General features: G+C 56.5%; 52 protein-coding genes (1 of these 52 cut by a window edge). 28 read left to right on the forward strand and 24 right to left on the reverse strand.

What is annotated here, in order from left to right; translation table 11 throughout:
- Window positions 1–1,191: 1,191 nt before the first annotated feature.
- The 3 genes from ybjG to AC2CF9_RS00015 all read right to left on the reverse strand — a co-directional run bounded on the left by ybjG (window position 1,192) and on the right by AC2CF9_RS00015 (window position 4,428).
- Window positions 1,192–1,797, reverse strand: a complete 606-nt coding sequence (gene ybjG / locus AC2CF9_RS00005) for an undecaprenyl-diphosphate phosphatase (protein ID WP_150017218.1) — start codon at window positions 1,795–1,797, stop codon at window positions 1,192–1,194.
- The gene (locus tag AC2CF9_RS00010) at window positions 1,784–2,539 is read right to left on the reverse strand and encodes a phosphatase PAP2 family protein (RefSeq protein ID WP_484555977.1); all 756 of its coding nucleotides are present in this window, start codon (window positions 2,537–2,539) and stop codon (window positions 1,784–1,786) included. Before AC2CF9_RS00010 ends, ybjG begins: the two co-directional genes overlap by 14 nt.
- Window positions 2,540–2,739: 200 nt before the next feature.
- Window positions 2,740–4,428 carry an aspartate:alanine antiporter gene (locus AC2CF9_RS00015; protein ID WP_150017220.1) on the reverse strand — a complete coding sequence of 563 codons (1,689 nt, stop codon included), beginning with the start codon at window positions 4,426–4,428 and terminating at the stop codon, window positions 2,740–2,742.
- A gap of 251 nt (window positions 4,429–4,679) precedes the next feature.
- Here AC2CF9_RS00015 and ybjM point away from each other — a divergent pair, with 251 nt between their 5' ends.
- Window positions 4,680–5,048, forward strand: coding sequence for an inner membrane protein YbjM (gene ybjM / locus AC2CF9_RS00020; protein WP_150017221.1), 369 nt, complete (start codon window positions 4,680–4,682; stop codon window positions 5,046–5,048).
- A gap of 27 nt (window positions 5,049–5,075) precedes the next feature.
- Here ybjM and AC2CF9_RS00025 read toward each other — a convergent pair whose 3' ends face one another.
- Window positions 5,076–5,339: a GrxA family glutaredoxin gene (locus AC2CF9_RS00025; RefSeq protein ID WP_484555978.1), complete on the reverse strand. Its 264-nt coding sequence runs from the start codon at window positions 5,337–5,339 to the stop codon at window positions 5,076–5,078.
- Between the two features lie 196 nt (window positions 5,340–5,535).
- Here AC2CF9_RS00025 and AC2CF9_RS00030 point away from each other — a divergent pair, with 196 nt between their 5' ends.
- The 10 genes from AC2CF9_RS00030 to rlmC all read left to right on the forward strand — a co-directional run bounded on the left by AC2CF9_RS00030 (window position 5,536) and on the right by rlmC (window position 14,355).
- Window positions 5,536–5,787, forward strand: a complete 252-nt coding sequence (locus AC2CF9_RS00030; RefSeq protein ID WP_150017222.1) for a DUF1418 family protein — start codon at window positions 5,536–5,538, stop codon at window positions 5,785–5,787.
- 12 nt (window positions 5,788–5,799) lie between these two features.
- Complete coding sequence (gene nfsA, locus AC2CF9_RS00035; RefSeq protein ID WP_484555979.1) at window positions 5,800–6,522, forward strand: oxygen-insensitive NADPH nitroreductase; 723 nt, start codon at window positions 5,800–5,802, stop codon at window positions 6,520–6,522.
- Window positions 6,523–6,539: 17 nt separating this feature from the next.
- Entirely contained in the window at window positions 6,540–7,442 is a 903-nt protein-coding gene (rimK, locus tag AC2CF9_RS00040) for a 30S ribosomal protein S6--L-glutamate ligase (RefSeq protein WP_484555980.1), read from the forward strand.
- A gap of 87 nt (window positions 7,443–7,529) precedes the next feature.
- Window positions 7,530–8,009: a type III secretion system chaperone family protein gene (locus tag AC2CF9_RS00045; RefSeq protein WP_039383479.1), complete on the forward strand. Its 480-nt coding sequence runs from the start codon at window positions 7,530–7,532 to the stop codon at window positions 8,007–8,009.
- A gap of 460 nt (window positions 8,010–8,469) precedes the next feature.
- Window positions 8,470–9,579, forward strand: coding sequence for a spermidine/putrescine ABC transporter substrate-binding protein PotF (gene potF, locus AC2CF9_RS00050; protein ID WP_071668664.1), 1,110 nt, complete (start codon window positions 8,470–8,472; stop codon window positions 9,577–9,579).
- Window positions 9,580–9,698: 119 nt separating this feature from the next.
- Window positions 9,699–10,832: a putrescine ABC transporter ATP-binding subunit PotG gene (gene potG / locus AC2CF9_RS00055; protein ID WP_150017226.1), complete on the forward strand. Its 1,134-nt coding sequence runs from the start codon at window positions 9,699–9,701 to the stop codon at window positions 10,830–10,832.
- A gap of 9 nt (window positions 10,833–10,841) precedes the next feature.
- Window positions 10,842–11,798: a putrescine ABC transporter permease PotH gene (gene potH / locus AC2CF9_RS00060; protein ID WP_071668665.1), complete on the forward strand. Its 957-nt coding sequence runs from the start codon at window positions 10,842–10,844 to the stop codon at window positions 11,796–11,798.
- The gene (potI, locus tag AC2CF9_RS00065) at window positions 11,795–12,640 is read left to right on the forward strand and encodes a putrescine ABC transporter permease PotI (RefSeq protein ID WP_071668666.1); all 846 of its coding nucleotides are present in this window, start codon (window positions 11,795–11,797) and stop codon (window positions 12,638–12,640) included. Before potH ends, potI begins: the two co-directional genes overlap by 4 nt.
- 66 nt (window positions 12,641–12,706) lie before the next feature.
- Window positions 12,707–13,171, forward strand: a complete 465-nt coding sequence (locus tag AC2CF9_RS00070; RefSeq protein ID WP_150017227.1) for a YbjO family protein — start codon at window positions 12,707–12,709, stop codon at window positions 13,169–13,171.
- 41 nt (window positions 13,172–13,212) lie between these two features.
- Window positions 13,213–14,355 carry a 23S rRNA (uracil(747)-C(5))-methyltransferase RlmC gene (gene rlmC, locus AC2CF9_RS00075; protein ID WP_484555981.1) on the forward strand — a complete coding sequence of 381 codons (1,143 nt, stop codon included), beginning with the start codon at window positions 13,213–13,215 and terminating at the stop codon, window positions 14,353–14,355.
- 24 nt (window positions 14,356–14,379) lie between these two features.
- Here rlmC and AC2CF9_RS00080 read toward each other — a convergent pair whose 3' ends face one another.
- The 6 genes from AC2CF9_RS00080 to AC2CF9_RS00105 all read right to left on the reverse strand — a co-directional run bounded on the left by AC2CF9_RS00080 (window position 14,380) and on the right by AC2CF9_RS00105 (window position 18,904).
- Complete coding sequence (locus AC2CF9_RS00080; RefSeq protein ID WP_484555982.1) at window positions 14,380–15,111, reverse strand: arginine ABC transporter substrate-binding protein; 732 nt, start codon at window positions 15,109–15,111, stop codon at window positions 14,380–14,382.
- A gap of 150 nt (window positions 15,112–15,261) precedes the next feature.
- On the reverse strand, window positions 15,262–15,930 hold the full coding sequence (gene artM, locus AC2CF9_RS00085; RefSeq protein ID WP_484555983.1) for an arginine ABC transporter permease ArtM: 669 nt from the start codon (window positions 15,928–15,930) through the stop codon (window positions 15,262–15,264).
- A gap of 3 nt (window positions 15,931–15,933) precedes the next feature.
- Entirely contained in the window at window positions 15,934–16,647 is a 714-nt protein-coding gene (gene artQ, locus AC2CF9_RS00090) for an arginine ABC transporter permease ArtQ (RefSeq protein ID WP_071668669.1), read from the reverse strand.
- Window positions 16,648–16,653: 6 nt separating this feature from the next.
- Window positions 16,654–17,385: an arginine ABC transporter substrate-binding protein gene (gene artJ / locus AC2CF9_RS00095; RefSeq protein ID WP_071668670.1), complete on the reverse strand. Its 732-nt coding sequence runs from the start codon at window positions 17,383–17,385 to the stop codon at window positions 16,654–16,656.
- 15 nt (window positions 17,386–17,400) lie between these two features.
- Complete coding sequence (gene artP, locus AC2CF9_RS00100) at window positions 17,401–18,129, reverse strand: arginine ABC transporter ATP-binding protein ArtP (protein ID WP_484555984.1); 729 nt, start codon at window positions 18,127–18,129, stop codon at window positions 17,401–17,403.
- Window positions 18,130–18,364: 235 nt separating this feature from the next.
- Window positions 18,365–18,904 (reverse strand): lipoprotein, encoded by a 540-nt coding sequence (locus AC2CF9_RS00105; RefSeq protein WP_150017231.1) that lies wholly within the window; start codon window positions 18,902–18,904, stop codon window positions 18,365–18,367.
- Between the two features lie 109 nt (window positions 18,905–19,013).
- Between AC2CF9_RS00105 and AC2CF9_RS00110 the strand changes: the two genes are divergently transcribed.
- A complete protein-coding gene (locus AC2CF9_RS00110) occupies window positions 19,014–19,334 on the forward strand; it encodes a heavy metal-binding domain-containing protein (protein WP_039383506.1) in 321 nt (106 codons plus the stop codon).
- Window positions 19,334–20,158, forward strand: a complete 825-nt coding sequence (locus AC2CF9_RS00115) for an N-acetylmuramoyl-L-alanine amidase (RefSeq protein WP_484555985.1) — start codon at window positions 19,334–19,336, stop codon at window positions 20,156–20,158. Before AC2CF9_RS00110 ends, AC2CF9_RS00115 begins: the two co-directional genes overlap by 1 nt.
- A gap of 3 nt (window positions 20,159–20,161) precedes the next feature.
- On the opposite strand, the gene ltaE is transcribed toward AC2CF9_RS00115, so the two are convergent.
- The 3 genes from ltaE to AC2CF9_RS00130 all read right to left on the reverse strand — a co-directional run bounded on the left by ltaE (window position 20,162) and on the right by AC2CF9_RS00130 (window position 23,968).
- Entirely contained in the window at window positions 20,162–21,169 is a 1,008-nt protein-coding gene (gene ltaE / locus AC2CF9_RS00120; protein ID WP_150017233.1) for a low-specificity L-threonine aldolase, read from the reverse strand.
- Window positions 21,170–21,236: 67 nt separating this feature from the next.
- Window positions 21,237–22,958, reverse strand: coding sequence for a ubiquinone-dependent pyruvate dehydrogenase (poxB, locus tag AC2CF9_RS00125; RefSeq protein WP_484556427.1), 1,722 nt, complete (start codon window positions 22,956–22,958; stop codon window positions 21,237–21,239).
- A gap of 113 nt (window positions 22,959–23,071) precedes the next feature.
- The gene (locus AC2CF9_RS00130; protein ID WP_150017234.1) at window positions 23,072–23,968 is read right to left on the reverse strand and encodes a LysO family transporter; all 897 of its coding nucleotides are present in this window, start codon (window positions 23,966–23,968) and stop codon (window positions 23,072–23,074) included.
- A gap of 141 nt (window positions 23,969–24,109) precedes the next feature.
- Between AC2CF9_RS00130 and AC2CF9_RS00135 the strand changes: the two genes are divergently transcribed.
- Window positions 24,110–25,756, forward strand: coding sequence for a DUF2813 domain-containing protein (locus AC2CF9_RS00135; protein ID WP_484555986.1), 1,647 nt, complete (start codon window positions 24,110–24,112; stop codon window positions 25,754–25,756).
- A 76-nt stretch (window positions 25,757–25,832) separates the two neighbouring features.
- Here the strand turns inward: AC2CF9_RS00135 and cspD are convergent, their stop codons facing one another.
- On the reverse strand, window positions 25,833–26,054 hold the full coding sequence (cspD, locus tag AC2CF9_RS00140) for a cold shock-like protein CspD (RefSeq protein ID WP_071668677.1): 222 nt from the start codon (window positions 26,052–26,054) through the stop codon (window positions 25,833–25,835).
- Window positions 26,055–26,377: 323 nt separating this feature from the next.
- Here cspD and clpS point away from each other — a divergent pair, with 323 nt between their 5' ends.
- A complete protein-coding gene (gene clpS / locus AC2CF9_RS00145) occupies window positions 26,378–26,698 on the forward strand; it encodes an ATP-dependent Clp protease adapter ClpS (protein ID WP_039385772.1) in 321 nt (106 codons plus the stop codon).
- A 55-nt stretch (window positions 26,699–26,753) separates the two neighbouring features.
- Window positions 26,754–29,033 carry an ATP-dependent Clp protease ATP-binding subunit ClpA gene (gene clpA / locus AC2CF9_RS00150; RefSeq protein ID WP_484555987.1) on the forward strand — a complete coding sequence of 760 codons (2,280 nt, stop codon included), beginning with the start codon at window positions 26,754–26,756 and terminating at the stop codon, window positions 29,031–29,033.
- 88 nt (window positions 29,034–29,121) lie between these two features.
- On the opposite strand, the gene infA is transcribed toward clpA, so the two are convergent.
- The 5 genes from infA to trxB all read right to left on the reverse strand — a co-directional run bounded on the left by infA (window position 29,122) and on the right by trxB (window position 35,005).
- Window positions 29,122–29,340, reverse strand: a complete 219-nt coding sequence (gene infA, locus AC2CF9_RS00155) for a translation initiation factor IF-1 (protein WP_002211347.1) — start codon at window positions 29,338–29,340, stop codon at window positions 29,122–29,124.
- Window positions 29,341–29,686: 346 nt separating this feature from the next.
- Window positions 29,687–30,379 (reverse strand): leucyl/phenylalanyl-tRNA--protein transferase, encoded by a 693-nt coding sequence (gene aat / locus AC2CF9_RS00160; protein ID WP_150017238.1) that lies wholly within the window; start codon window positions 30,377–30,379, stop codon window positions 29,687–29,689.
- A 32-nt stretch (window positions 30,380–30,411) separates the two neighbouring features.
- Complete coding sequence (gene cydC / locus AC2CF9_RS00165; protein WP_150017239.1) at window positions 30,412–32,127, reverse strand: heme ABC transporter ATP-binding protein/permease CydC; 1,716 nt, start codon at window positions 32,125–32,127, stop codon at window positions 30,412–30,414.
- The gene (cydD, locus tag AC2CF9_RS00170) at window positions 32,115–33,896 is read right to left on the reverse strand and encodes a heme ABC transporter permease/ATP-binding protein CydD (RefSeq protein ID WP_484555988.1); all 1,782 of its coding nucleotides are present in this window, start codon (window positions 33,894–33,896) and stop codon (window positions 32,115–32,117) included. Before cydD ends, cydC begins: the two co-directional genes overlap by 13 nt.
- A gap of 143 nt (window positions 33,897–34,039) precedes the next feature.
- Window positions 34,040–35,005 carry a thioredoxin-disulfide reductase gene (gene trxB / locus AC2CF9_RS00175; RefSeq protein WP_039383533.1) on the reverse strand — a complete coding sequence of 322 codons (966 nt, stop codon included), beginning with the start codon at window positions 35,003–35,005 and terminating at the stop codon, window positions 34,040–34,042.
- Between the two features lie 520 nt (window positions 35,006–35,525).
- On the opposite strand from trxB, the gene lrp reads away from it, so the two are divergent.
- The 5 genes from lrp (at window position 35,526) to serS (ending at window position 43,149) form a co-directional block, all read left to right on the forward strand.
- Entirely contained in the window at window positions 35,526–36,020 is a 495-nt protein-coding gene (gene lrp / locus AC2CF9_RS00180) for a leucine-responsive transcriptional regulator Lrp (protein ID WP_006118610.1), read from the forward strand.
- 119 nt (window positions 36,021–36,139) lie between these two features.
- On the forward strand, window positions 36,140–39,616 hold the full coding sequence (locus AC2CF9_RS00185) for a DNA translocase FtsK 4TM domain-containing protein (RefSeq protein WP_484555989.1): 3,477 nt from the start codon (window positions 36,140–36,142) through the stop codon (window positions 39,614–39,616).
- Window positions 39,617–39,794: 178 nt separating this feature from the next.
- A complete protein-coding gene (gene lolA, locus AC2CF9_RS00190) occupies window positions 39,795–40,406 on the forward strand; it encodes an outer membrane lipoprotein periplasmic chaperone LolA (RefSeq protein ID WP_039383538.1) in 612 nt (203 codons plus the stop codon).
- Window positions 40,407–40,413: 7 nt separating this feature from the next.
- The gene (locus AC2CF9_RS00195; protein ID WP_484555990.1) at window positions 40,414–41,760 is read left to right on the forward strand and encodes a replication-associated recombination protein A; all 1,347 of its coding nucleotides are present in this window, start codon (window positions 40,414–40,416) and stop codon (window positions 41,758–41,760) included.
- A 96-nt stretch (window positions 41,761–41,856) separates the two neighbouring features.
- Entirely contained in the window at window positions 41,857–43,149 is a 1,293-nt protein-coding gene (serS, locus tag AC2CF9_RS00200; protein ID WP_094111486.1) for a serine--tRNA ligase, read from the forward strand.
- 158 nt (window positions 43,150–43,307) lie between these two features.
- On the opposite strand, the gene AC2CF9_RS00205 is transcribed toward serS, so the two are convergent.
- Window positions 43,308–43,454: a hypothetical protein gene (locus AC2CF9_RS00205; RefSeq protein WP_158530719.1), complete on the reverse strand. Its 147-nt coding sequence runs from the start codon at window positions 43,452–43,454 to the stop codon at window positions 43,308–43,310.
- Between the two features lie 13 nt (window positions 43,455–43,467).
- Between AC2CF9_RS00205 and AC2CF9_RS00210 the strand changes: the two genes are divergently transcribed.
- Entirely contained in the window at window positions 43,468–44,619 is a 1,152-nt protein-coding gene (locus AC2CF9_RS00210; protein ID WP_039383545.1) for an MFS transporter, read from the forward strand.
- A gap of 37 nt (window positions 44,620–44,656) precedes the next feature.
- Here AC2CF9_RS00210 and pflA read toward each other — a convergent pair whose 3' ends face one another.
- The 4 genes from pflA to ycaO form a co-directional block, all read right to left on the reverse strand.
- A complete protein-coding gene (gene pflA, locus AC2CF9_RS00215; RefSeq protein WP_039383546.1) occupies window positions 44,657–45,397 on the reverse strand; it encodes a pyruvate formate lyase 1-activating protein in 741 nt (246 codons plus the stop codon).
- Window positions 45,398–45,544: 147 nt separating this feature from the next.
- A complete protein-coding gene (gene pflB / locus AC2CF9_RS00220; protein ID WP_484555991.1) occupies window positions 45,545–47,827 on the reverse strand; it encodes a formate C-acetyltransferase in 2,283 nt (760 codons plus the stop codon).
- Between the two features lie 61 nt (window positions 47,828–47,888).
- Window positions 47,889–48,749 carry a formate transporter FocA gene (gene focA, locus AC2CF9_RS00225; protein ID WP_039383550.1) on the reverse strand — a complete coding sequence of 287 codons (861 nt, stop codon included), beginning with the start codon at window positions 48,747–48,749 and terminating at the stop codon, window positions 47,889–47,891.
- 257 nt (window positions 48,750–49,006) lie between these two features.
- Window positions 49,007–50,770 (reverse strand): 30S ribosomal protein S12 methylthiotransferase accessory factor YcaO, encoded by a 1,764-nt coding sequence (gene ycaO / locus AC2CF9_RS00230; protein ID WP_484555992.1) that lies wholly within the window; start codon window positions 50,768–50,770, stop codon window positions 49,007–49,009.
- Between the two features lie 312 nt (window positions 50,771–51,082).
- On the opposite strand from ycaO, the gene serC reads away from it, so the two are divergent.
- The 6 genes from serC to AC2CF9_RS00260 form a co-directional block, all read left to right on the forward strand.
- Window positions 51,083–52,168 carry a 3-phosphoserine/phosphohydroxythreonine transaminase gene (gene serC / locus AC2CF9_RS00235; protein ID WP_150017247.1) on the forward strand — a complete coding sequence of 362 codons (1,086 nt, stop codon included), beginning with the start codon at window positions 51,083–51,085 and terminating at the stop codon, window positions 52,166–52,168.
- A 79-nt stretch (window positions 52,169–52,247) separates the two neighbouring features.
- Window positions 52,248–53,534: a 3-phosphoshikimate 1-carboxyvinyltransferase gene (gene aroA, locus AC2CF9_RS00240; RefSeq protein WP_094111481.1), complete on the forward strand. Its 1,287-nt coding sequence runs from the start codon at window positions 52,248–52,250 to the stop codon at window positions 53,532–53,534.
- Window positions 53,535–53,732: 198 nt separating this feature from the next.
- Window positions 53,733–54,413, forward strand: a complete 681-nt coding sequence (gene cmk / locus AC2CF9_RS00245; RefSeq protein ID WP_484555993.1) for a (d)CMP kinase — start codon at window positions 53,733–53,735, stop codon at window positions 54,411–54,413.
- Between the two features lie 121 nt (window positions 54,414–54,534).
- Window positions 54,535–56,208 (forward strand): 30S ribosomal protein S1, encoded by a 1,674-nt coding sequence (rpsA, locus tag AC2CF9_RS00250; RefSeq protein WP_052246478.1) that lies wholly within the window; start codon window positions 54,535–54,537, stop codon window positions 56,206–56,208.
- Between the two features lie 88 nt (window positions 56,209–56,296).
- Window positions 56,297–56,581 carry an integration host factor subunit beta gene (gene ihfB, locus AC2CF9_RS00255; RefSeq protein ID WP_010618275.1) on the forward strand — a complete coding sequence of 95 codons (285 nt, stop codon included), beginning with the start codon at window positions 56,297–56,299 and terminating at the stop codon, window positions 56,579–56,581.
- A gap of 202 nt (window positions 56,582–56,783) precedes the next feature.
- A protein-coding gene (locus tag AC2CF9_RS00260) for a DNA internalization-related competence protein ComEC/Rec2 (RefSeq protein WP_484555994.1) crosses the window boundary here: on the forward strand, window positions 56,784–57,454 show its beginning. 1,588 nt of this gene lie beyond the right edge of the window; only the first 671 of its 2,259 coding nucleotides appear in the window; the start codon lies at window positions 56,784–56,786; its stop codon lies off the right edge, out of view.

Genomic DNA, 57,454 nt, shown 5'->3' on the forward strand with positions numbered 1-57,454 from the left:
TCGCCGACGTCCTGTCGGCTCATCCCGGAACCGTGCCCTCCCTCGGCGGACCCGGATGGCGCTTCCCCCGGCTGCTGCTTTTTCTCTCTCTCTTGGGTTTTTTATAGCTGTGAGCCTTGCAAGAGAACTTCACACCACATCACACAAAATTCAAAAAAGAAATAAAGGGTTTGCAGGCGATGGTAGAGGGCGCTATCCGCAGCGCCGGGCGCAGAGTGACGGCCAGGGCGAGCCGGCAGGACGCCGGCGAGAGCGCGGGTTGAGCAGGAGCGAATCCGCGCGGTCCGTTAAGGCCGGAGGGATAAGCCCGGGAATTCGCGAGGACGGCGCGGGGCGCGGATTGCTAAGGGGCGCGCCCACCCGCCCCTTAGCCCGTCCGCGTGCGGAGATGCCGCTGAAACTGCCGGAAGCCTGGCGGGCGGAACCCCTCCGGTGTCACGCGCTGCCGCAACCAGCTCCGCGCTGCCTGGCGCAGATTGAGCGCCGGTTCCGTTCGCCGTCAGCTGCGGCAGCAGCCTTTGCCCCGGCACGGCGACCGGGCAGAGGACGCCTGGCCGCGCCCTCTGCACTCCCCGGCCCTGCGCCAGCCCCGCCCGCCGCTGCGCGGTTCCCTCGCTCACGCCCGCTTCCCCGGGACCGGCCGCCATTCGCTCCTGCTCACCGCGCCCTTTCGCCGACGTCCTGTCGGCTCATCCCGGAACCGTGCCCTCCCTCGGCGGACCCGGATGGCGCTTCCCCCGGCTGTTGCTTTTTTTCTCTTCAACAAGTGTCTTATGGCTGAAGGTTCTGTAGAGAAGCTTCAGCGCACACCAGACCAAATTTAAAAAAAGAAACGAAGAATTTACAGGCGGGGAGAGGGGCGCTATCCGCAGCGCCGGGCGCAGAGTGACGGCCAGGGCGAGCCGGCAGGACGCCGGCGAGAGCGCGGGTTGAGCAGGAGCGAATCCGCGCGGTCCGTTAAGGCCGGAGGGATAAGTCCGGGAATTCGCGAGGACGGCGCGGGGCGCGGATTGCTAAGGGGCGCGCCCACCCGCCCCTTAGCCCGTCCGCGTGCGGAAATGCCGCTGAAACTGCCGGAAGCCTGGCGGGCGGAACCCCCTCAGTGCCGCGCGCTGCTCAGCACCCAGCCGCGCGCTGCTCAGCACCCAGCCCCGCGCTGCTCAGCGCCCAGCCCCGCGCTGCTCAGCGATCCTAATCCCTGATCCAGCCTTTACGAATCGGCATTGCAAACAGCACGCGATAAACCTGATGCGTCAGCGCCAGCAGGCGATCGCCATAGAGCTGCCATGCCATCTGCGAGGCCAGGCAGCCCAGCATACCGACCAGGAATCCGCCGATCATATCCAGCGGCCAGTGCACGCCCAGATAGACGCGCGACCAGGCGATAGCGCTGCCGATAGCCAGCAGCAGGATGCCGGACCAGAGCCGGTGCCAGAAAATAAAGGCGAGGGCAAAGGTAAAAATAGTTGTGCCGTGATCGCTCGGATAGGAGTCATCTGCGGCGTGCATCAGAAACTGGTGTCCCAGGCCAATAGCAAAGGGGCGCGGGTGGGGCAGCAGCTGGCCGGTACACCAGGAGATCAGCAGCGCATAGATCAGCGCCATTCCGGTCTTCAGTACCAGAGCGCGCTGAGACTGAACCTGCTCACGCGGTCCCCACAGCCAGAGAGCCACAATCAGCAGCGGTACAATCGCAATAAGATCTTTAGCGATAAAGGTTGCCAGATTTAGCAGCCAGGCCGGTGATGCCGGTGTGGCATTGATCCATAAAAAAAGGGTGTGGTTAATCGCTTCCATCCCGTTTAGCTATCCTCGTTTTGTTAACCCAAAAAGATATACCGGCCACTGTCAGCAGCTGTGCCAGCCAGACCCACCAGCCGGCCCATAAATTGTGCGAAAAAAAGTGCGCACCGCGCATTACCTGACCAAAACCCATCAGTAAACCCAGGGCGACACCGGCAAACAGCGCCAGCAGGGCGCGGCGTGGACGCTCCGGCCACCAGAGAAAAAACAGCGCCATCACCGCAAAGCCACTCGATGCATGTCCGCCCGGAAAGCAGCCGCCGGGTCCGCTGCCGGCGGGTACACTGCCCAGCAACGGGAAAGAGAGCGCCTTGCCGCCAAACATCGCCAGATCCCAGGGGCAGGAGTGCGCGCTGTGCGCTTTGACTATTCCCACCACCAGCGGGCCGAGACCAAAAAGCAGCGCAACCAGCATCTGCCGCGCATGGCGGGCGCGTATACCCTGAAACAGCAGCAGTACGGCTCCGGCAATGATCGCATCCTTGGCAAGACGATGATTAATAACATCCAGCCAGCGGCTATGCTGCCAGGGAAAGCGCTGCGTAAGCGGATCAAACCAGTACTGGCTGATAGCGATGTCAAGCTGCTCATTACGTGATAAGTAAATAAACAGGGCTGCCAGAATTGCCAGTAAAATGAAGTTGATAGCGTAGAAGCGGCGTGACAAAGAATAAATAGTCCCGCTCCGATTCCGGTAGCAGGTTGTGGAAGTGTTTAACTTTGATGACAGTTGCATGAAGAGTGATCGTTAAAAAAGTCAGGATCACAGCATGGCGCGATTCGCTTAGCGCAACCTTAAGGCACCCGCGTCAGATATAAAAAAACCCGTCAGTCAATAAGACTGGCGGGCTCCTCAATCCGGGGATTTCAAAGAAAAGCAGTGGCACTTATTCAGACGCTGGCGGCCGGTAAAGGTTCCCGGCAGACAAAAATAATTTACCCCGCCAGCACCGGCCAGATAATCACGATCAGCGTACCGGCCAGCGTCAGCAGCACATTGGCAATCGCATAAGTACCGGCATACCCCAGCGCCGGGATATTACTGCGTGCGGTGTCGCTGATAATCTCCATGGCTGGTGCACAGGTGCGTGCGCCCATGATGGCACCAAACAGCAGCGCGCGGTTCATGCGCAGCACGTAAGCGCCAAACAGATAGCAGATAACCACCGGCACCAGACTGACCAGCAGCCCGCTCAGCAGCATCAGGGCGCCGGCACTGCCGAGCCCGTGCTGCAGTCCACTGCCGGCGCTAAGCCCGACGCCAGCCATAAAGACCATCAGTCCGAACTCTTTCAGCATGGTCAGCGCACCCTGCGGAATATAGCCAAAAGTAGGGTGGTTGGCGCGCAGGAAGCCCAGCATGATCCCGGCAAACAGCAGGCCGGCAGCGTTGCCGATACCGAAGCTGAAATTACTGAACTGAAACGTGATCATTCCTATCATCAGGCCGATGATAAAAAAGGCGCAGAAAGCGAGCAGGTCAGTTATCTGACTGTGTATGGCGATAAAGCCGATGCGATCGGCCAGGCTTTTAACACGGCGCGCTTCACCGCTGACCTGCAGCACATCGCCTTTATTGAGCATGATGCTGTCATCAATCGGCATCTCAATCTGACTGCGGATCACCCGATTCAGAAAGCAGCCGTGATCGGTGAGTTTAAGATGGCTGAGCCGCTTATTTACCGCATTGTGATTCTTGACCACAATCTCCTCGGTGACGATGCGCATATCGAGCAGATCGCGATCGAACACCTCTTTACCATTGCGAAAGCTGGCATCGAGCCGGGCGTGGGCGTCAGGATAACCTACCAGTGAGATCTCATCGCCCAGCTGCAGCATGGCATCGCCGTCCGGGCTGGCGAGAATACCGTTACGCCGCAGACGTTCTATATAGCAGCCGGTCTGGCGATGGATACCCAGCTCGCGCAGATTTTTGCCGCCGCTCCAGGCGACCAGCTCCGGTCCGACGCGATAGGCGCGGATCACCGGTAAGAAAACCTTACGCTGGCTGTCAGCATCCAGACCGCGTTCGCGGGCGATTTGCTGGGCGCAGGTGGGCAGATCCTGATGCTGCAACCGGGGCAGATAGCGGGCGCCGAAAATCAGGCTGACCAGCCCCACCAGATAGGTCAGGGCGTAGCCGAGGCTCAGATTATCCTGCATCATACTTAACTGACGTGGATCGCTGATGCTCTGCCGCAGCGTATCACCGGCACCCACCAGCACCGGCGTTGAGGTCATTGACCCTGCCAGCATGCCCGCCGTGAGGCCGATATCCCAGCCAAACAGATTGCCAAGAATGAGTGCGACCAGCAGCGCGCTGACCACCATCACTATGGCTAAGAAAAAATAGTTTTTACCGTCGCGGAAAAAGATAGAAAAGAAGTTGGGTCCTGCCTCTACGCCGACACAAAAAATAAACAGCATAAAGCCCAGGCTCAGGGCGTCGGTATTAATCGCAAAATGCTGCTGGCCTAAAATCAGAGAAACAACCAGTACACCAATTGAATTTCCCAGCTGGACGGAACCAAGACGCAGTTTTCCCAGACAGAGGCCGAGCGCTAATACGACAAATAATAACAGAACGTCATTTTTGCTTAACAATTCTGCGACGTTAATGTTCACAGTTTTAACTTCTTATTCACGTGTAACAGGTTGATAGGAGGAGGATTTTTAGCTATCTTAATCAGAGCGGTAAACGTCGGGGCTGGCCTTCCTGTCTCACCCGATTCTGAAGCGACATTATTCTAAACATTATTATTTGCTTCAGCTATCCGCATTGCTCACTCTTTCTGTTTGTAGCTGTTTCTATTTATTTCCACGCATGTGCGCCAGGCATTAAAAGTTCTGTTTTAACGTTAACGTTGAGGATTGTTATGTTGCAGCGCAGCCATCGCTGGTCCGCATTCGCGTCAGGCGCGACGCTTTATACGCTGGTGTTTATTTTTGCCCACCACTTCTGGAGCGTGCCGCTCCATATGCGGCATGGTCAGCCAGAACTTCTGCTGTTTTTATTACCCGGCGTGGCGATTGCGCTGCTGCAGCCCGCCAGTCCGATGGTGTCAACGCTGTGGTCAGCGATAGCGGGAACGCTGCTGGGGATGAGCTGGGTGATGCTGACAGAGCAGATCAGTCATACGCCGCTGATGGGGCTGGCCTGGAGCCTGAGTGCATTGTTCTGGGCAGGATGTGGTGCGCTACTGGTTCGTCTGCTGCGCATTATGCTGGCTATGCGCATCGATTAAAAAAAACGGGCCGTATGGCCCGTTTTTTTATGCCTCTAAACCAAGATTCTCTTTGGTCCAGGCAGCAAATTCGGTGTAACCACCGATATGCCGATCGTCGATAAAAATCTGCGGCACCGTGGTCACCGGTTTACCGGCGCGCGCCTCCAGATTGGCTTTGGTGATGCCGGTTGCCTGAATATCAACATACTGGTAGTTGAAGCTATCCTGGTCGCTGGTCAGCTTAGCGGCTAACTCTTTAGCGCGTACGCAATAAGGGCATCCTGAACGGCCAAAAATTACTGCAATCATTGCTTCTCTCCTTCCGCTGCTGTTTTGTGAGCAAAGTCACAGCACAGCGTGAATAATGGTTCACATCATGCCCGCTCATGCTGCTTAAGAGAAGCAGAAAATACCTGTTACTCTGATGGATGTGCGCTATCCCTGACGGGCTATGCTGCCAGCAGCGATACGCCGGACCAGACCCGCAAACAGCAGAGGTATCACAATGCGTAACCTTGCAAAATTGCCAAAACCCGTGTTGCTGCTTGAGGCGCTGGGCGCCTGCGCGGTAACCGGCGCGCTTTTGCTGATGAATAACTGGCTGCCAGCGCCTGCCGCGATTGGGCAAAAGCCGCTGGCTACGCTACTTTTTTTGCTGGGCATTGCACTGATGCTGCCTGCGGCATGGCTGATTATGTGGCGTACCGCCAAAGTCATGGCACCGCACCTTTTTGATCATACTCACACCAGGAAATAACCGGAGAACATAATGACGCCGACAATCGATCTGCTATGCAGCCACCGTTCCATTCGTGCTTTTACTGAGCAGGGTATTGATGACGCTCAGCGCCGCGCGATTATTGCTGCAGCGCAGGCGGCTTCTACCTCCAGTTTTCTGCAGTGCTCATCCATCGTACGCATCACCGATCGTGAAAAGCGCAGCGCGCTGGCGGAGCTGGCGGGCGGCCAGTCATGGGTAACGGATGCGCCGGAGTTTTGGGTCTTCTGCGCCGATTTTAACCGCCATCTGCAAATCTGCCCGGATGCTCAGCTGGGACGGGCTGAACAGCTGCTGCTGGGCTGTGTGGATACTGCACTGATGGCGCAAAATGCGATGGTGGCCGCCGAGTCGCTTGGGCTGGGTGGCGTTTTTATCGGCGGGATCCGCAATAACATTGCGGACGTAACCGCGCTGCTGGAGCTGCCAAAATTTGTGCTGCCGCTGTTTGGCTTCTGTATCGGCTATCCGTCAGCCTCGCCGGATGTAAAACCCCGTATGCCGCAGGCGATGCTGGTTCATGAAAACAGCTATCATCAGGTAGATGAAAAGGTGCTGGCAGAGTATGACCAGCAAATCACGGAGTACTATCAGCAGCGCGACAGCAACCAGCGCTCCGAAACCTGGAGCGATCTCATCCAGCGCCTGATCGTTAAAGAGACGCGTCCGTTTATGCTCGACTATCTGCACAGTCAGGGCTGGGCCACGCGTTAAGTCAGGAGGACGGCCGCATGAAAATGGCGATTCTCACCCGCGACAGCACGCTTTACTCCAGTCAGCGGCTGCGCGCAGCCGCTGAGGCTCGCGGGCATCAGATTGCGATGATCGATCCGCTCTCCTGCTACATGAATATCAACGCAGCGCTGCCGGCCGTGCATTATCAGGGTGAGATACTCGGTCATTTTGATGCGGTGATCCCGCGTATCGGCACGGCCACAACTTTTTATGGCACCGCGGTGCTGCGCCAGTTTGAGCTGCTTGGCAGCTATCCGCTCAATGAATCGGTGGCGATCACCCGCGCCCGCGACAAGCTGCGCTCGCTGCAGCTGCTGGCGCGCGAGGGCATCGATATGCCGGTGACCGGTATCGCTTCCTCGCCGGATGATACCGGCGATCTGATCCGCATGGTGGGCGGGGCGCCGCTGGTGGTTAAGCTGGTGGAAGGCACCCAGGGGATTGGCGTCGTGCTGGCGGAGACGCGTCAGGCCGCCGAAAGCGTGATTGATGCGTTTCGCGGTCTTCATGCGCATATTCTGGTGCAGGAGTTTATTAAAGAAGCGCGGGGCCGTGATATTCGCTGTCTGGTTATTGGCGATCGCGTGGTGGCTGCCATCGAACGTGAGGCAAAAGAGGGGGAATTTCGCTCAAATCTGCATCGTGGCGGCACCGCGCATCCTGTTACTATCAGCGACCGGGAGCGCGACATCGCTATTAAAGCTGCGGCAACGCTGGGGCTGGCCGTGGCGGGCGTCGATATTCTGCGTGCCAGCCGCGGTCCGCTGGTTATGGAGGTCAACGCCTCACCCGGTCTGGAAGGTATTGAGGGCTGCACCGGCCTGGATATTGCCGCTATGATGATCGACTGGATTGAGCAGCACGCCTGCCCCGGCTATCGTCCTAAAACCGGTGGCTAGATAGCGTTTTCCGGTGGTTTTCGTGGCATCTGACCCCATTTTTCCGTAAGCTAAGGCGCTTATTTATTCACCCCACAGGAAATAGCGATGGATTCACTGGTCGTTCCTGACATCGACATGCTGCGTCGCTGGCTGGATCAACAAAATATCACCTGGTTCGAGTGTGATGCCTGCCAGGCATTACATCTGCCGCACATGCAGAATTTTGACGGGGTGTTTGACGCAAAAATTGACCTGGTGGATAACGTTATTCTGTTTTCTGCGCTGGCTGAAGTGAAACCCACAGCGCTTATTCCGCTGGTCGGCGATCTGTCGCAAATTAATGCCAGCTCGCTGACCATCAAAGCTTTTATCGATATTCAGGATGATAATCTGCCCAAGCTGATTGTCTGTCAGTCACTGAGTGTTACCGCCGGCATCACCTTCAGTCAGTTCACGCACTTTATGAAACAGAGTGAAGAGGGGGTTTCTATGGTGATTATGGAAGCCTTTGCAAATCACCTGCTGATGATGGGTGAGGAGGAGGAGCGTCCTTCCGGGGTCAGCAGTTCAGGTGTATTGCACTAATTCCGCTTTATATTCACTGCCGCAGACTGCGGCAGTTTTCTTTCTGCTTTTCTCCTGCCATTTTTTATTCTGTTATTTGCCCGCTCCCGCCAGATTTTAGTCATGCTTTATGCCGTAACTGCCAGACCACATAGCACAAAAGTGCATAAAATATCGTAAAAAGGCGTTTTTTACGCTGGGGTCTGGTGCGCAGAGATCAGGGGGGCTATTCTTGCGAAGCTGTGCCGGACAGGCTTCCGCTCAGCAGCGCTATACTGATTTCAGGGAAGGTCCGCCTCTACGCGTCTGCATAGCTACCCATTTGCAGGTTGCTGACTCACTCCCTCAGTACTGGCTATAGGTATTTACTATTTAACGTCCGCTGAAGAGTGATTCATTGTATGTCTGGCTATTTTCAGACAGGAAATCATCGGATCGGCTGTATGCAGCGTTTATTGACCCGTTCAGGAGAAAATAACAGATGAACAACCAGACAAAAAAATGGTTGCCAGCCGCAGTGGCTGGTGTGGTGATGGCATCGGCTGTTGCTGCTCAGGCAGAGGATAAAACGCTGCACGTCTATAACTGGTCCGATTATATTGCGGCCGATACGGTGCCCAACTTTGAAAAACAGACCGGCATCAAAGTTGTGTATGACGTCTTTGACTCCAATGAAGTGCTGGAAGGCAAACTGATGGCGGGCAGCACCGGCTATGATGTTGTGGTGCCTTCATCCAGTTTCCTGGCGCGCCAGCTGCAGTCAGGCGTGTTTCAGGAACTCGACAAAAGTAAACTGCCGAACTACAAAAACCTCGATCCGGACCTGATGGCCAAAGTGGCACAGCACGATCCTGGCAATAAATACGCGATTCCTTATCTGTGGGGCACCACCGGCATCGGTTATAACGTTGAGAAAGTCAAAGCCGCGCTTGGTGCGGACGCGCCGGTTAACAGCTGGGATCTGGTACTGAAACCGGAAAACCTCGAAAAACTGAAAAGCTGCGGTGTCTCTTTCCTGGACGCGCCGGAAGAGATCTTCGCTACGGTGCTGAACTATCTTGGCAAAGATCCCAACAGCGCTGACGCCAAAGATTACACCGGAGCGGCGACCGATCTGCTGATGAAGCTGCGGCCAAATATTCGCTATTTTCACTCGTCGCAATATATCAACGACCTGGCAAATGGTAACACCTGCGTGGCGATAGGCTGGTCTGGCGATATTTTGCAGGCGAAAGATCGGGCTGAAAAAGCGAACAATGGCGTTCACCTGGGCTATAGCGTGCCGAAAGAGGGCGCACTGGCGTTCTTTGACATGATGGCGATCCCGAAAGATGCGAAAAATATGGATGCTGCCTATCAGTGGCTGAACTACATCATGGAGCCGAAAGTGATCGCTGAGGTATCCAACAAAATCAATTATGCCAACGGCAATAAAGCGTCGCTGCCGCTGATTAACGCCGATGTCCGCAACAATCCGGGCATCTTCCCGACGCCGGACGCGATGGCGAAGCTGTTTGTGCTCAAGGTCCAGGATCCGAAACTGGATCGCGCACGCACCCGCGCATGGACTAAAGTAAAAAGTGGTAAGTGATTCGTTCTGAACGATATCCCTGACCGGTAACCACAGCAGAGGCGCAGTACGGGCCTCTGCTGTGCCATTCCAGCGGCTGGCTGTGCCGCGCTACCCCGCTTAGCGCCGGAGAAATGTTAGTGAACGACGCGATTTCCCGTCCCCAGAGTAAATCAGCAAAGGCATTAACGCCGCTGCTGGAGATCCGTAACCTGACCAAGTCGTTTGAGGGTCAGCACGCCGTAGATGATGTCAGCCTGACTATCTACAAAGGTGAAATCTTTGCCCTGCTGGGTGCATCTGGCTGCGGCAAATCGACGCTGCTGCGCATGCTGGCGGGATTTGAGATCCCCAGCAGCGGCCAGATTGTGCTGGATGGTCAGGATCTCTCTCACGTGCCGCCCTATCAGCGCCCTATCAATATGATGTTTCAGTCCTACGCGCTGTTTCCGCATATGACAGTGGAGCAAAACATCGCCTTTGGCCTGAAGCAGGATAAATTATCCAAAGCAGAAATCGCCAGCCGCGTAGCGGAGATGCTGGCACTGGTGCATATGCAGGAGTACGCCAGCCGCAAACCGCATCAGCTCTCAGGCGGGCAGCGTCAGCGCGTGGCGCTGGCCCGCAGCCTGGCAAAACGGCCTAAACTGCTGCTGCTGGATGAGCCGATGGGCGCACTGGATAAAAAACTGCGCGATCGCATGCAGCATGAGGTGGTGGATATTCTGGAGCGCGTGGGGGCTACCTGCGTCATGGTCACGCACGATCAGGAAGAGGCGATGACCATGGCCGGGCGTATTGCCATCATGAATCGCGGTAAGTTTGTGCAGATTGGCGAGCCGGAAGAGATTTATGAGCACCCTACCAGCCGCTATAGCGCAGAGTTTATCGGCTCGGTAAACGTATTTGAGGGGCTGCTGCGCGAGCGGCGTGACGATGGCGTGGTGATTGATAGCCCCGGCCTGATGCATCCGCTGAAGGTGCAGACGGATGTCTCCATTGTCGATAATGTCCCGGTCCACATTGCGCTGCGCCCGGAGAAGGTGATGCTGTGCGACACGGTACCGGCTGACGGCTGCAACTTTGCCGTGGGCGAGGTGGCGCATATCGCCTATCTGGGCGATCTGTCGATTTACCACGTGCGCCTGCACAGTGGCCAGATGATCAGCGCGCAGCTGCAGAACGCGCATCGTTTTCGCAAAGGTGCGCCGGTCTGGGGAGATGAAGTGCGTCTCTGCTGGGATGCGGACAGCTGTGTGGTTCTGACGGTCTAGGAGGCGGTTATGAGTCAGATTTCTCCACGACCTCAGCCGGTACTGGCGGGCACGCCACTGCAGCGCTGGGCAACCCGTATGAAGATGCAGCACGGACGCAAGCTGGTGATTGCGCTGCCTTACCTGTGGCTGATTTTGCTGTTTCTGCTGCCGTTTCTGATTGTGCTTAAAATAAGCTTTGCCGATATCGCCCGCGCCATCCCGCCTTACACCGACCTGGTGACCTGGGCAGATGACCAGCTGAATGTCGTGCTGAACCTCGGCAACTATTTCACGCTGACTGACGATCCGCTTTACGCTGAAGCCTACCTGACCTCGCTAAAAGTGGCGGCGATCTCCACGGTAATTTGCCTGCTTATCGCCTATCCGCTCGCCTGGGCCGTCGCGCACAGCAAGCCGTCGATGCGCACTATACTGCTGCTGCTGGTGATCCTGCCCTCCTGGACCTCATTCCTGGTGCGCGTCTATGCCTGGATGGGGTTACTGAATAATAACGGCATCCTGAATCGCTTTTTGCTGTGGCTCGGCGTTATCGATCATCCGCTGGTGATTCTCTATACCAATACGGCGGTCTATATCGGTATTGTTTACTGCTATCTGCCCTTTATGGTGCTGCCGATCTATACCGCGCTGACGCGTATAGACTATTCGCTGGTGGAAGCGTCGCTGGATTTAGGCGCGCGTCCGCTGAAGACCTTTTTCAGCGTGATTGTGCCGCTGACCAAAGGCGGCATTATCGCCGGATCGATGCTGGTGTTCATACCGGCGGTGGGGGAGTATGTGATCCCGGAACTGCTGGGCGGCCCGGACAGTATTATGATTGGCCGCATTCTCTGGCAGGAGTTTTTTAATAACCGCGACTGGCCGGTGGCCTCAGCGCTGGCGGTAACCATTCTGCTGATCCTGATCCTGCCGATTATCTGGTTCCACAAGCATCAAAATCGCGCTGCGGGAGAGAAAGCATGAATCAGCTGCCGGTTATTCGCTCGCCGTGGCGCACCGCTATTCTGGTGCTCTGCTTTCTGTTTCTCTATGCGCCCATGCTGCTGCTGGTGGTCTACTCCTTTAACAGCTCGCAGCTGGTCACGGTGTGGGAGAGTTTCTCTTTTCACTGGTATCGCGTGCTGTTTCAGGATGAGGCGATGCTCGATGCTGTCGGGCTGAGCCTGACTATTGCCGGGCTTTCAGCCACCATGGCCGTGATACTGGGTACCCTGGCGGCGGTGATTATTGTGCGCTTTGGCCGCTTTCGCGGTCACAGCGGTTTCGCCTTTATGCTGACCGCACCGCTGGTTATGCCTGACGTGATTACTGGTCTTTCACTGCTGCTGCTGTTTGTGGCGATGGCGAACACGCTGGGCTGGCCGGGCGACCGCGGCATGCTGACTATCTGGCTGGCGCACGTCACATTCTGTACCGCTTATGTTGCGGTAGTGATTAACGCCCGCCTGCGCGAACTGGATCGCTCTATCGAAGAGGCGGCCATGGATCTGGGCGCTACGCCGCTGAAGGTGTTCTTTGTGATCACCGTGCCGATGATTGCTCCCGCCATTGTAACCGGCTGGCTGCTGGCCTTTACGCTGTCGCTGGATGACCTCGTGATCGCCAGCTTTGTTACCGGTCCGGGGGCGACCACGCTGCCGATGGCGATCTTCGCCACGGTACGACGCGGGGTGAATCCGGAGATCAACGCGCTGGCGTCGATTATTCTGTTTGTGGTGGGGCTGGTCGGTTTCATCGCCTGGCGTTTTATGGCGCATGAAGAAAAACAGCGTTTGCGTGATATTCAGAAAGCAAAACGTGGCTGAAATCCCGTGAGTTTGCCACTATAAGCAAGGCTGGCGTTGCCAGCCTTTTCTTATGGAGCCTGGGTGATGTCGGAAACGCTGAAAAACGCTGTGTTGAGCTCAACGCCAGTGCCGGTAACGATTGCCGGTATTGCGATTATTATTACCCGCTGTCTCAGCGTAATGATGATGGCTGGCGAGCTGGGCTATGAGGAGATGGCTAACTTTGTGCACCGCAGCGCACAGGCCTGGGACTCTACCCTGATATTTATCGCCAGCCAGCTGATTTTTCTGTTTGAACTGCGCTGTGCTTTTACCCTGATGCGCGGCAGCAATCGCGGACGCTGGGGCTATACGCTCAGCCAGGTTGTGGTGCTGTTGTATATGCTGATGGCGTCGGTCGGCTGGATCTATCCGGAGATATTCAGCATTTCGGGCGAAAACAATCTGCAGATTATTCACCACACGCTGCAGCAGAAACTGCCGGACGTGCTGATTGTACTGCTGCTGTTTGTGCCAGCCAGCAGCCGCGCATTTTTCCGCGCCCGGTGATACAATCGCCCCCCATTTTTTCTCCGAGTACAGGTTGTTCCATGCATTGCGCGCTTTATGACGCTGGCCGCTGCCGTTCATGTCAGTGGCTGGAGAAACCCTATCTGCAGCAGGTCAGCGATAAGCAGGCGCGGCTTGCTCAGCTGCTTGCAGCGATGCCGGTCAGCGAATGGCGGCGTCCGGTGACGTCGGCAGAGCAGGGGTTTCGCAATAAGGCCAAAATGGTCGTCAGCGGCAGCGTGGAGCGCCCGGTTTTTGGTCTGGTGGCGCCTGATGGCGACCCGGTCGATCTCTGCGCCTGTCCGCTCTATCCCGCCAGCTTTGCGCCGGTGTTTGCGCTGCTCAAACCTTTTATCGCTCGTGCCGGTCTTACGCCTTACAGCGTGACGCGCAGGCGCGGCGAGCTGAAGTTTCTGCTGCTGACAGAAAGCAGCGAGGGCGGCATGATGCTGCGTTTTGTGCTGCGTTCAGCCAGTAAGGTGCCGCAGCTGCGGGCGGCACTGCCGTGGCTGCAGCAGCAGCTGCCGCAGCTAAAGGTGATCTCTGCCAATTTTCAGCCGGTACATATGGCAATTCTGGAGGGGGATGAAGAGATTGCGCTGACCGCCCAGCAGGCGCTGCCGGAACGCTTTAATCAGGTGCCGCTTTATATCCGTCCGCAAAGCTTTTTCCAGACCAACCCGCAGGTGGCGGCCGCGCTCTACGCCACCGCGCGCGACTGGGTAGCGGAGCTGAACGTAACCAGCATGTGGGATCTCTTTTGCGGCGTGGGGGGATTTGGTCTGCACTGCGCCACGCCGGAGATGACGCTGACAGGCATTGAGATCAGCGCTGAAGCGATAGCCTGTGCGCAGCAATCCGCGCAGCAGCTGGGGCTGGAAAAGGTGCACTTTGCCGCTCTGGATTCTACCCGTTTCGCGACCTCACGGGTAGACGTACCGCAGCTGGTGCTGGTTAATCCGCCGCGCCGCGGCATTGGCAGCGAGCTGTGCGACTATTTAAGCAGCATGGCTCCGGCTTCTATTCTCTACTCCAGCTGCAATCCTGCCACCCTGGCACAGGATATTGCCCGGCTTAGTGATTACAACATACAAAAAGTGCAGCTGTTTGATATGTTCCCGCACACTGCCCATTTTGAAGTGTTATGCCTGCTGACGCGCAACGATCGGGCGCGTGCTGCATAACGCAGCACGCGCTGAGAAGAGAAGTTACTCCGGGAACCACTTCTGGTTAATTTGCTGCCAGCTGCCGTCAGCTTTCAGAGCCGCCAGCGCGGTATTAAACTCATTCAGCAGGGCACTGTTACCTTTACGCACGGCAATACCCAGGCCGGTGCCAAAGTAAGCGGCATCGGTCACGTGCTCGCCTACGGTAGTGAGATCCTCATTGGCTTTCAGCCACTGACTTACCACGGCGCTGTCGCCAAATACGCCATTGAGGCGGCCGTTTTTCAGGTCGAGAATCGCGTTCTGATAGCTGTCATACGCGACCGCTACCACGTCCGGATGCTTTTCAGTCAGATATTTCTGGTGGGTGGTGCCGTTCTCTACGCCGATACGCTTGCCTTTCAGCTGGCTGAAATCGCTGAACTCTCCTTTACGGGCAATGACGATAGCGGAGTTAGCATAGTAAGGCTGGCTGAAATCGACCTGCTTACTGCGCTCGGCGGTAATATCCATACCGGAAATCACCGCATCATAACGGCGGAACTTCAGCGACGGGATCAGGCTGTCAAACGCATTATTTGTGAACGTGCACTCCGCTTTGATTTTCGCACAGAGCGCTTTCGCCAGATCGATATCAAAGCCCACAATCTGATTGTCGTGATCCAGTGATTCAAACGGCGGATAGGTAGCGGAAACGGCAAAACGTATTTTTTCAGCTGCATAAGCATTCACAGTAATCGCAGCGAGCGCTGCGGCGATAATCCATTTTTTCATTATGTCATTCTCATAAGCAAGCCAGAGGCGGAATGCATGACACAATGCCATTTAATGAATTTTTATGCAATTATTTTGGATAAGTAAGGCTTTGCGAAGGGCGACTGCTCTGACGCCGGCATGGCGCAAAAGCAGCCGCTCCGATGGCGATCAGCTGCGCTGCTCAAATGCCAGTGCGCGTTTCTCAATCAGCCGCATCAGCAGCGTCAGCGCGCCGTTAACCACCAGATAGATCAGACCCGCTGCCGCATAGACCGTTACGTCATAGGTGCGTCCGTAAAGCATCTGACCGTGGCCCATCACTTCCATCAGCGTAATGGTGTAGGCCAGCGAGGTGCTCTTAAACACCAGCACCACCTCGTTGGAATAGGAGGAGAGGGCGCGCTTAAACGCGTAGGGCAGCAAAATACGCAGCGTATCTTTGTGGTTCATGCCGAGCGCGGCGCATGACTGCCACTGACCCGCAGGAATCGCGCGTACCGCACCATAAAATAGCTGGGTGGTGTAGGCGGCGCTGTTGAGCGACAGCGCCAGCATCGCGCACAGCCAGGGCTGCGACAGCAGATGCCAGAGCCAGGGCACACTCTGGATGGAGGGGAACTGGCCCGGCCCGTAGTAGATCAGGAAAATCTGCACCAGCAGGGGAGTACCGGTAAACAGCGTGATATAGCCTTTTACCAGCAGGCTGGCAACCGGGACTTTCAGCGCCAGCACGACAGTACAGAGCAGCGACAGCAGCAGCGCGGCCGCCAGTGAGGCCAGCGTCAGCGTTAAGCTGGTATGCAGACCTTTTAACAGTTCGGGTAAATAGTCGAGCATGCGTCAGGCTCCCCGCTCAAAACGCGTGGTGCGTAATTCAATGCGGCGTAAAATCGCCTGACTGAACAGCGTAATTAACAGATAGATAGCGGCAGCCACCAGATACCAGGTAAACGGCTCCTGCGTACGCGTAGCGATACTTTTCGTCTGCAGCATCAGGTCGTTAACGCTGATCAGCGACACCAGCGCCGTATCTTTCAGCAGCACCAGCCACTGGTTGCCGAGGCCCGGCAGCGCATGTCGCCACATTTGCGGCATAATCAGACGGAAAAAGATGGCGGATTTTTTCATCCCCAGCGCCTGACCTGATTCCCACTGGCCTGCCGGTACCGCCTTCAGCGCGCCGCGCAGCGTCTGTGACGCATAGGCGGAATAGAGCATAGCCAGCGCAATCACCCCGCAGAGAAACGGGCTGACATCAAAGTTCTCAATCTGCAGCTGCACCGGAATGGTTACCAGGCCCAGGTTAAGGCTGAAACCGTCAGAGAGCGTCAGCAGCAGCTGTGAGGCACCAAAATAGATAAAAAGGACGACCAGGATTTCCGGCAGACCGCGGATCAGCGTGACCAGCACGGTGCCGACCCACGCCAGCGGTTTTATGCGCAGCGACTCCCAGCCAGCAAACAGCATCGCCAGCACAAGGCCGGCGATCAGCGCACAAACAGCAAGGCCGACGGTTATCCCGGCGGCGCTTGCAAGAGAGATCATTTCATTCATCAGAGATTACTGCTGGAACCATTTGCTGTAGATAGTCTTGTAGGTGCCGTCAGCTTTGATCTTATCCAGTGCCGCGTTGAACTTACCCTGCAGTTCAGCGTTGCCCTGACGCACGGCGATGCCCAGGCCGGTGCCGAAGTAATCTTTATCCGTGACCTTTTCACCCAGCGGTGCCAGCGTTGCGTTCTGCTTCAGCCACTCATTAACCACGGCGGTATCACCAAAGACGGCATCGATACGGCCATTTTTCAGATCCAGTACGGCGTTCTGATAGCTGTCGTAAGGCACGATAGTAATATCGCTATGCTTGTCAGTCAGGAACTTCTGGTGAGTAGTGCCGTTCTGTACGCCGACGCGCTTGCCTTTAAGGGCGGCAACATCAGCCAGTTTGCCTTTCTGCGCAATAAAGGTGGCAGAGTTATCGTAGTAAGGCTTACTGAACAGCACCTGCTTTTCACGTTCTGGCGTGATGTCCATGCCGGCCATTACCGCGTCAAAACGGCGGAATTTCAGGCTCGGGATCAGGCTGTCGAACGCCTGATTAGTAAAGGTGCAGGTCGCATCCATCTCTTTGCAAAGTGCGTTAGCGAGATCAACATCGAACCCCTGAATTTTATTTTCAGCGTCAACGAATTCAAACGGCGGATAAGAGGCTTCGGTAGCGAAACGCAGCGTCTGTGCAGCAGAAGCGCTCAGGCTCAGCGTGGTGAGCAGGGCAGCAAGTACAACTTTTTTCATTATTAGCATCCTGACTTAGTGCGAAAGATAGTGTGCAAACGCATCGGTTTGCGGCTGTGTAAAGCGGCTGGCATCACCCTGTTCAATGATGTGACCATTCTCCATATAGACCACGCGGCTGGCGGTTTTGCGCGCCACTTCTACCTCGTGGGTCACAATAACCTGCGTGATCTGCGTCTGTGCCAGTTCACGAATAATCGTTACGATCTGCGCGGTAATTTCCGGATCGAGCGCGGCGGTGGGCTCATCAAACAGCAGCACCTGCGGCTCCATCATCAGCGCGCGGGCAATCGCCACGCGCTGCTGCTGACCACCGGAGAGGTGCAGCGGAAAACGATCGGCATAAGGTGTCAGGCGCAGGCGCTCCAGCAGCTTATCGGCGCGTGCGCGCGCCGCCTCTTTTGTCAGGCCCAGCACCCGGCAGGGGGCCTCAGTAAGGTTTTGCATAACCGTCAGGTGGGGCCAGAGGTTATATTGCTGGAATACCATGCCGACGTTCTGGCGCAGCTCGCGAATCTCGCTGTCAGCAGGCGTTTTGGTAAAGTCAAACTGGTTACCGGCAATCTGCAGCGTACCAGAACGCGGCAGCTCCAGCAGATTGAGTACGCGCAGGAGTGAGCTCTTACCGGCACCGCTGGGACCAAGCAGCACCAGCGTCTCTCCCTGCGGACACTCCAGGTTGATGTCAGACAGCGCCTGATGGGCACCGTAAAAGCAGTTAATAGCGTTTAATTGAATACTCATGCGCGGAAATATAGAGAGCAAATAGTGCCGCAAATCTTAACGTTCCCGGCATAGTTATGCAAATCGGGTGACTTAAAATTTATTAAACAGCGCTTACCCGCTCTGGTGCAGCAGGAAATTGTGCAGCCTGCGTCAGGCGTGGTTTGCGCGACTTCCACGTCCGACGTTAACACCGGTTAGGGGTTCTCTACCGATGCGGCACCCTAATGTGTGAACGGGATAACAAAAAAATGCGCTATTTTTTCTGCTCCAGCAGCTGGCTGAGTGAGCCGCCACCGGCGTGGGGCCACGCCGCCATATAGCGCACATCCTGCACCACCCAGCATTCGCCTTCGCGGATCATCAGCACCTCATCGCGCCACTGTTTATCTCCGCGCGTTAGCGTCACGCGTAGCGGGATATTTCGCGCATCGCGGTTGGGGATTGAAGAGGCGCTGTCAACCTCAGCGGCGGCCGGCCCCTGCGCCAGGCTGGAAAAGAGATCGCCCTGACGCCACTCTGCCGGCTGATTGCGTTTTTCCCGCGCCTGCAGCAGCGTCTGATAAAGATGATCGCTCAGATAAGGGCGATATCTGGCCAGAAGCGCAGGGTCAGGCAGGCCTGCTGAGGGAGCCTTCACGCGTAAATCATAAAACTGTTGCGCCACGCTATCCGGCCCGCCATCGATACAGGACGCACTGCGCGGGCCATTATCCCTGATAACCGGCTCTACGGTGGTACAGGCGCTCAGCAGCGTTGCTGCTGATGCCAGCAGTGCAAGGGCTTTGATTCTCATCTCCGGTTCCTTATTGTTCTGTGGCAAAGCATGGGTTTTAGCATAGAGTATAGTCGTGCTTTTTCAGCACCATGCGTGCGGGTTCCATCGACATCTTCAGGAGATAACCATGAAATTTTCGACGACACCAACTCTGGAAGGCCACAGCATTACCGAATACTGCGGCGTTGTAACCGGCGAGGCGATTTTGGGCGCCAATATATTTCGCGATTTCTTTGCCGGTATTCGCGATATCGTAGGGGGCCGCTCGGGCGCCTATGAAAAAGAGCTGCGCAAGGCGCGTGAGATTGCGTTTAAGGAGCTGGGCGATCAGGCAAAAGCACTGGGTGCTAACGCGGTAGTCGGTATCGATATCGATTACGAAACCGTGGGTAAAGACAGCAGTATGCTGATGGTGAGCGTCTCCGGCACCGCCGTTATCGTGCGCTAATGCGTTTACTGCTGGTTACAGCGATGGCGCTGCTGCTCAGCGCCTGTCACTCCCCAATGGAAGCGCGTCAGGGTTACTGGGCCGATACCACCCATCCGGCGCAGGGGGCACGACCGCGCATTAAAGTTGTGGTGATCCACTACACCGCGGACGATTTCTCCTCCTCGCTGGCAACCCTGACCGATCGGCAGGTCAGCGCACACTATCTGCTCCCGCGCCAGCCGCCGCAGAGAGCGGGCAGGGGAGTGGTCTGGCAGCTGGTGCCGGAGCAGCAGCTTGCCTGGCATGCCGGACCGAGTTTCTGGCGCGGTGCAACCCGGATTAATGACACGTCGGTAGGAATTGAGATAGTCAATGCAGGCTATCAGCGTACGCTGACCGGGCTAAGGTGGCAGCCTTATACAGCCGAACAAATCGCCGTTCTGGCGGCGCTGCTGCGCGATTTGCAGCAGCGTTACGCTATTACGCCCGAAAACATAGTGGGCCACAGCGATATCGCGCCGCAGCGCAAGCAGGACCCCGGCCCGCTCTTTCCCTGGCAGCAGCTGGCCGCGCAGGGAAGCGGCGCCTGGCCCGATCCGGCTGTTGTGGCACGCTATCTGGCGGGCCAGTCTGCCAGCGCCGTTGTGGATCCGCAGCCGCTGCTGGCAGCGCTGCAGCAGTATGGCTATGACGTGGCGGGCGCGACAACGCCTGAGATGCAGCGCCGGCTGATTGCGGCTTTTCAGATGCACTTCCGCCCGCGCGACTACCGGGGTGTTGCTGACGCAGAGACGCTGGCGATAGCCCGGGCGCTGCTGGCACAGTATGGCGCGGCGCGCTAGCGGTCAGCCCGCTGACTGCAGAAACGCCTGCCAGCGTGCGACGACCTGCTGCAGATCGGCGCGGGACACATCCAGATGGGTCACCATGCGCGTCCGGGTGCCCACGCTGATAAGAATACCGGCGGCGTGCATCCAGCGCTGCAGCGCTTCTGTCTGCTCTGGCGGAACCTGCACAAACAGCATGTTTGTCTGCTGGCTTATCACCTCCACACCCAGCGTGCGCAGCTGCTCTGCCAGCCACGCGGCGTTATCATGATCCTCCTGCAGCCGGGTCACGTTGTGCTGTAGTGCATAGCGTCCGGCCGCCGCCAGAATGCCCGCCTGGCGCATACCGCCACCGGTCATTTTACGCCAGCGCCGCGCCTGCCCGATATAAGCGCTGTCGCCGCACAGCAGCGAGCCTACCGGCGTGCCCAGCCCCTTTGAGAGGCAGATAGTCAGTGAATCGCAGTAGCGTGCAATTTCTGCCAGCGTCACCTGCTGTGCCACCACGGCATTGAAGATACGTGCGCCATCAATATGCAGCGCCAGCCCGCGTTCGCGGGTAAAGTGCCACGCCTGCTCCAGATAGCTGAGCGGCAGGACTCTGCCGTGATGGGTATTTTCCAGACTCAGCAGGCGGGTACGGGCAAAATGAATATCGTCCGGCTTAATCGCAGCGGCAACGTCTTCCAGCGGCAGAGTGCCATCCTCGGCGGCAAGGATTGGCTGAGGCTGAATACTGCCCAGCACCGCCGCGCCCCCCGCTTCATATTTATAGTTGTGCGCCTGCTGGCCAACGATATATTCATCGCCGCGCTGGCAGTGGCACAGCAGCGCCACCAGATTAGCCTGAGTGCCGGTAGGAAAAAACAGCGCGGCCGCTTTGCCGCTTATCGCCGCCGCTTCGGCTTCCAGTGCATTGACCGTGGGATCGTCACGATAGACGTCATCTCCGGTGGCGGCGTTCATCATGGCGTCCAGCATCGCCGCACTCGGGCGGGTTACGGTATCACTGCGCAAATCGATCACGTGGCTCTCCTGAAAGAAAAAGCGGGCTGTTCGCCCGCATTGTTGCCTGTCCGGCAGGAGCTTTGTTTTACCGCAGCCAGTTGGTTTTCGCCAGCTCGGTGATCTCATTGCCGCGTCCGTTGAGGATGGCGCGCAGCATATAGAGACTGAAGCCTTTTGCCTGCTCCGCTTTGATTTGCGGCGGCATCGACAGCTCCTCTTTAGCCGTATGCACATCCACCAGGACCGGACCATCATGCGCAAAAGCCTGTTCCAGCGCCGCATTAAGATCTGACGCTTTTTCAACCCGGATACCTTTGATGCCGCAGGCGGTGGCAATCGCAGCAAAATCAGGATTTTCCAGGTCGGTGCCGTCAGTAAGATAACCGCCCGCTTTCATCTCCATTGCCACAAAGCCCAGCACGCTGTTGTTAAAAATCACCAGCTTCACCGGCAGTTTCAGCTGCGCTACCGAGATAAAGTCTCCCATTAGCATACTGAAGCCACCGTCGCCGCACAGCGCCACAACCTGACGCTCTCTGTCGATAGCCTGCGCACCCAGCGCCTGCGGCATCGCATTGGCCATGGAGCCGTGATTAAACGAGCCCAGCAGGCGCCGTTTGCCGTTCATCTGCAGATAGCGCGCCGCCCAGACGGTGGGCGTGCCGACATCGCAGGTAAAAATGGCGTTGTCAGCGGCGTGGCGGCTGATCTGCTGTGCCAGATACTGGGGATGGATCGCCTGGTTGTCGTTTGCGGTTGCCAGATCGTCAAGGCTCTTGCGGGCGTCAGCGTAGTGCTCCAGTGCACGATCGAGATGATGGCGATCGTCATGCATCTCAAGCTGCGGCAGCAGCGCCTGGATAGTGGCTTTAACGTCACCCACCAGTGGCATATCGACATGGCTGTGCGCGCCCAGGCTGCCGGGATTGATATCAATCTGAATGATGCGTGCGCTGGCGGGGTAGAAGGCACGATAGGGGAATTTCGTGCCGAGCAGGATCAGGGTGTCGGCATTCATCATGGCGTGATAGCCGGAAGAGAAACCAATCAGCCCGGTCATGCCAACATCATACGGGTTGTCATATTCAATATGTTCTTTGCCACGCAGCGCATGCACTACCGGCGCCTTAAGCCGTTCTGCCAGGGCGACAACTTCAGCATGGGCACCGGCGCAGCCGCTGCCGCACATCAGCGTAATATTGCCCGCGCCGTTAAGTGTTTCCGCCAGGGCAGCGAGCTCCGCCGCGGCCGGCACGACCTGCGGCAGCTGCGGCGGATACCATTCGCTGCGCGCGCTTTTCGGGGCGGGCTGCAGCGCCACATCACCCGGCAGGACGATCACAGAGACCCCGCGGTTGAGGATCGCTTTACGCATGGCGATGCCCAGAACCTGCGGCAGCTGCTCCGGATTTGAGACCAGCTCACAGTAGTGGCTGCATTCGCGAAACAGCTCCTGCGGATGCGTCTCCTGAAAATAGCCGCTGCCAATTTCGCTGGAAGGAATATGCGCGGCAATCGCCAGCACCGGCACATTGTTACGATGGCAGTCAAATAGCCCGTTAATCAGGTGCAGGTTACCGGGACCGCAGGAGCCGGCGCAGACCGCCAGCTCGCCGCTGATTTGCGCTTCTGCACCGGCGGCAAACGCGGCCACCTCTTCATGTCGCGTTGGCATCCATTCAATCGTACCCATGCGATTCAGGCTGTCACTCAGGCCGTTAAGCGAATCACCGGTTACGCCCCAGATACGTTTTACGCCTGCGCTCTCCAGCGTTTGCGCCAGCAGGGCGGCCACAGTTTGTTTCATCATTTGCTCCTTTCTGATGGGGTGCCATCTATGCTGATGGCAAAAATCTGTCAGTCAGAAAGCGTAGACGAAGCCGCTGCGCGCCAGCCGTGAAAAAGTGCGCTGCAGAGCCGTCAGGCGGAAAAAAAGGCGATCAGCACCGGAGCCAGCAGGCTCATGATAAAGCCGTGCACGATGGCTGCAGGGACAATCTCCATGCCGCCAGCGCGCTGCAGAATCGGCAGGGTAAAATCCATCGAGGTGGCACCGCTCAGGCCCAGCGTCATGCTGCGGTGCCGGGTAATAAGCAGCGGGATCAGCATAATCGTGATCAGCTCACGCAGCAGATCGTTAAAGAACGCTGCGCTGCCGATAACCGGACCAAACGCGTCCGTCATCAGAATGCCGGAAAGCGAATACCAGCCAAAGCCGCTGGCCAGCGCGAGGCCGGTTTTCAGCGGCAGTCCAAGGAAGACAGCGGCCAGCGCGCCTCCGGCCAGCGCGCCAGCCAGTGACACGGCCGCCACCAGCGCACCCCGCCGGTTAAGCGTAATCTGCCGCAGCGTCATGCCGCTGCTGCGCAGCTGAACGCCCACCAGAAACAGCATCAGGATCAGAGCATATTCGCTGACGGTAGCCGCATGGCGCAGCGGAGCCCACTGCGTCAGTCCGAGCAGAAATCCGCCCAGCACCGAGCCGCACAGCTTGAGTGAGTCCAGCGCCATCGCGAGACGCGACGGCAGCGCCTGCGCTTTATGCTGATGCCGCCACGGCAGGCGCTGCTCAAGCAGCCAGAATGCCAGCAGCGAACAGGCGAGAATTGAGAGCGCAGAGATAGAAGCGGTATAAAAAATGGTGAGCAAATTCGTGCTGAGATTGTCAAGAAATGCCAGGCTTACACCCATAAAAAACAGAATGATATAGACCAGCGCACTGAGCAGCCGCGCCACCGCGCGGAGCAGTGCCGGCTGCTGCAGATGCAGCAGATAACCGGCAATCAGCGGCAGCAGAATAATCATCAGACCATACATAGCGAACATCCGTCCGTGGGAAAAGGACGCCACGCTAATCAAAAAAGCGCACGCTGTAAATCACCGTCTGCCAATAATCTGCGCCTTGACCCATACGCCACCGTACATCATGCTCAGGCAACCTCTGTACAGGATAATCCTATGATTCTGGATCATATTGATATCAGCGGCTTTCGCGGCATTAACCAGCTCTCGCTGCCGCTTACGATGACGAATCTTCTGATAGGTGAAAACGCCTGGGGCAAATCAAGCCTGCTGGACGCGTTCTCACTCATGCTGGATCCGGCCAGCGCGCACGCCACCCTCAGCGAAGAGGATTTCCATTTCCCCGCCGCGGCCCCCGCGGCACGCTGGCGCACGCTACAGATAGTGGTGCGCTTTCGCGCCTGTGAAGCAGAGCGGGAAAATACCCTGCTGGAGCCTTTCTGGCAGCACGATGAGCAGGGGAGCTATCTGCGCTTCAGTCTGCGGGCTACCTGCAAAGCGGACGGCGTGAAAAGCAGCTGGCGTTTTATTGACGCGCGTAACCAGCTGCTGGCAGCGGAGCCGACGGCGGCGGCGATAAGCTGGCTGCAGCAGCACCATCCGGTGCTGCGTTTACGCGACGCGCGGTTCGGACAGCGCCATCGGGCGCATGAACCGGGCGGTGAGGGGCGGGATCGGAGTCTGCAGGCGCTGCAGAACGTGTTGCGGCAGCTCAATCGCGCGGCGGCCGGCCGGGCGGTGAGCGATGAGGTGCTGCTGCAGGGCGTACAGACAATGCAGCAGCTGATGGCGCACTATTTTCTCGTTCAGCAACCCGGCGTCAGTCACCCGCGAATGGCACCGGAACTGCGCGACGGCAGCGCAGGCTGGCAGGCGCTGGACGCGCTTAACCGGCTGCTGGCGGGCGCCGATGCAGAGCATCGTCGCGCGGTGCAGCTGCGACTGCTGGCACTGCTGCCGGGCAGCAGTGCGCTGCCAGGCAGCAGTGCGCTGCCAGACGGCGCACAGCCTGTTCTGCTGGTCGAAGATCCTGAAACCCGGCTGCACCCGATAATGCTTTCGGTTACCTGGAATTTACTGACGCTGCTGCCGCTGCAGCGGCTGGTTACCACTAATTCAGGTGAACTGGTTTCCCAGACGCCGCTGGAAAACCTCTGCCGTCTGGTGCGTGAAGCGAGCCGCGTAGCGGCGTGGCGTATCGGCGAAGCGGGGCTGAGCGCCGAGGATCATCGCCGCATCGCGTTTCATATTCGCGTGAATCGACCCGCCGCGCTGTTTGCCCGCTGCTGGCTGCTGGTAGAGGGCGAGACGGAGGTGTGGATCGTTAACGAGCTGGCGCGACAGCAGGGCGATCATTTTGCCGCAGAAGGGATCCGGGTGATCGAGTTTGCCCAGGCAGGCCTGAAGCCGCTGCTGAAATTTGCCCGGCGTATGGGAATTGCCTGGCACGTATTGACCGATGGCGATGAGGCAGGAAAAAAATATGCGGCGACCACCCGCAGCCAGCTGCTGACCCACGAAAAGGAGGAGGTGCACCTGACGCAGTTCCCGGCAGCTGACATTGAGCACTTTCTCTATCAGCACGGATTCCGCGCGGTTTATCATCAGATGGCGCACCTGCCGTTAAACATTGCGATGACGCCACGGCGTATTATTACGCAGGCGATCCATCACAGCTCCAAGCCTGAGCTGGCCATTGCCGTGGCGCTGGCGGCCGGCGAGCGCGGCCCGCAGGCGATTCCGCCGCTGTTCAGAGCGCTTTTTAGTCAGGTGAAAATGCTGGCACAGCGGCGTGCAGGATAGATGAAAATTAAAATGCCAGCGTTACCGGCTGGCATTTCAGGGGCGGAGTGGTCAGAATAACCGCGCGCTGCGCCGGTCAGGAATGCAGCGACGCCTCACAGGGCACAATCAGACTGGCATGGTTGCCTTTTGGCCCTTCGTGAACATCAAACTGAACGTGCTGACCCGCTTTAAGCGTTCTGTAACCCTCCATCTGAATGGTGGAGTAGTGCGCAAAGATGTCATCGCCACCGCCAACCGGACAGATAAAGCCGAAGCCCTTGGCGTTGTTGAACCATTTAACAGTACCCGTCTCCATGCTTTTACTTCCCTCGCAAGACATTCTGATAAGTAGGTGAGGTCATCGCAGCTGTGAGTCGAGGTTGTTTAAAACTCAATCAGCTTGTGCATGTAGAATGTAGAGAAACGGACCTTATCGTCAAGCAATCGGCCCGGATGCATGGGCAGAAAATCACCAAAATTTGAGGCAGTTAACGCTATTGAGAATTTTGTGATACAGGTCGCGCATCTGCTTTTCGTACCGATAGCAGCGATAGCAAACCCGGCTTGACAGACGTGTTAAACTTCAGGTTAGTGCAGGCTAAAATGCATGACCGCAACGCAGAATTCCAATGGATGATTATGGCAAACACAAACGACTGGCTTAATTTTGAACACCTGGCCGAAGACAAAGTACGTGAAGGGTTAAAGCCGCCTTCAATGTATAAAGTCATCCTGAATAATGACGATTATACACCTATGGAATTTGTTATTGACGTTCTGCAAAAGTTCTTTTCTTATGATATTGAACGCGCCACGCAACTGATGCTGAAAGTTCACTATCATGGAAAGGCAGTCTGCGGTGTTTTCACCGCTGAAGTAGCAGAGACAAAAGCTGCGCAGGTGAACAACTATGCCAGAGAGAATCAACATCCTTTGCTGTGTACGCTGGAAAAAGCCTGAACCTGTCTCCATATAGGAAACAGGCAGTCAGAGCGATAATTGGGGGAGGTGCCAAATGCTCAATCAAGAACTGGAACTCAGTTTAAACATGGCTTTCGCCAGAGCGCGCGAGCACCGTCACGAGTTTATGACCGTCGAACATCTGTTACTGGCACTGCTCAGTAACCCGTCGGCCAGAGAGGCACTGGAAGCCTGTACGGTGGATATTGTGGCTCTGCGTCAGGAACTCGAAGCCTTCATCGAACAAACCACGCCGGTGCTGCCGGCCGGCGAAGCTGAGCGCGATACGCAACCTACGCTCAGCTTCCAGCGCGTGCTGCAGCGGGCGGTATTCCACGTTCAATCTTCCGGTCGCAGTGAAGTTGCAGGCGCCAATGTCCTGGTTGCCATTTTCAGCGAGCAGGAGTCGCAGGCGGCTTATCTGCTGCGCAAACATGAAATCAGCCGTCTCGATGTGGTGAATTTCATCTCTCACGGCACACGTAAAGATGAGCCCGGCCAGTCGCAGAATAACGCGGACAATCCGGTCAATGAAGAGCAGGCAGGCGGGGAGGAGCGTATGGAGAACTTCACCACCAATCTTAACCAGCTTGCCCGCGTTGGCGGTATCGATCCGCTTATCGGGCGCGAAAAAGAGCTGGAGCGCGCCGTGCAGGTGCTGTGCCGCCGGCGTAAAAACAATCCGCTGCTGGTGGGCGAATCGGGCGTGGGTAAAACCGCGATTGCTGAAGGGCTCGCCTGGCGTATTGTGCAGGGTGATGTACCGGAAGTGATGAAAGAGTGCACTATCTATTCACTGGATATCGGCTCTCTGCTGGCGGGCACCAAATATCGCGGCGATTTTGAAAAACGCTTTAAAGCGCTGCTCAAACAGCTGGAGCAGGATAACAACAGCATCCTGTTTATTGATGAGATCCACACCATCATCGGTGCCGGTGCGGCATCGGGCGGGCAGGTGGATGCCGCTAACCTGATTAAGCCACTGCTCTCCAGCGGTAAAATCCGCGTGATGGGTTCCACAACCTATCAGGAGTTCAGCAATATTTTCGAGAAAGATCGCGCACTGGCGCGCCGCTTCCAGAAAATTGATATTACCGAGCCTTCGGTTGAAGAGACCGTGCAGATCCTCAACGGACTGAAGCCGAAGTATGAAGCGCATCATGACGTGCGTTATACCGCTAAAGCCGTGCGTGCTGCGGTAGAGCTGGCGGTAAAATATATCAACGATCGTCATCTGCCGGATAAAGCCATTGACGTCATCGATGAAGCGGGCGCGCGGGCGCGTCTGGTGCCGGTGAGCAAGCGTAAGAAAACCGTTAACGTATCCGATATTGAATCGGTTGTGGCACGGATTGCACGTATACCGGAACAGAGCGTATCGGCCACCGATCGCGATACGCTGAAAAACCTGGGCGACCGCCTGAAAATGCTGGTATTTGGCCAGGATAATGCGATTGAGGCTCTGACCGAAGCGATTAAAATGAGCCGCGCTGGTCTGGGGCAGGATCGCAAACCGGTCGGCTCTTTCCTGTTCGCCGGCCCGACCGGGGTAGGTAAAACAGAAGTCACCGTGCAGCTGGCGAAAGCGCTGGGCATTGAGCTGCTGCGTTTTGATATGTCGGAATATATGGAGCGCCATACGGTCAGTCGTCTGATTGGTGCACCTCCTGGCTATGTGGGCTTTGACCAGGGCGGTCTGTTAACGGATGCGGTGATCAAGCATCCGCACGCTGTGGTGCTGCTGGATGAAATCGAGAAAGCGCACCCGGATGTCTTTAATTTGCTGCTGCAGGTTATGGATAACGGCATGCTGACCGACAACAACGGGCGTAAAGCGGACTTCCGCAATGTGGTACTGGTCATGACCACTAACGCCGGCGTACGCGAAACCGAACGTAAGTCAATCGGCCTGATTCAGCAGGATAACAGTACGGATGCGATGGGGGAGATCAAAAAGATCTTTACGCCAGAGTTCCGCAACCGTCTCGACAACATTATCTGGTTCCGTCATCTCTCTGCTGAGGTGATCCATCAGGTCGTCGATAAGTTTATTGTTGAACTGCAGGCGCAGCTGGATGCGAAGGGCGTCTCACTGGAAGTGAGCGACGACGCGCGCGACTGGCTGGCAGAAAAAGGCTACGATAAAGCGATGGGCGCGCGTCCGATGGCGCGTACGGTACAGGAAAGCCTGAAAAAACCGCTGGCCAATGAACTGCTGTTTGGTTCGCTGGTGGATGGTGGCTCAGTGTCAGTGGCGCTGGATAAAGAAAAAAATCAGCTTACCTACCACTTCCTGAGCGCAGAAAAGCGCAAAACGGAAGGCACTGTGCACTAACGGCAGGGCAATAAAACAAAAGGCCGGATAATTATCCGGCCTTTTTTTGCGGCTGGGAACTTAACCAGCCCGCGACGTGTGCAGCAGCTTAGCGACTGCGGAAGACAATGCGGCCTTTGCTCAGGTCGTACGGGGTCAACTCTACAGTGACTTTGTCACCCGTCAGGATGCGGATATAGTTTTTGCGCATTTTACCGGAGATATGAGCGGTAACCACGTGCCCGTTTTCAAGCTCTACGCGGAACATGGTGTTAGGTAACGTATCCAGTACGGTACCCTGCATTTCAATATTGTCTTCTTTGGCCATCGAATCCTCTGGGTGAACTACCAAACTGTTGAACCGGCAAGATAATGCCGAATTCCATGATTTATGTAAAGAAACGTTGGCTGTTTTTGCCAACGCTTCGCCGTGCGTCGCGCTGTCGCGCGAGCAGTACGGATAAATTCGGGTGTTGTTGACGTCTGCGGGGGATTAGCGGGCTAAGAATCTGCAGCAGCCGGCCCGGCAGGGGCGGATGAAACAGTTTCAGGAAACAGGTGAGATTCCCAGCCTGGCAATTCCGGCTCGCCACAGCGAAGCGCGGACGACATACCAAACTCGCTTATTGTATCACTTTTATGTGGATTTGTGTGCAAAACATCTGCGGAGAGGGCTAAAAAAGGGTCTGCGTCTGCCAGCACCCTTCAGCAACCGGCTGCCACGCCAGCTTTTTTAGCTCCTGCAGATAGTCAGCGCGCGGAATTTCCGTTGCGCCGAGCGATGCCGTATGGGGATTAAGCACCTGACAATCGATAAGCCTGCCCTGATGAGCCCGGAAGTGCTGCGAAAATACCCACAGCGCGGTTTTCGAGGCGTTTTCCTGCCGGCTGAACATCGATTCTCCGCAGAACATCTGGCCGAGCGCCAGACCGTACATGCCCCCGACCAGGCTGTTTTCATGCCACACTTCAATAGAGTGCGCATGCCCCAGTTCATACAGGCGCAGCCAGGCGCGTTTGACCTCAAAAGTGATCCAGGTGCCCTCCTGACGTCCGGTCGCGCAGCCTTCAATTACCTGTGCAAAGGCGTGGTTCATGGTCACGCGATAGGGAGAGCGACGGTGAAAACGCGCCATGCTCCGGCTGAGATGAAAGGCGTCTGGCATCAGCACGGCCCGCGGATCGGGCGACCACCAGAGAATCGGATCGCCGGGCGAAAACCAGGGGAAAATACCGTGCTGGTAGGCGTTAATCAGACGTGCAGGCGAGAGATCGCCGCCCATAGCCAGCAAACCGTTTGGTTCGCGCAGCGCCATTTCCGGCGGCGGAAAGTGCAGTGAATCACGTGAAAGTTGTACCAGTCTCATGGCATCAGCTACTCAAAAGCGTCATCTCCAGACTATAACGCAAAGCGCTGACGGAAACGCCAGTAGCGACCCGCTTTTGAGATTAATTCGTTATGAGAACCTGATTCCACAATGGCACCCTGATCCATGACGCAGATGCGATCCATCTTCTCCAGACCCTGCAGGCGATGTGTCACCACAATCAGCGTTTTACCCTTGCTGACCCGCAGCAGTAATTGCAGAATTTGCTGCTCGGTCTTGGCGTCCAGTCCTTCGGTAGGCTCATCCAGTAGCCAGAGATCGCCATTGTGCAGCAGGGCGCGGGCGATGGCCAGGCGCCGCAGTTCGCCGCCGGAAAGGGGTCTGCCACCTTCACCCATCCAGCTATCCAGACCGTCAGGCTGCTCAGTCAGAAAGCCGAGCCCGGCCTGTGCCAGAGCGGCAGTCAGCTCACTGTCGCTGGCAGTGGGGCGCGCGAGTAAAAGATTATCCCGCAGCGTCTGGCTGAAAAGATGCACGCGCTGCGTCACCACGCTGATACGCTGCCGCAGGCTGGTCTCATCCCACTGTGAGAGCGGAGTATCATTCAGCTGAATAGTACCCGCGGTGGCTTCCCGGCTGCGGGTGATAAGCGCCAGCAGGCTCGATTTACCGCAGCCGGTCGGGCCGAGCAGAGCGATACGTTCGCCCTGCCGCAGCTGCAGTGAAAAATGCGCCAATACCGGCTCCGGGCGCTGCGGATAGCTAAATGAAACGTTATCCAGCGTAAGGCTAATACCCGGCGCCGTATCCTGCATGGCTGGCGGAAAATGGATGGCAGGCGGCTGGTCAATAATCTCCTGTACGCGCCGGGCGGCGCTGCTGACCTGCGCCAGCGGCAGAAAAGCGCCGGCAACCGGTGCCAGCGATTCAAACGCCGCCAGGCCACAGAACAGAAACAGCGCAATCGTTGCGCCCCCGACAGAATCAGCTGACACCCACAGCAGCAGCGTTACGGTCAGACCGGCTATCAGCAGCAGCAGGCTCTGCGCAAACGCCTGCAGGTGATGCTGCTGTTGCTGCGCGTGCTGCCACTGCCGCTCTGTGCTGTCCAGCCGCTGACGCCAGGCCGTTGCCGCACCATAGATCTGCAGCTCAGCCTGGGCCATGAGCCAGCCGGCAAGCTGCAGCCGCCAGCTCGCCTGAGAACGGGCGATACGCGCGCCGGAAGCCTGACCAAAATAGCAGAAGAGGGCGGGCAGCAGCAGCAGGGTCAGCAGCATGCAGCCGCCTAAGAGCAGCGCCAGAGGCAGGCTGAGCAGAGAGAGACCGCAGGTTACGACGATAATGACCACTGCCGCACCCGCCAGGGGCGAAATAATACGCAGGTAGAGATGATCGAGCGTATCGACATCGCTGACAAAACGATTCAGCAGTTCGCCGTGACGAAAGCGCGACAGCTGCTCAGGTGCCAGCGCCATCAGGCGGCTGAAGGTGTAGACACGCAGATGCTGCAGCACCCGGAAAGTGGCGTCATGACTGACAAGACGCTCAAAATAACGCGCGGCGGTGCGTATAATCGCGGCACCGCGCACCCCAGCTGCCGGCAGCATATAGTTGAAGGTGTAGAGTCCGGCCAGCCCTGCCAGCGAGGAAGCAGCCATAAACCAGCCCGAGAGCGTAAGCAGGCTCACACTGGCAAGCAGGGTGAGGATAGCCAGCGCGATCCCCAATCCCAGGCGCCAGGGGTGCTGCCGGAACAGACGCAGAAAAGGCATTAATGAGCGCACAGTGGAACCTCCTGCTGACGTTGCCGAATCATCTCCTGCAGCAGCCCGGGCTCCCTGCTGAGCTGCTGCCAGCTTCCCCGCTGTACCAGCGCACCCTGCTGCATGACCCACACTTCATCCCACTGCGCCAGATCGTGCAGCTGGTGCGTAATCATTAACGTCGTCTGCTGCCGTGCCGCCTGATTAAGCGCCTGCATGACGTGATATTCACTGGTACTGTCCAGGCCTGAACCCGGTTCATCCAGCAGCAGCAGTTTTGCCGGCTTCAGCAGCGCGCGGGCAACCGCAATCCGCTGTGCCTGACCAACGGAAAGCCCGACGCCATCCTCGCCAGTCGGCGTATCCAGCCCCAGCGGCAGGCTCGTCAGAAATGCGCTTACGCCAGCCTGGGCTAATACAGCCTGTAGTCTGCTCTCCTCAACGGGCCGATCCGGCATCAGGTTATCGCGCAGCGTTTGTGCGGGCAGCTGCGGATTCTGTCCCACCCAGGCAAGCTGTCGCTGCCAGCCTGCACGATCGATATGACGCAGATCCACGCCATTGGCCCGCAGCACGCCCTGCCAGGGCAGGAAACCGAGCAGCGCGTTCATCAGCACGGTTTTGCCTGCGCCGCTTTCACCGACCAGCGCGACCCGGCAGCCTGCGCGCAGGGTAAAATTAAGCGGCTGCGTCAGCGCGTGGCCGCCAGGACTCATTACCACCAGATCCTCTGCGGTCAGCGTCAGAGGCTCCTCGTCACACCACGGGCGAACCGGCTCCTGTGGCCAGGCATCCGGTGTCGCCTGCAGGAAGGTTTCCAGCGCATCTGCTGCGCCTGCCGCCTGCGCTTTGGCGTGATAAAAGGTGCCCAGATCGCGCAGCGGCTGGAAAAACTCCGGCGCAAGAATTAGCGCGAGAAAGCCGGCAAACAGCGTTACGCCGGTACCGTAATGGCCAAAATCAAATTCGCCAAGGTATGAAAAGCCAAAATAGACGGCGACAACGGCAATCGCCAGCGAGGCGAAAAATTCCAGCACCGCCGAGGAGAGAAAAGCGAGGCGCAGCACCTCCATTGTCCGCTGCCGAAAGCTGTCGGTGCTGGCGGCAATAGCCTGTTTCTCAGCCGCTGCGCGGTGAAACAGCCGCAGCGTATCGCGTCCGCGCAGACGATCGTAAAAATCGCCGCTCAGGCGCGATAGCGCGAGAAAGTTACGCCGGCTGGCATCCGCTGCACCCATGCCCACCAGCGCCATAAATAGCGGGATCAGCGGAGCGGTAACCAGCAGAATCAGCCCTGCAGCCCAGTTAACGGGAAACACAGCTACCAGAATTGCGCAGGGAATTACGACCGCCAGCGTCATCTGTGGCAGATAACGCGCATAATATTCCTGCAGCTGTTCAATCTGCTCAAGCAGCAGCGTTGACCAGCTGCCGGCAGGCCTGCCCTGTATCCAGGCCGGTCCGAGCGCATCGATGCGATCAAGCAGCTGGCGCCGCAGCGCCCGCCGGATGGCGAGACCGGCGCGGAAGCCTGCCATCTCCCGGCCATAGTTAAAGCCGGCACGCAACAGAAAACAGAACAGCAACAGCAGAAAATGAGTGACCAGCGACGAGCGGGGCCGATCGGAGACGACCAGCTGCTGCAGTAGCGTAGCCATCAGCCACGCCTGGGCGATAAGGACGAGTGCGGAGGCAAAGCCGCATAGCGCAGCCAGCTGCAGGGCGGTAGCACCGGAAGCCCGCTGCTGCCGTAACCAGCTCAGCAGGCGCTTTTGCCGTGATTTATTCATACTGTCGTCTGCTCTTCTGAAACAAAGCGAAAACCTGATAAAGTATCCGGTTATTGCGATCGGCAGCACTTTAGCACGCGGTACATAAAAAAGGCGACCTGAACAGATCGCCTTACTTTGATTATGATCAGGTTATTAACACGTTACCGATCGGTTTTAACCAGACCATCCAGATAGCGCTCTGCGTCCAGCGCTGCCATACAGCCGGTACCGGCAGAGGTAATCGCCTGACGATAAGTGTGATCCATCACATCGCCTGCGGCAAAGACGCCCGGAATACTGGTCTGCGTGGCGTTACCGTGCAGGCCGGACTGCACCTTAATGTAGCCATTCTCCAGCGCCAGCTGGCCCTCAAAAATAGCGGTATTTGGACTGTGGCCGATGGCGACAAACAGGCCTGCGACCTCAAGCGATTCTGCAGGCTCACCGTTAGTTGCCAGTAGCTTCACGCCGGTCACACCCATCTGATCACCGGTCACTTCTTCCAGCGTGCGGTGCGTATGCAGCACAATGTTGCCGCTGCGCACTTTTTCCATCAGCCGGTCGATCAGAATCTTCTCTGCGCGGAAGGTGTCGCGACGGTGGATCAGATGCACCTCAGACGCGATGTTGGCAAGGTAGAGTGCCTCTTCAACAGCAGTATTGCCTCCGCCGATCACCGCAACTTTCTGGTTGCGATAGAAAAACCCGTCGCAGGTTGCACAGGCAGAGACGCCACGGCCCTTAAATGCCTCTTCAGAAGGCAGACCCAGATAGCGCGCAGAGGCACCCGTCGCAATAATCAGGGCGTCCGCCGTATATTCGCCACTGTCACCGGTCAGGCGAAAAGGGCGCTGCTGCAGGTCAACGGTATGAATATGATCGAACAGGATTTCGGTGTTGAATTTTTCGGCATGCGCATGCATACGCTCCATCAGCGACGGCCCGGTCAGGTCATGCGGGTCGCCTGGCCAGTTTTCAACTTCGGTGGTCGTCGTAAGCTGGCCGCCCTTTTCCAGACCGGTAACCAGAACCGGATTCAGGTTAGCGCGTGCCGCATAAACTGCAGCGGTATAACCGGCTGGGCCTGAGCCCAGAATAAGCAGTTTGCTGTGTTTGGCCGTACTCATGCATTCCTCAGTGTGTTTCTGACAACAGTAATTTTGATTGTAGGGAAATTAGGACAGCAAAAAAAGCTTTGCACCATTTTGTTAGCGATTGCTGCAAGCGGCGTAGACGATGAAACGCATCTCTGCTGCAGTGTTGCGCTAAAAGAGTGCATTCTGAGTAAATAAAAAGCATCGTTGCCCTGAAAATATCATTTAAAAACAGGGCTCCAGCACGGTATCTGGCATCTTGTACTGAATTTAGATGTTTTACTTTGACAATCGCCTGCGCATTTGCGAAAACATTGGAAGAAGCAGAGAGTCTCTGGCGGTTCAGAACGGTAATTCAGTGCTGTTTTGCGCAGTGGCGTCAGAAAATCTCAGCCTGACATTGGTAGTGACGCATGATGTGGACAGACAGCATGCGTCATACGGATGGTGCGCGACTGCACAGGCTTATAGTCTTCAATTCAGTAAGGCTCTGGAATACGCATTTTTCAGGGTTGTGGCAGGCATAGGGAAGGAATTAAGAGAGACAATAATAATGGTAGACAATAAAAAGCGCCCCGGAAAAGATCTGGATCGTATCGACAGAAATATCCTGAATGAACTGCAAAAAGATGGTCGTATCTCCAATGTTGAGCTTTCCAAGCGCGTAGGCCTATCGCCAACGCCATGCCTTGAGCGTGTTCGCCGTCTGGAGCGACAGGGTTTTATCCTGGGCTACACCGCTCAGCTCAACCCGCACTACCTTGATGCATCCCTGCTGGTATTTGTTGAGATTACTCTGAATCGCGGTGCCCCTGACGTGTTTGAGCAATTTAACGCAGCAGTGCAAAAACTTGAGGAAACTCAAGAGTGTCACCTCGTTTCCGGTGACTTTGACTATCTGCTGAAAACCCGCGTGCCTGATATGTCTGCCTATCGTAAACTGCTGGGAGAAACCTTGCTGCGCCTGCCAGGCGTAAATGACACCCGTACCTATGTCGTGATGGAAGAGGTAAAACAGAGTAACCGGCTGGTCATAAAAACCCGCTAACGCAGGGAAGGTGCAAAGCGTGCAGGATTTAGGTACACTCCTGTGAATTCATACAGGACCAGCGTCGGGCTCTTCCGGCGCTGTTGCCTTCTTATTTTACAGGCACCTGGAGAGTTCTCTTGAGCCAGGAATACACAGAAGATAAAGATGTTTCGTTACAACCGCTGAGCAGTGGACGTCGTCTGCTCGAGGCGTTGCTCATCCTTGTAGCCTTGTTCGCCATCTATCTGATGGTGTCACTGGTCAGTTTTAACCCTTCCGATCCCAGCTGGTCTCAGACCGCATGGCATGAACCTATCCACAATATCGGGGGTAGCCCGGGTGCCTGGCTGGCAGATACGTTGCTGTTTATCTTTGGCGTGATGGCCTATGCCATTCCACCCGTTATCCTGGGGCTGTGCTGGATCACTTTCCGTCAGCGCGATCGGCAGGATTATATCGACTATTTTGCCGTTGGACTGCGTCTGATAGGCGTGCTGGCCCTGGTGGTGACCACCTGCGGACTGGCTGCACTGAACGTGGATGATATCTGGTACTTTGCCTCAGGCGGGGTGATTGGCAGTCTGGTCAGCAATGCCATGGCGCCGTGGCTGCATGGTGCAACCGGCACGCTGACGCTGCTCTGTATCTGGGCCGCAGGCATCACGCTCTATACCGGCTGGTCATGGCTCGCTATCGCTGAAAAAATCGGGAGCGTGGTGATGGGCGTGCTGACATTTGCCAGCAACCGCTCTCGTCATGACGATCGCTGGGAAGAGGATGAGTATGAAGAGGAAGCGGATGTCCCATCGCGTCCGGTTGTAGCGTCTCAGGCTGCTGACGAAGAGGATGTTCTGCTGGCTGCGCCGCGAGCGCCTGCACCTGCACCTGCACCTGCACTCTCTGCTGAGCTGGCCAGCGAACCGCTGCTGGTCAAAGCGTCCGGCGCAACCGCTGCGGCGCTTTCTGCTGTCAGTGAAGCTGCCCGTCAGGCGCCGCCCGCTCCGGCTGCCGTAGCAGAACCTGCACTGACGGCGGAGCCAGCAGTTACGCAGGCTGCCGTGCCGCAGCCGGTCACATCGCAACCGGTTGTGACCGCCACGCCAGCACCACAGACGCCACCGCTTTATCATTTTGAACTGCCGGCAGAGCCTGTCGCGTCGCCTGCTGCACCGGATGAAGATGGCCCGCGCATGGGCGACTGGCAAAGTGCCGATCGCTTCTCTGCTGCTGCCCCTGCATTTACGGCCGCTGCGGCCACAGGTGCTGCCACTGCTGCCGTACAGCGTGCGGAAGAGTCGCTGTCGCCTGTTTTTGACATTGTGCCTGAGCGCGATCGTAACCCGCAGGTAAAACAGGGGATTGGTCCGGAGCTGCCGCGACCTAACAAAGTTAAACTGCCGACCCGACGTGAACTCGCCTCTTATGGCATCAAACTGCCTTCACAGCGTATGGCAGAAGAGAAAGCGCGCGAAGAAGCCGAGCAGCAACAGCCTGACGTGAGCGCCACGCTGCATCAGCCGCAGTATGAGGAAGAGGCTACGCTTCAGGAAGCGCAGCTGCGTGATGCATTTCAGTCACAGCAGCAGCAGCGCTATGGTGAAAGCTGGGAGTCGCATACTGAAGAGGACGATCAGGAGGCACAGCATCAGGCGCAGCTGGCGAGCCAGTTTGCGGCGCAGCAGCAGCAGCGCTACAGCGCACCGCAGGAAGAAAAAGCGCCGGTGTTCAATCTGGATACCTCAGCCGCTTTTGACTTCTCGCCGATGAAAGATCTGGTTGATGATACGCCGAGTGAACCGCTGTTTACTATTGCGGCAACGCCGGAGCCTGAAGCACAGTGGCAGCAGCCAGCCGCACCGGCCGCAGAACCCGCAGCACAATGGCAGCAGCCAGCCGTACCGGCCGCAGAACCAGCCGCACCGGCAGCGGAACCCGCCGCACAGTGGCAGCGGCCAGCCGCACCGGCAGCAGAACCTGCTATGTCCGCAGAGCCGGCCTCACCGCCTTCATACAGTGAAGCGGGCAGCGCCGGATTTGCAGCAGAGCCTGCCGCAGCACCGGCTGTACCGGCGCAGGATAGTCTGTTTCACCCTTTCCTGGTGCGTCATGAACGACCGCTGGAAAAACCTTCCACGCCGCTTCCGGTACTTGAGCTGCTGACGGCTCCACCGGAAGAAGAAGAGCCGGTGGATATGTTTGCTCTGGAACAGACGGCGCGCCTGGTAGAAGCGCGTCTGGCTGACTACCGGGTAAAAGCGGAAGTGGTGGGGATCTCTCCGGGTCCGGTGATCACCCGCTTTGAGCTCGATCTGGCGCCGGGCGTTAAAGCGGCGAGGATCTCAAACCTTTCCCGCGATCTGGCGCGTTCACTCTCAGCCGTGGCAGTGCGTGTGGTAGAGGTGATCCCCGGTAAACCTTACGTTGGACTTGAGCTGCCGAACAAACATCGTCAGACGGTCTATCTGCGTGAAGTGCTGGATTGCGATAAGTTCCGCGATAATCCCTCTCCTCTGTCAGTGGTGCTGGGTAAAGATATCTCCGGACAGCCTGTTGTCGCCGATCTGGCTAAAATGCCACACCTGCTGGTTGCCGGTACCACCGGTTCCGGTAAGTCGGTTGGCGTTAACACCATGATCATCAGCATGCTCTATAAAGCGACACCGGAAGAGGTGCGCTTTATCATGATCGACCCGAAAATGCTTGAGCTGTCAGTTTATGAAGGGATCCCGCACCTGCTTACCGAGGTGGTCACCGACATGAAAGACGCTGCTAACGCGCTGCGCTGGAGCGTGGTGGAGATGGAGCGTCGCTACAAACTGATGTCTGCGCTGGGCGTACGTAACCTCGCCGGTTATAACGAAAAGATTGAGCAGGCTGCGGCGATGGGCCGTCCGATTCCCGATCCGTTCTGGAAGCCGGGTGACAGCATGGACATGACGCCACCCGTACTGGAAAAGCTGCCCTATATCGTGGTGCTGGTGGATGAGTTTGCCGATCTGATGATGGCGGTGGGTAAAAAGGTAGAAGAGCTGATAGCGCGTCTGGCGCAGAAAGCCCGTGCTGCCGGTATTCACCTGGTGCTGGCGACCCAGCGTCCGTCGGTTGACGTGATTACCGGTCTGATTAAAGCCAACATTCCTACGCGTATCGCTTTTACGGTATCAAGTAAGATTGACTCGCGTACCATCCTCGATCAGGGCGGCGCAGAATCGCTGCTGGGAATGGGTGATATGCTCTATATGCCACCTAACTCCTCAATGCCGGTACGCGTGCACGGCGCCTTCGTGCGCGATCAGGAAGTGCATGCTGTTGTGCAGGACTGGAAAGCGCGCGGACGCCCGCAGTATATCGACAGCATCACCGCGGGCGAGGAGAGCGAAGGCGGCGCAGGCGGGATGGATGGTGATGAAGAGCTCGATCCGCTATTCGATCAGGCCGTCTCCTTTGTGGTTGAGAAACGTCGCGCCTCTATCTCTGGTGTACAGCGTCAGTTCCGTATCGGCTATAACCGTGCGGCACGTATCATTGAGCAGATGGAAGCGCAGGGGATCGTTTCTGAGCCGGGCCATAACGGTAACCGCGAGGTGCTTTCACCGCCGCCACATGAGATGTAACGCCGGCTGACAGCACAACTTTCCTGATGGGCCAGTTAACAACTGGCCCATTGTTTATCTGTTGCGCAATCCCCATATCTTTGGGACCTTTCGGCTTTTTCTTCTGTCGAAGAGACAATACGGCAACTACGTTTAATAGCAGTGAGTATCAGGAACAGTGAATAAGGAATCGAATCAGATGAAATTACGCGTTATTGCCTGTGGCCTGCTGGCCGGTTTTGTTTCAGCATCAGCTCTGGCGGATGCCTCCGGCGACCTGCAGCAGCGCCTGAATAAAGTAAACAGCTTCCATGCCAGCTTTAGCCAGAAAGTCACCGACGGCAGCGGTGCCAATGTGCAGGATGGTGAAGGTGAGCTGTGGGTCAAGCGTCCCAGCCTGTTTAACTGGCACATGACGGCGCCGGATGAGAGCGTTATTGTCTCCGACGGCAAAAATCTGTGGTTCTACAATCCGTTTGTTGAACAGGCCAGCGTGAGCCTGCTGCAGAATGCCACCAGCAATACGCCATTTATGCTTATTGCCCGTAACCAGCCCAGCGACTGGAAGCAGTACAACATCAAACAGCAGGGTGACAGCTTTGAACTGACGCCGAAAAACAGCGACGGTAACCTGAAACAGTTTACCATTAACGTATCGTCATCGGGCACTATCAATCAGTTCAGCGCGGTTGAGCAGGATGGCCAGCGCAGCAGCTATCAGCTGAAGAGCCAGAAAAATGGTGCTATCAGTCCCGATAAATTTACCTTTACGCCACCAAAAGGGGTAACGGTAGACGACCAGCGTCAGTGAGGTTGAGTTGAGTAATCTCTCTCTGGATTTTGCCCCTTCAAATGCGTTTAAACCGCTGGCCGCCAGAATGCGACCCACGACGCTTCAGGAGTATATCGGCCAGCAGCATCTGCTGGCCCCTGGCAAACCGCTGCCGCGTGCGATTGAAGCCGGGCAGCTGCACTCGATGATCCTCTGGGGACCGCCGGGCACCGGCAAAACCACGCTGGCAGAGATCATCGCGCACTACGGTAATGCTGATGTGGAACGCATCTCAGCGGTCACGTCAGGCGTAAAAGATATTCGTGAGGCGATCGAGCGCGCCCGGCAAAACCGCCACGCCGGCCGCCGCACTATCCTGTTTGTGGATGAGGTCCATCGTTTCAATAAAAGCCAGCAGGATGCCTTTCTGCCGCACATCGAAGATGGCACCATCACATTTATCGGTGCTACCACGGAAAACCCTTCGTTTGAACTCAACTCTGCGCTGCTGTCGCGTGCGCGCGTCTATCTGCTCAAATCACTGACGACAGAGGATATTGAGCAGGTGCTGACGCAGGCGATGGAAGATAGCACTCGTGGCTATGGTGACAGTGATATCGTGCTGCCTGACGCCACGCGCCGGATGATTGCCGAACTGGTAAGCGGTGATGCGCGCCGTGCGCTGAATACGCTGGAAATGATGGCGGATATGGCAGATGTCAGCGCGCAGGGCAAGCGGGAGCTGACGCCGCAGCTGCTGACCGAAGTGGCTGGCGAGCGTGCAGCGCGCTTTGATAACCAGGGCGATCGCTTTTACGATCTCATCTCGGCACTGCACAAATCGGTGCGCGGCTCTGCGCCCGACGCGGCGCTCTACTGGTACGCCCGGATTATTACCGCCGGCGGGGATCCGCTCTATGTCGCACGGCGCCTGCTGGCTATCGCCTCGGAAGATGTCGGTAATGCCGATCCGCGTGCAATGCAGGTAGCCATTTCAGCCTGGGACTGCTTTACGCGCGTCGGGCCAGCAGAAGGCGAGCGTGCGATTGCGCAGGCGATTGTCTATCTGGCATGTGCGCCGAAAAGCAACGCAGTGTACACGGCTTTCAAAGCGGCGCTGCGCGATGCGCGCGAGCATCCTGATTACGATGTGCCGGATCATCTGCGTAATGCGCCGACAAAGCTGATGAAAGAGATGGGGCTGGGTAAAAGCTATCGCTACGCGCATGATGAACCCAACGCCTATGCGGCCGGCGAAGTCTTTTTCCCGCCGGAAATGCGCGATGTCCGTTATTACCATCCTGTGCCGCGCGGACTGGAAGGGAAGATCGGTGAAAAACTCGCCTGGCTGGCTGAGCAGGATGAAAATAGCCCGATAAAACGCTACCGCTGATAAACGCGTTACGGTAAGGTGAGTAAGGAATTCATTGCATTCCAGTGGGATGCAACCCCTCATTTTTTAATCAACTTTTTATTACACAGGATAAGCATGCTCGATCCCAATCTGCTGCGTAACGAGCCAGACGCAGTCGCAGAAAAACTGGCACGCCGGGGATTTAAACTGGATGTGGATACGCTGCGCTCCCTGGAAGAGCGCCGTAAAGTACTGCAGGTCGAAACCGAAAATCTGCAGGCTGAGCGTAATGCCCGATCCAAATCCATCGGCCAGGCAAAAGCCCGTGGGGAAGATATCGAGCCGCTGCGTCAGGAAGTGAATACGCTGGGTGAACGTCTGGATGCGGCAAAAGCGGAACTGGATGTGCTGCAAAATGAGATCCGCGATTTTGCGCTGGCGCTGCCTAATCTGCCAGCTGATGACGTTCCTCTGGGTAAAGATGACAGTGAGAATCTGGAAATCAGCCGCTGGGGCGAGCCGCGCCAGTTTGATTTCCCGGTAAAAGATCACGTAGAGCTGGGTGAATCTGTTAAAGGGCTGGATTTTGCCGCCGCCGTTAAACTGACCGGCTCTCGCTTTATCGTCATGCAGGGCCAGATTGCGCGTCTGCATCGCGCTCTGAGCCAGTTTATGATCGATCTGCACACGCAGGAGCATGGCTACCTGGAAACCTATGTGCCATATCTGGTTAACCACGATACGCTGTATGGCACCGGGCAGCTGCCAAAATTTGGCGAAGATCTGTTTCACACCAAACCGCTGGGTGAAGAAGCGGGCAGCAGCAACTATGCGCTGATCCCTACCGCTGAAGTGCCGCTGACCAACCTGGTGCGCGATGAAATCGTCGAAGAAGAGAGTTTGCCGATCAGGCTGACCGCGCATACGCCCTGTTTCCGCTCTGAAGCGGGTTCATACGGTCGCGACACGCGCGGGCTGATCCGTATGCACCAGTTTGATAAAGTGGAAATGGTGCAGATCGTGGCGCCGGAAACCTCTATGGATGCGCTGGAAGCGCTGACCGGACATGCGGAGAAAGTGCTGCAGCTGCTTAATCTGCCATACCGTAAAGTGCTGCTCTGCACCGGCGATATGGGCTTTGGCGCAGTCAAAACCTACGATCTCGAAGTCTGGCTGCCGGCGCAGGATACCTATCGTGAAATCTCTTCCTGCTCCAACATGTGGGATTTCCAGGCGCGTCGTATGCAGGCACGCTGCCGCAGCAAGAGCGATAAAAAGCCGCGTCTGCTGCACACGCTGAACGGATCGGGTCTGGCTGTAGGGCGTACGCTGGTCGCGGTTCTGGAAAACTATCAGCAGGCTGATGGCCGCATTGCCGTACCGGACGTGCTGCGTCCTTATATGGGCGGTCTGGAGTATATCGGCTGATCGTATGCTGATAAAAAGAACCCGGCACTGGCCGGGTTTTTTTATGGGCGATGCCGTTCGCAGCAATCTGATTTTGCTGCAAAGTTATCACAAATAAACGTTATCGAAGAGAAGCAGCGGTTAAGCGCTAAAAATCTGTAAATTCATAGCGATAGATTTTAATTCCGCTCTGGCGATGATGCTTCTAACCGCCTGAAGATAAAAAAAATAAATTGTTCAGCAGCAAATTGTGCGGTGCTGTTTTTCTGTTCGTTGACTTTCCATTTTCCAGTGGCAAACTGCGCGCAATTCTCGCTTCTTTCCATTGGTTTTATCCTTATGCTTACCTGGTCGCGCCCCGTCCTGCTGCTGCTCTGCGGCTTAATGCTGATGACGGTTTCTATCGCTGTGCTTAATACGCTGGTGCCGCTCTGGCTTGCTCACGAGCAGCTGCCTACGTGGCAGGTAGGAATGGCGAGTTCCGCCTATTACACCGGTAATCTGGCGGGCACGCTGCTGGCTGGCTGGCTGATTGCGCGCTACGGCTTTAACCGCTGCTTCTATTTTGCCAGCGTGCTGTTTGCCCTGGCGACGATGGGAATGGTGCTGCTGGAAGGCTTCTCCAGCTGGACGCTGCTGCGCTTCAGCGCTGGCGTGGGCTGCGCGCTAATCTGGGTAGTGGTTGAAAGCGCGCTGCTCTGCAGCGGCACGGTGCGTAACCGCGGTCAGCTGCTGGCTGCCTATATGATTGTCTATTATCTCGGTACGGTAGCCGGACAGCTGCTGGTCAGCAGCGTATCCACTGAACTGCTGCACGTGATCCCCTGGGTCACGGCGCTGATTGTCTGCGCTATGCTGCCACTGCTTTTTGTGCAGGTGAGCACGGCCGGAGAGAGCGAAGAGGCGTCCACTACGCGTATCTGGAGCATGCTGCGCCGCCGCAGTTCACGTCTGGGCATCAATGGCTGCATCATTTCCGGTATTGTGCTGGGCTCGCTCTATGGTCTGATGCCGCTCTATCTGTCGCATCGCGGTATGAGCGATGCTTCAGTAGGTTACTGGATGGCGCTGCTGGTAAGTTCCGGTATTATCGGACAGTGGCCCGTCGGACGTCTGGCCGATCGCTTTGGCCGCCTGATGGTCCTGCGCGTGCAGGTGTTTGTCGTGATCCTCGGCGCCGTGGCGATGCTGGGCGATACGGCGATGGCTCCGGCACTGTTTGTGCTGGGGCTGGCAGGCTTTACGCTCTATCCGGTTGCCATGTCATGGGCCTGTGAGACCGTTGCGCACCATGAGCTGGTGGCGATGAATCAGGCGCTGCTGTTCAGCTATACCGTGGGCAGCCTGGTGGGGCCGGCAATGACTTCAATGCTGATGCAGCGTTACTCTGACCAGCTGCTGTTTGTGATGATCGCTGCGGTGGCACTGGTCTATCTGGTCATGCTGCTGCGCAAAGCCGATCATCATGCGACGCCGGTGGCGCACGCCTGACAGGTGTAAATATCAGAGAGCAGGTCGCGCGCGGGGTTTAGTACATTACGCTGTGCCCGTAGCCTGCCAGAATCGCTTTGATCCGCTCCATCGTCTCTCTGGCTGGCGGCCTGACGCCAGCCAGCTGGTACGTTTCCCCCATAGCCTCCCATTTATGCTTGCCCAGCTCGTGATAGGGAAGCAGCTCTATTTTTTCCACATTTTGCATGTCGGCGGTAAACCTGCCGAGGCGGTGTGCAGAGTCGTCATCATCTGAATAGCCCGGCACAACCACGTAGCGGATCCAGGTGCGTTTGTTTTTCTTCTGCAGGTAGCGGGCAAAATCGAGCGTGCGGTGATTGGAAACGCCGACCAGAATTTCATGGATCTCATCGTTAATCTGTTTCAGATCGAGCATCACTAAGTCGGTGACCTCCAGCAACTCATCGATTACCGGATCGTAGCGCCGCACAAAGCCGTTGGTATCCAGGCAGGTATGAATGCCCGCCTGCTTACAGGCGCGGAACCAGTCGCGCACAAATTCAGCCTGCAGGATCGCTTCTCCGCCGGAGGCGGTCACACCACCGCCTGACGCGTTCATATAATGGCGACAGGCGATCACATCCCGCATCAGCTCTTCAACCGTCGCTGTTTTACCTGCGTGAGTATCCCAGGTATCGCGATTATGGCAGTAGAGGCAGCGCATCAGGCAGCCCTGAAAAAAGGTGATAAAACGGATGCCAGGACCGTCGACGGTCCCGCAGGATTCAATAGAGTGAATACGACCGACAGCAGACATAGCGATGGTTCTCCGGTTTGGCCTGTTTCAGGCAGCACAATCTCTGTTGTGCTCAGCAGGGAAGTCCGTTTTGCCAGCGTTCCCGCGTCAGCACGCTGGCAAAACGCACTCTGAAGCAGGGCTCCTGTCAGGGAGCCCTGTTTATCATCAGAGTGAGGCAGTAAAGGTACGGGTGATCACATCCTGCTGCTGCTCCCGGGTCAGCGAGTTAAACCGTACCGCATAACCTGAAACGCGTATGGTGAGCTGCGGATAATTTTCCGGATGCGCCATTGCGTCCAGCAGCATATCGCGATTCATGACGTTAACATTCAGATGCTGGCCACCTTCCAGCGCCGCTTCATGATGGAAATAGCCATCCATCAGGCCCGCCAGGTTTGATTTTCGTACCTCATCATTTTTGCCGAGCGCGTTGGGCACGATAGAAAAGGTGTAGGAGATACCATCTTTTGCATAGGCAAACGGCAGTTTAGCCACCGAGGTCAGCGAGGCCACGGCACCTTTTTGATCGCGTCCGTGCATCGGGTTAGCCCCCGGGCCAAACGGCGCACCGGCGCGGCGGCCATCCGGGGTATTACCGGTTTTTTTACCGTATACCACGTTTGAGGTAATGGTCAGCACGGACTGGGTCGGCACGGCATTGCGATAGGTCTGCAGCCGCTGAATTTTCTTCATAAACCGCTCTACCAGGTCGCAGGCCAGATCGTCTACGCGCGGGTCGTTATTACCGAACTGCGGATAGTCGCCCTCTATCTCAAAGTCCGTGGCCAGCCCATCCGCGTCACGCACCGGTTTTACCCGTGCATATTTGATGGCGGAGAGGGAGTCTGCTGCCACTGATAGCCCGGCGATACCACACGCCATGGTGCGATAAACGTCGCGATCGTGCAGCGCCATCAGCGCAGCTTCATAGCTGTATTTATCGTGCATGTAGTGGATGACGTTCAGCGCGGTGACATACTGCTTCGCCAGCCAGTCCATAAAGTGATCCATACGCGCCATGACCGTGTCAAAGTCGAGTATTTCGTCAGTAATCGGCGCTTCTTTCGGTCCGACCTGCATTTTGAGTTTTTCATCAACCCCGCCATTAATAGCGTACAGCAGCGTTTTAGCCAGGTTGGCGCGTGCGCCAAAGAACTGCATCTGCTTGCCGACAATCATCGGGCTGACGCAGCAGGCGATAGCGTAGTCATCATTATCAAAGTCAGGACGCATCAGGTCATCATTTTCATACTGCAGCGACGAGGTATCGATGGAGACTTTAGCCGCATATTTCTTAAAGTTGAGCGGCAGCTTCTCGGACCAGAGAATGGTCATGTTGGGTTCAGGGGAGGGGCCCATAGTGTACAGCGTGTTCAGGAAGCGGAACGTATTTCTGGTCACCAGAGTGCGCCCGTCAACGCCCATACCGGCGAGTGATTCGGTCGCCCAGATAGGGTCGCCTGAGAAGAGCTCATCATATTCCGGCGTGCGCAGGAAACGCACCATGCGCAGCTTCATGACCAGATGGTCAATCAGCTCCTGCGCCTGCTCTTCGGTGAGCCTGCCAGCCTGCATATCGCGTTCAATGTAGATATCGAGGAAAGTAGACACGCGACCAAACGACATGGCGGCACCGTTTTGCGATTTTACTGCCGCCAGATAACCAAAGTAGGTCCACTGTACCGCTTCCTGTGCGGTGGTAGCCGGCAGCGAGATATCACAACCATATTTTGCCGCCATCGCTTTGATCTGGCCCAGCGCGCGATGCTGTTCAGCGATCTCTTCGCGCAGGCGAATGGTGGCTTCCAGATCCACGCCGTTTTCCATATCGTGCTGCAGCGATGTGAACTGCGCCACTTTGTCCTGCATCAGATAGTCAATGCCGTAGAGCGCAACGCGACGGTAATCGCCGATGATACGACCACGGCCGTAGGCGTCAGGCAGGCCGGTCAGCACGCCTGATTTACGGCAGCGCAGAATATCGGGCGTATAGACATCAAATACCCCCTGGTTATGGGTTTTACGGTAATCGGTAAAGATTTTTTTCAGCGCCGGATCGAGTTCGCGCCCGTAGACCTTACAGGAGCCTTCCACCATTTTGATGCCGCCAAAAGGGATAATGGCGCGTTTCAACGGTGCTTCAGTCTGCAGCCCAACGATGGTTTCCAGCGATTTATCGATATAACCTGCGTCGTGCGAGGTAATGGTTGAAGCCAGATCGGTATCAAAGTCCACCGGTGCATGCGTGCGGTTTTCAATTTTGATCCCTTCCAGCACGCGGTTCCACAGTGCCGTTGTGGCGGGGGTGGCACCTGCGAGAAATGCCTCATCGCCTTCATACGGCGTATAGTTCAGCTGGATAAAGTCGCGTACGTTAACGCGGGTTTGCCACTCGCCGGCCTTAAATCCTTTCCAGGCTGCTGCCATTTTTTCATTCAGTTCGGACATGATATACCTGCCTTATGTAAGGAGACTTTCTTGCCGGACGCATCGCTGCCTCCGGCCGCAATCACGCTGCCGGCGCGGAGCCGCGCAGATAAATAACCCAGTAGGTCAATCCAACCAGCACACCACCGCCAATAATATTGCCGAGCGTAACCGGGATCAGATTGTTGAAAACGAAGTCGCTGAGATTGAGTGCCGGAAACTGAGCGGCAGTGGCGCCGGTGAGCTGCCAGAATTCCGGTGCGGCAAAATCGCGGATCAGGATGGCCATCGGGATCAGAAACATGTTGGCGATGCTGTGCTCGAAGCCGCTGCCGACAAACATCGCCACCGGCAGAATCATGGCAATCATCTTGTCAGTCAGGCTGCGGCCGGAATAGCTCATCCAGACGGCCAGGCAGACCAGCAGATTGGCCAGCGTACCCAGTGCAACGGCCTGTATAAAACTGTGATGCATCTTGTGATCGGCGGTTTGCAGCAGATTAAGACCCCAGGCACCTCCGGCAACCATATGCTCACCCGCCAGCCAGATCAGCATGACGAAAAAGAGCGCGCCGCACAGATTACCGATGTAGACATTCAGCCAGTGACGGGCCAGCTGTAGCCAGCTGATACGCCCGCTGGCTTTAGCCACGACGATGAGCACCGTTGAGGTAAAAAGATCGGCACCGCATACCACTACCAGCATCAGACCCAGTGAAAAGCAGATGCCGCCGATTAGCCTGGCTATGCCCCAGGGCAGCGGCGCGCTGCCGGTGGTTGCAGTGATATAGAACACAAATGCGATTGAGATAAAGACGCCGGCGGTAATGGCAAGGAAAAAGGTTGTCAGGGGATGTTTGGTCGCTTTATAGACACCCGCTTCTTCAGCAACTTTAGCCATTGCCGCAGGCAGTAAAGCATTAAAGGGGTTGTCAGCTTTCACGCTTACGCTCTCCGTAACAGGTCTGAGGAGATGCTAACAAAGCGGGTGAGCAGCGGAATTGATATGGATCATCTTTGAGCGGAAGAGGAGAGGGAATGCAGCGATGAAATCATGTAAGCCAATGAATATTTTGCAAAAAAATAATTTTAAACTTTACATTATTATTTTAACCAGGGTTTCATACGGTTAAAAAAACCGGTATGACCGCCTGGCCAAACCGGTTTCAGATGAGTCAGCAGACCACGCTGGCGCAGCGGTTATGCAGCAGACCAGTAGCGACGTTTTGCCGCCTGCAGTTTTTCATAGGCGGCCAGCAGCGCCTGATGGGCAGGCAGCGCATGAAGATCTTCATCAATGGCCTGCAGACCATAAAACGGCGCTTCACCGCTCAGCGCAGCGGACGCGGCATCAACCGCCGCCTGACCATACATCCGGACAAACGCACGATGATACTGCACCGGTTCACGCTCATCTTCCATGGCCAGCAGCAGCAGCGTCTGCAGACAGCGGTAGTAATTAGCGCGCTCCGCGCTGAAAATAGACTGGTTGAACTCCATGGTCCACTCCGTCCAGATCAGCGCCTGATCGAGATCGCCTCCCGCCAGCGCCAGCATCGCTTTCAGCTCGCCAATACGCAGCGTGTACCAGCCATTATCTTTACCGGTGGCAAGGCCCAGCAGCTCACGCACGCGGGTAAAGTCGTCATGACCCTCTTCATCCAGCTGTTCAATGAGTGCCAGATACTCCTCAGGCTGCCACTCACTGGCCGGCAGTGCCAGCAGGGTTTCGCGCAGTGAAGCGCCCATGTTGTTATTCGCCAGCAGCAGATCTTCAGCCGGATAGATATCAGACATGCCCGGTACGATAATGCGGCAGGCATACACGCCCAGATGTTCGTAATCTGCGATATAGACTTCTTTATCTTCCGCAGCGAAGATCGCCATCAGCGTAGCGAACTCCTCCTGGGTGGTGCCGGCAAAGCTCCAGTCCACAAACGGGTAGTCTGCTTCATCTTTAAACATATCCCAGGAGATCAGGCCGCTGGAATCGATAAAGTGCGTCTCGAGGTTGGCATGTTCAGCCACTTCTTCATCGTCAAAAGTTGGTGGCGTGAAAACATCGAGATCCTTGAGACCGCGTCCCTGCAGAAGTTCGGTAACGGTACGCTCCAGCGCCACACCAAAGTCAGGATGGGCACCAAATGAGGCGAAGCAGGTGCCATTGGCCGGATTGAACAGCACCACGCAGATAACCGGATAGTTGCCACCCAGAGAGGCGTCATAAGCGAAGATAGGAAAGCCTTCCGCTTCCAGTCGTCCGATAGCTTCAATGACATCAGGATAACGCTGCATCACCTCAGCCGGAATTTCCGGCAGGCTGATAGATTCAGCGATAATACGGTTTTTAATATGCCGCTCAAAAACCTCAGACAGCCCCTGTACGCGCGCTTCATTAGCGGTATTGCCTGCGGACATACCGTTAGAAACGTAGAGGTTGCCGATAATATTCATCGGGATATAAACAGTCTGCTGATCGGACTGGCGCGTAAACGGCAGGCCGCAAATGCCGCGCTCTGCATTACCGGACTGCAGATCGATTAAATCAGCGGCGCTCAGGCTGTCGTCCGGATCGTAGAATTTACGCAGGCGTGCATCAAGAATGCCTTCAGGCAGGCTTTCGTCAGCCGGCAGGGGAAACCACTTCTCATTAGGGTAATGAACAAAATCGCCGTTCGCGATGGATTTACCCAGCCAGAAGTCGGCGAAAAAGTAGTTGGTTGAGAGACGCTCAAAATATTCACCCAGCGCGGAGGCCAGCGCCGCTTTTTTACTCGCGCCCTTGCCATTGGTAAAGCAGAGCGGGCAATCGCGATCGCGAATATGTACGGACCAGACGTGCGGAACCGGATTCAGCCATGAAGCCTCTTCAATATTAAAACCCAGATCCTGCAGCTTCTGCTGGAAACGGGCGATGGAGTCTTCCAGCGCAGCATCTTTTCCTGGAATAAACGTTTGCGTCATAGTGGCGCTCTCTCAAGTCGATAAGGTGGGCGTAAAGCGCGCAATAATACGGGTTTTACCGCAATGGCGCTATCATCGCCGGCATTTTCTCTCTGCATGACGCCGGTACGGACAGCAGCGGGCCGCTGCCGCGCAGGCGTGGTGCAGCAAGCCTCACAATATCCCGCAGTGCGTTACATTTGTAATATAAGCTGCGGCGGAGCGGGCGCCAGAAATGTGATCGCGGCCGGATAAATGATTGCAGCCGTCCGGAGGCAATGATAAAACCGGGGAGAGATTCATAACCGTTCAAGCTGAGAGTGGTGAGGGGACATGACGCAGGTTTACAATTTTAGCTCCGGCCCGGCAATGCTGCCGGTGGAAGTACTTCGTCGCGCAGAGCAGGAGCTGACCAACTGGCATGGTTTAGGCACGTCAGTGATGGAGATTAGCCACCGCAGTAAAGAGTTTATGGCCGTGGCGGAAGCGGCGGAACAGGATTTTCGCGATCTGCTTAAAATCCCGGCCAATTACAAAGTTTTATTCTGTCACGGTGGCGCCCGCGCGCAGTTTGCGGCTGTCCCGGGTAACCTGCTGGGTGACGCGACCACTGCTGATTATATCGATGGCGGCTACTGGGCACACAGTGCAATCAAAGAAGCAGAAAAGTATTGCACGCCAAACGCGATCGACATCAAAACCACGCTGGATGGTAAGCGCGCGCTGCTGCCGATGCGCGACTGGCAGCTGAGCGACAGTGCTGCTTACGTGCATTTCTGCCCTAACGAAACCATTGACGGTCTGGCGATTGATGAAGAGCCCGATTTTGGCGACAAAATTGTGGTTGCCGATCTCTCTTCTACCATTCTTTCCCGGCCGATCGACGTCAGCCGCTATGGCGTTATTTATGCCGGTGCGCAGAAAAATATTGGTCCGGCGGGACTGACGCTGGTGGTGGTACGTGAGGATCTGCTGGGCAAAGCACAGCGCCATGTTCCTTCCATTCTTGATTACAGCGTGCTGGCAGAAAACGACTCCATGTTTAACACGCCGCCCACCTTCGCCTGGTATCTCTCTGGTCTGGTCTTTAAATGGCTGAAGGAGCAGGGCGGTATTGGTGAGATGGATAAGCTGAATCAGGCAAAGGCTGAACTGCTCTATGGCACCATTGATAACAGCAGTTTTTATCGTAATGAGGTTGCCAGCACAAACCGCTCGCGTATGAATGTGCCGTTCCAGCTGGCGGATGCCTCACTTGATGCACTGTTCCTGGAAGAGTCGCTGAAAGCAGGCCTGCATGCGCTGAAGGGCCATCGTGTCGTAGGCGGTATGCGTGCGTCTATCTACAATGCCATGCCGCTGGAAGGCGTTAAGGCGCTGACTGAATTTATGACAGAGTTCGAGCGTCGCCACGGCTGATTTGTGTTTCACGCCAGCTTGTCTGGTATCAGGCCCCGTCACCAGACGGGGTTTCGTATTTTTGGAGATTTCGTTTCACATGCAGGACTCCCTCACTCTTCAACCGATTGCCCGCATCGACGGCACGGTCAACCTGCCAGGTTCAAAAAGCGTTTCAAACCGCGCCCTGCTGCTGGCCGCGCTGGCTAACGGCACAACGCGCCTGACTAACCTGCTGGACAGCGACGATGTAAAGCATATGCTCACTGCGCTGCAGGCGCTGGGCGTCAGCTACACGCTTTCTCCTGACCGCACCGTATGCGAAGTCACAGGCAACGGTGGTGCCCTTCATGCGCAACAGCCGCTGGAGCTGTTTCTCGGCAACGCGGGTACCGCGATGCGTCCACTGGCTGCTGCACTCTGCCTGGGCGATCACGACGTGGTGTTAACCGGTGAGCCGCGCATGAAAGAGCGTCCTATCGGTCACCTGGTCGATGCGCTACGTCAGGGCGGTGCCAGAATTGATTATCTGGAACAGAGTGATTACCCACCGCTGCGCCTGAATGGCGGATTCAGTGGCGGTGACGTTAGCGTAGACGGCAGCGTCTCCAGCCAGTTCCTGACTGCGCTGCTGATGACGGCACCGCTGGCGCAGCAGGATACCTGTATCACGATCAAAGGCGAGCTGGTCTCTAAACCGTACATCGATATCACGCTGCATCTGATGCGCTGCTTTGGCGTAGAGGTTGAAAACCAGAATTATCAGCGCTTTATTGTCAAAGGCCAGCAGCAGTACCAGTCACCGGGCGATTATCTGGTGGAAGGTGACGCCTCTTCAGCCTCCTATTTTCTCGCCGCCGCAGCCATTCGCGGCGGCACCGTTCGGGTTACCGGCATTGGCCGCAACAGCGTACAGGGCGATATCCGCTTTGCTGACGTGCTGGAAAGCATGGGTGCGGTTATCGAGTGGGGGGATGACTACATCGCCTGTACGCGTGGTGAACTGAACGCCATCGACATGGATATGAACCATATCCCGGATGCCGCGATGACTATCGCGACGACGGCGCTGTTTGCGCAGGGCACAACGCTGATGCGTAATATTTACAACTGGCGCGTGAAAGAAACCGATCGGCTGGCGGCGATGGCTACTGAGCTGCGTAAAGTGGGGGCAGAAGTCGAAGAGGGCCACGATTTTATCCGGATTACGCCGCCTGCGCAGCTCCGGCATGCGGATATCGGCACCTATAACGATCACCGCATGGCGATGTGCTTTTCGCTGGTCGCGCTGTCCGATACGCCGGTGACGATCCTCGATCCAGGCTGCACGGCCAAAACGTTTCCGGACTATTTTCAGCAGCTGGCAAAAGTCAGCCACGCCTCCTGATAGCCCGATCCGGCGCGCTGGCGCCGGATCGCTTTGTACTCCGCTGGTCTTTCCGCACAGAAATTCATCTGAAAAAGCGCAAACTGTCACCGCTGTCGGTGTGCGGGGGTAACTAACCGGCCGCAGGCAGCGTATACTACTGCGCAATTCAGATAGTCTACGAGACTGTTAATAAGCAGGCTGTAACAGGAGAGAACAATGACGGTAATCGCCCCGGTAATTACTATCGATGGCCCAAGCGGCGCAGGCAAAGGGACATTATGCAAAGCGATGGCGGAGTCATTGCAGTGGCACCTGCTCGATTCTGGCGCGATCTACCGCGTGCTGGCGCTTGCCGCGCTGCATCACCAGGTAGATATTGAATCCGAAGAGGCGCTGGTGCCGATGGCCGCCCATCTTGACGTGCGTTTTCTTTCGGCTGACGGCGAGATGCAGGTGGTGCTGGAAGGTGAGGATGTGACCAGCGCAATCCGCACGCAGGAGGTGAGCAACACCGCCTCACGCGTTGCAGCCTTTCCGCGCGTGCGCGAAGCGCTGCTGCGTCGCCAGCGCGCTTTCCGTGAAGAACCTGGCCTGATTGCCGACGGGCGTGATATGGGCACGGTGGTTTTCCCCGATGCGCCAGTGAAGATTTTCCTTGATGCCAGCCCGGAAGAACGTGCTCAGCGACGTATGCTGCAGTTGCAGAAAAGCGGCATTGATGTTAACTTTGAGCGCCTTTTATCCGAGATAAAGGAACGCGATGACCGCGATCGTAATCGCGCTATCGCCCCTTTAGTGCCTGCCGCTGATGCTCTGGTGCTGGATTCAACCAGCATGTCGATTGAGCAGGTGATTAAGCAGGCGCTTGATTACGCCCGGCAGAAACTGGGTGTATAATCTTTCGGTGACAGAATTGCTGTAACCCTGTACCACGGAACCGGTGCAGGGCATGTGAAACAACCCCATCCGACAGTGACGTCAGGTGGACGTTAAATTGAAGAATCCTAAGATTATCAATATGACTGAATCTTTTGCTCAACTCTTTGAAGAGTCCCTGAAAGAAATCGAAACCCGTCCGGGTTCCATTGTTCGTGGCGTTGTTGTCTCTATCGACAAAGACGTCGTGCTGGTTGATGCGGGTCTGAAATCTGAATCTGCAATTCCTGCAGAGCAGTTCAAGAACGCAGCTGGCGAACTGGAAATCCAGGTGGGCGACGAAGTTGACGTTGCTCTGGACGCAGTAGAAGACGGCTTCGGTGAAACCCTGCTGTCCCGTGAGAAAGCTAAACGTCATGAAGCTTGGATCACGCTGGAAAAAGCTTACGAAGACGCTGAAACTGTTACCGGTGTTATCAACGGCAAAGTTAAAGGTGGCTTCACAGTTGAGCTGAACGGTATTCGTGCGTTCCTGCCAGGTTCACTGGTTGACGTGCGTCCGGTTCGCGATACTCTGCATCTGGAAGGCAAAGAGCTTGAATTCAAAGTAATCAAGCTTGATCAGAAACGTAACAACGTCGTGGTTTCACGTCGTGCCGTTATCGAATCTGAAAACAGCGCTGAGCGCGATCAGCTGCTGGAAAACCTGCAGGAAGGCATGGAAGTCAAAGGTATCGTTAAGAACCTCACTGACTACGGCGCATTCGTTGACCTGGGCGGCGTTGACGGCCTGCTGCACATCACCGACATGGCATGGAAACGCGTTAAGCATCCAAGCGAAATTGTCAACGTGGGCGACGAAATCACTGTTAAAGTGCTGAAGTTCGACCGCGAGCGTACCCGCGTATCTCTGGGCCTGAAACAGCTGGGCGAAGATCCATGGGTTGCTATCGCTAAGCGCTATCCGGAAGGCACCCGCCTGACCGGTCGTGTAACCAACCTGACTGATTACGGCTGCTTCGTAGAAATCGAAGAGGGCGTTGAAGGTCTGGTACACGTTTCTGAAATGGACTGGACCAACAAGAACATTCACCCATCTAAAGTTGTTAACGTGGGCGATGTTGTTGAAGTTATGGTTCTGGACATCGACGAAGAGCGTCGTCGTATCTCCCTGGGTCTGAAGCAGTGCAAATCTAACCCATGGCAGCAGTTCGCAGAGACCCACAACAAAGGCGATCGCGTTGAAGGTAAAATCAAGTCAATCACTGACTTCGGTATCTTCATCGGCCTGGACGGTGGCATCGACGGTCTGGTTCACCTGTCTGATATCTCCTGGAACGCAACCGGCGAAGAAGCCGTTCGCGAGTACAAGAAAGGCGACGAAATCGCTGCCGTTGTACTGCAGGTTGATGCAGAGCGCGAGCGCATCTCTCTGGGCGTGAAGCAGTTGGCTGAAGATCCATTCAACAACTACATCACCCTGAACAAGAAAGGCGCTATCGTGACTGGTAAAGTCACTGCAGTTGACGCGAAAGGTGCTACAGTAGAATTAGCTGATGGCGTAGAGGGTTACCTGCGCGCTTCTGAAGCTTCACTGGATCGCATCGAAGACGCGACTCAGGTTCTGAGCGTAGGCGACGACGTTGAAGCTAAATTCACCGGCGTTGACCGTAAGAACCGCGTTGTGAGCCTGTCTGTACGTGCAAAAGACCAGGCTGACGAGAAAGAAGCTATCAACACTGTTAACACCAAACAGGATGAGAGCAACTTCTCTAACGCAATGGCTGAAGCGTTCAAAGCGGCTAAAGGCGAGTAATCGACCCGAAGCACCGGACGATAGTTATATCGTCCGGTTTCGGTAAAAGCTGTCATACCTTTCCAAACAGGGATTAACCGGAGGATTCATGACCAAGTCAGAACTGATTGAAAGACTTGCTGGCCAGCATACTCATATTCCGGCGAAAGTCGTTGAGGATGCGGTCAAAGAGATGCTCGAGCACATGGCCACGACGCTGGCACAGGGTGAGCGCATCGAAATCCGGGGATTCGGCAGCTTTTCTTTGCACTACCGCGCACCGCGCACTGGTCGTAACCCGAAAACGGGTGACAAAGTGGAATTGGAAGGTAAATACGTTCCCCACTTCAAACCAGGCAAAGAACTGCGTGACCGTGCAAATATCTACGGCTAAGCCGTTACCGAACCATAAAGCGACACCTCCGGGTGTCGTTTTTTTTTGCTGCCGCTCTGTGATTTGCGAGCGCGATCCCGCCGCGCTGTAATGCATATCGCTGCACCTGGAAAAGTTTTGACGCGCTGACGCAACTTCATTTGACGTAAGCTTTTTTCTCTCACTGACTGCCGCACAATGGCGCTGTCTGACGGAGAGAAATATGCACATTACATGGACCACCGGCGCAGGTATCGCCATTCTTGCCACCCTGCCTCTGCTGCTGCTGCCGCAGATCCCATCCGGCATCACGCTGGCCGTGCTGACTCTCATCGCTATTTTTTTACTGCATCGGTCGCATAAAGCTGCCGTGCTGGCAGGGATAACGCTGCTGGTAGCGTGCTGGGCACAGGGTGAAGCGCGCAGCCTGCTGAATGCGATGGAGCTGCTCACCCGACGGCCGGTGGACGCCACGGTCAGCGTCAGCGCAATCGACACCCGGCAAAACCTGCTGCTGGTCAGGCTTATCCGCGTTGACGGACGGCTGCAGTTTCCGCCGCTGTTTGTACAAATCAGTAATGTGAGTGACACAGAAAACTGGTGCGCAGGGCAGCGCTGGCACATGCGGCTGCGGCTGCGGGCAGTACATGGTCGCCTGAATGAGGGCGGATACGATCTGCAGCGCGTGCGGGTTGCAAATCATTTGCCGCTGCAGGGGCGTATCATGCATCAGCAGCAGATTTCAGAACGCTGCAGCCTGCGGGCAACCCTGGTGGCTCGCTATCAGGCCGCCCTCGCGGAGCTAAAGCAGCCGGCAATTCTGCAGGCGCTGGCGTTTGGCGATCGCTCGCAGATGCAGGCGCCGCTGCGACAGCTTCTGCGCGATACCGGCAC

The sequence above is a fragment of the Pantoea sp. SYBGC1 genome (genome assembly GCF_057197005.1).

Bases quoted from the DNA above. Each gene is read 5' to 3' on its own strand.
- ybjG (WP_150017218.1), bottom strand. From the start codon at position 1,797: ATGGAAGCGATTAACCACACCCTTTTTTTATGGATCAATGCCACACCG.
- AC2CF9_RS00010 (WP_484555977.1), bottom strand. From the start codon at position 2,539: ATGCAACTGTCATCAAAGTTAAACACTTCCACAACCTGCTACCGGAAT.
- ybjM (WP_150017221.1), top strand. From the start codon at position 4,680: ATGTTGCAGCGCAGCCATCGCTGGTCCGCATTCGCGTCAGGCGCGACG.
- AC2CF9_RS00025 (WP_484555978.1), bottom strand. From the start codon at position 5,339: ATGATTGCAGTAATTTTTGGCCGTTCAGGATGCCCTTATTGCGTACGC.
- AC2CF9_RS00030 (WP_150017222.1), top strand. From the start codon at position 5,536: ATGCGTAACCTTGCAAAATTGCCAAAACCCGTGTTGCTGCTTGAGGCG.
- nfsA (WP_484555979.1), top strand. From the start codon at position 5,800: ATGACGCCGACAATCGATCTGCTATGCAGCCACCGTTCCATTCGTGCT.
- rimK (WP_484555980.1), top strand. From the start codon at position 6,540: ATGAAAATGGCGATTCTCACCCGCGACAGCACGCTTTACTCCAGTCAG.
- AC2CF9_RS00045 (WP_039383479.1), top strand. From the start codon at position 7,530: ATGGATTCACTGGTCGTTCCTGACATCGACATGCTGCGTCGCTGGCTG.
- potF (WP_071668664.1), top strand. From the start codon at position 8,470: ATGAACAACCAGACAAAAAAATGGTTGCCAGCCGCAGTGGCTGGTGTG.
- potH (WP_071668665.1), top strand. From the start codon at position 10,842: ATGAGTCAGATTTCTCCACGACCTCAGCCGGTACTGGCGGGCACGCCA.
- potI (WP_071668666.1), top strand. From the start codon at position 11,795: ATGAATCAGCTGCCGGTTATTCGCTCGCCGTGGCGCACCGCTATTCTG.
- AC2CF9_RS00070 (WP_150017227.1), top strand. From the start codon at position 12,707: ATGTCGGAAACGCTGAAAAACGCTGTGTTGAGCTCAACGCCAGTGCCG.
- rlmC (WP_484555981.1), top strand. From the start codon at position 13,213: ATGCATTGCGCGCTTTATGACGCTGGCCGCTGCCGTTCATGTCAGTGG.
- AC2CF9_RS00080 (WP_484555982.1), bottom strand. From the start codon at position 15,111: ATGAAAAAATGGATTATCGCCGCAGCGCTCGCTGCGATTACTGTGAAT.
- artM (WP_484555983.1), bottom strand. From the start codon at position 15,930: ATGCTCGACTATTTACCCGAACTGTTAAAAGGTCTGCATACCAGCTTA.
- artQ (WP_071668669.1), bottom strand. From the start codon at position 16,647: ATGAATGAAATGATCTCTCTTGCAAGCGCCGCCGGGATAACCGTCGGC.
- artJ (WP_071668670.1), bottom strand. From the start codon at position 17,385: ATGAAAAAAGTTGTACTTGCTGCCCTGCTCACCACGCTGAGCCTGAGC.
- artP (WP_484555984.1), bottom strand. From the start codon at position 18,129: ATGAGTATTCAATTAAACGCTATTAACTGCTTTTACGGTGCCCATCAG.
- AC2CF9_RS00105 (WP_150017231.1), bottom strand. From the start codon at position 18,904: ATGAGAATCAAAGCCCTTGCACTGCTGGCATCAGCAGCAACGCTGCTG.
- AC2CF9_RS00110 (WP_039383506.1), top strand. From the start codon at position 19,014: ATGAAATTTTCGACGACACCAACTCTGGAAGGCCACAGCATTACCGAA.
- AC2CF9_RS00115 (WP_484555985.1), top strand. From the start codon at position 19,334: ATGCGTTTACTGCTGGTTACAGCGATGGCGCTGCTGCTCAGCGCCTGT.
- poxB (WP_484556427.1), bottom strand. From the start codon at position 22,958: ATGAAACAAACTGTGGCCGCCCTGCTGGCGCAAACGCTGGAGAGCGCA.
- AC2CF9_RS00130 (WP_150017234.1), bottom strand. From the start codon at position 23,968: ATGTATGGTCTGATGATTATTCTGCTGCCGCTGATTGCCGGTTATCTG.
- AC2CF9_RS00135 (WP_484555986.1), top strand. From the start codon at position 24,110: ATGATTCTGGATCATATTGATATCAGCGGCTTTCGCGGCATTAACCAG.
- cspD (WP_071668677.1), bottom strand. From the start codon at position 26,054: ATGGAGACGGGTACTGTTAAATGGTTCAACAACGCCAAGGGCTTCGGC.
- clpS (WP_039385772.1), top strand. From the start codon at position 26,378: ATGGCAAACACAAACGACTGGCTTAATTTTGAACACCTGGCCGAAGAC.
- clpA (WP_484555987.1), top strand. From the start codon at position 26,754: ATGCTCAATCAAGAACTGGAACTCAGTTTAAACATGGCTTTCGCCAGA.
- infA (WP_002211347.1), bottom strand. From the start codon at position 29,340: ATGGCCAAAGAAGACAATATTGAAATGCAGGGTACCGTACTGGATACG.
- aat (WP_150017238.1), bottom strand. From the start codon at position 30,379: ATGAGACTGGTACAACTTTCACGTGATTCACTGCACTTTCCGCCGCCG.
- cydD (WP_484555988.1), bottom strand. From the start codon at position 33,896: ATGAATAAATCACGGCAAAAGCGCCTGCTGAGCTGGTTACGGCAGCAG.
- trxB (WP_039383533.1), bottom strand. From the start codon at position 35,005: ATGAGTACGGCCAAACACAGCAAACTGCTTATTCTGGGCTCAGGCCCA.
- lrp (WP_006118610.1), top strand. From the start codon at position 35,526: ATGGTAGACAATAAAAAGCGCCCCGGAAAAGATCTGGATCGTATCGAC.
- lolA (WP_039383538.1), top strand. From the start codon at position 39,795: ATGAAATTACGCGTTATTGCCTGTGGCCTGCTGGCCGGTTTTGTTTCA.
- serS (WP_094111486.1), top strand. From the start codon at position 41,857: ATGCTCGATCCCAATCTGCTGCGTAACGAGCCAGACGCAGTCGCAGAA.
- AC2CF9_RS00205 (WP_158530719.1), bottom strand. From the start codon at position 43,454: ATGGAAAGAAGCGAGAATTGCGCGCAGTTTGCCACTGGAAAATGGAAA.
- AC2CF9_RS00210 (WP_039383545.1), top strand. From the start codon at position 43,468: ATGCTTACCTGGTCGCGCCCCGTCCTGCTGCTGCTCTGCGGCTTAATG.
- pflA (WP_039383546.1), bottom strand. From the start codon at position 45,397: ATGTCTGCTGTCGGTCGTATTCACTCTATTGAATCCTGCGGGACCGTC.
- pflB (WP_484555991.1), bottom strand. From the start codon at position 47,827: ATGTCCGAACTGAATGAAAAAATGGCAGCAGCCTGGAAAGGATTTAAG.
- ycaO (WP_484555992.1), bottom strand. From the start codon at position 50,770: ATGACGCAAACGTTTATTCCAGGAAAAGATGCTGCGCTGGAAGACTCC.
- serC (WP_150017247.1), top strand. From the start codon at position 51,083: ATGACGCAGGTTTACAATTTTAGCTCCGGCCCGGCAATGCTGCCGGTG.
- aroA (WP_094111481.1), top strand. From the start codon at position 52,248: ATGCAGGACTCCCTCACTCTTCAACCGATTGCCCGCATCGACGGCACG.
- cmk (WP_484555993.1), top strand. From the start codon at position 53,733: ATGACGGTAATCGCCCCGGTAATTACTATCGATGGCCCAAGCGGCGCA.
- rpsA (WP_052246478.1), top strand. From the start codon at position 54,535: ATGACTGAATCTTTTGCTCAACTCTTTGAAGAGTCCCTGAAAGAAATC.
- ihfB (WP_010618275.1), top strand. From the start codon at position 56,297: ATGACCAAGTCAGAACTGATTGAAAGACTTGCTGGCCAGCATACTCAT.